Raw genomic sequence first — 55,623 nt, forward strand, 5'->3', positions numbered from 1 at the left:
CGAGTCGCGACTCGGGGGCCTTCGCCGTTCCTACGCCGGCACCGTGAGCCGGTCCGCCACTGTTGCCACGCAGCGCTCGTCGAACAGGATCGTGTAGTGGTTGCAGTCCGGCACCACCTCGTCGCGCAGGCCGGGCAGCCGCTCCGCCCAGGGCCGCACCAGGTCGTCGGGCAGCATTCCCACCGGCTGGTCGAGCAGCCCGCGCGGCGCCCTGAGCAGGTGCAGCGGGGCCTTGATCGCCTCCAGCGCCGCCCCGATAGCCTCCCGCTCCACGTGCAGCCACCGCCCGTCCTGCGCCACCGCCTCGGCCACCGCCCGTGACCGCAGCGCGCCCTCGGGGCCGGTCAGGTCGTAGCGCGCGTACGCCTCCACGTCGGCGTTCCAGCGGCCGGCGAAGGCCGGATGCGCCCTGAAGAAGTCCACGTACGCCTCCGCCGAGGGGAACGTCTGCCGCAGCCGCGCCAGCGCCGGGCCCAGCAGGGCTTCCAGGGCCGTGTCCGGGTCCGTGTCACCGGGGAGCGGGGGCAGCGGGATCCCGCCGTCCACCAGCACCACCCTGGCGAACGGCCGCCGGGCCGCCGCGAGCGCCGCCACGTACGCGCCCATGGAGTGACCCGTCAGCACCGTGTCCTGGCCCGCTCCGGCGTGGTCGGCGACGCGCAGCACGTCCTCGACGTGCCGTGGCAGCCCGTACGGGCCGGGCAGGGACGCGCTGAGCCCGCGCCCGCGCAGGTCCATGGCCACCAGCGACCAGCCGTCCGGCAGCCGCCGCCCCACCGCGGCCCACGCCATGAGCGACGCCGTGATCCCGTGGACCGCGATGATCGTGCGCGGCCCGGTTCCGAACGTGGCGATCCGCAGACCGTCCACCTCATCGATCCTCATAATCACCACATAATTACGCATATGCGAATTACCGTCATCGAACATGAGGCCGAGGCGGGTCTCGGCCACCTCGCCCGGTGGCTGGGGCTGGAGTGCGAGGTCGTGCGGCCGTACCTGGGGCAGGAGGTCCCCGAGCGGGCGCGGGACGGGCTCATCGTGCTCGGCGGCGCGGCGGCCGCCTGGGAGGACGAGCGCAGCCCCTGGCAGCCCGCCACCCGCGACCTGCTGCGCCGTGCCGTCGATGACGCCACCCCCACCCTGGCCGTCTGCCTGGGCGCGCAACTGCTCACCATGGCCTGCGGCGGCACGGTGGAGCGCGGCGCGAACGGGCTGGAGGTGGGCGCCCGCGAAGTGGTCGCGCTGCCCGCCGCAGCCTCCGACCGGCTGCTGTCAAGCGTCGCGGCTTCCGACCGGCTGCTGTCAGGCGTCGGCGCCGCCGTGGCCGTGCAGTACCACCAGGACGCCATGACGCGGCTGCCCGACGGGGCGGTGCCGCTGATGACCGGCTCCCAGTACCCGAACCAGGCCTACCGGCTCGGGGAGGCGGCCTGGGCGGTGCAGTTCCATCCGGAGGCGACGCCGGAGATCTTCGTGTCGTGGACGGCGGAGTCGGGCCTGGAGGCCGCCGAGGAGCTCAACGCGGAGGTCAAGGCCGCCGAGAGCGCGCTTGTGGCCACCTGGCGCCCGGTCGCGCAGGCGTTCGCCGACGTGGTCAGGGACTACTCACGCGCCTGAGCGCGCCTGAGCCCGCCGGTGAGGGCGTGCGCGAGTGCGTGCACGCCCGCCAGGACGAGCGGGAACGCCACCACGGCCGCCCCGGGCCCGCGCAGGGGCACCCCGGCCCGCCGCAGCCGCCGCCAGGCCCACACCGAGTACGGGATCACCACGACCGGCGCGGTCACCACCCCCGGCGTGTACCCGCGATAGATCGCCGCCTGAGCCAGATGCACCACCCCGTGCACCCCGAACCCGGCCAGCGCCGCCTGGAACACCGCGCTGCGCCCGCCCGTACGCGCCCCCAGGGCGGAGGCCACGGCCATCACGCCGCCCATCAGCCCGATGGCCACGTTCACGTGCGCCTGCGAGACGTCCAGCCGCACCCCGGGCAGGCGTTCCTCCAGCCGGGGCCGCGCCGCCTTCGTCCACCGGGCCATGGTCGCCAGCTCCTCGGCGTCGTGCACCACCCAGGCGGCCAGCAGCCCCCAGGCCACCCCTGCGGGAACCCGTCCCATCGCACACCCCCTCATCCTCGAAACGCAACGCAACGTTGCGTTCGCATGTTACGGCGAAAGGCGCAAGAGCTGTCAAGATGGAGAGGTGCCCAGGATCGAATCCACCGCCGCGCGGCTCGCCAAGCTAGGTTTCGCCGACGGAGCCAGGGCGGCGCAGCTCCTCCGCCAGTCGGGGGCCGACCTGACCGACATCCTGGAGTCCCTGGTCGCCGTGGCCGATCCCGACCAGGCGCTGGTGTCGCTGACCCGCCTCATCGAGCGCGAGCCCGCCGTCCTCGGCACCGTCCGCGCCGACGAGGGCCTCAGGTGCAGGCTGCTGGCCGTGCTCGGGGTCAGCGCCGCGCTCGGCGAGCACCTCGTACGGCATCCGGGCCAGGTGGCTCGCCTGGCGGAGCCGAGCCTGGGCGAGGCCAGGGCCGAGCTGCTGCGAGCGGTCGGCGCCGACCCCGGCGAGACCGAGCCACACGCGGCCGAGGGCGGCACCGGTGCGCTGACGGCGTTGCGCGTGGCCTATCGGGGCCGTCTGGCGCACCTGGCCGCCCGCGACCTCACCGGGCAGGCCACGCTCACCGAGGTCACCGCCGAGCTGTCCGACCTGGCGGGCGCCGCGCTGGAGGCCGCGCTGGCCGTCGCGCGCACGGAGGTGGACGCCGGCGAGGTCCGCTTCGCCGTCATCGGCATGGGCAAGTGCGGCGCCAGGGAGCTCAACTACATCAGCGACGTCGATGTGATCTTCGTGGCGGAGCCGAGGGAGGGCGCAGACGAGGCCAAGGCGCTGCGTGCCGCCACCCGCCTGGCCCAGGCCATGATGCGGGCCTGCTCGGCCACCACCCCCGAGGGCTCGCTGTGGGAGGTGGACGCCGGGCTGCGGCCGGAGGGCCGCGCGGGGCCGCTGGTCCGCACGCTCGCCAGCCACCTCGCCTACTACCGCCGCTGGGCCAAGACGTGGGAGTTCCAGGCGCTGCTCAAAGCCAGGCCCGTGGCGGGTGACCTGGAGCTGGGCGCCGCCTACGTCGAGGCCGTCAACGAGCTGGTCTGGACGGCCGCCACCCGCGAGCACTTCGTCGAGGACGTGCAGGCCATGCGCCGCCGCGTCGAGGCGCACGTGCGGTCGGAGGGCGAGCGGCAGCTCAAGCTCGGCCCCGGCGGGCTGCGCGACATCGAGTTCGCGGTGCAGCTCCTGCAGCTCGTGCACGGCAGGCTCGACCCGCTGCTGCGCCGCAGGGGCACGCTGCCCGCGCTGGCGGCGCTGTCGCGGGGCGGCTACGTCGCCCGTGACGACTCGCGGGGCCTGGCGGAGGCGTACTCGTTCCTGCGCCGGGTCGAGCACCTGTTGCAGCTGCACCGGCTGCGGCGCACCCACATCGTGCCCACGGACGAGGCCGATCTGCGCAGGCTCGGCCGGGCGCTGGGCATGCAGGCCGATCCGGTGGGGGAGTTCACGGCGCGGTGGCGGCGGCACGCGATGGAGGCGCGGCGGCTGCACGAGAAGCTGTTCTACCGGCCGCTGCTGCAGGCCGTGGCGCGGCTGCCGGAGTCGGAGGCGCGGCTGTCCACCGCCGCGGCGGCGGCCCGGCTGGAGGCGCTCGGCTACGTCGATCCGCGGGGCGCGCTGCGCCACATCGCCAACCTGTCCACCGGCGTGTCCAGGCGGGCCGCCATCCAGCGCACGCTGCTGCCCGTCATGCTCGGCTGGTTCGCCGACACGCCCGACCCGGACGCGGCGCTGCTCGGGTTCCGCCAGGTCAGCGACAAGCTGGGCAGCACGCCTTGGTACCTGCGGCTGCTGCGCGACGAGACCGCGGTGGCCGCCAGGATGGCGCGGGTGCTCGGCACCAGCCGCTACGCCACCACCCTGCTCATGCACGCCCCCGACGCGGTGGCCATGCTGGGCTCCGACGACGAGCTGGCCGTGCGCCCGCCCGAGTCGCTGCTCGGCGAGGCGTCCGCCGCGGTGACCCGGCACGCGGGCGACCCAGGGACGGCCGTCGCGGCGGTGCGGGCGCTGCGGCGCAAGGAGCTGTTCCGCACGGCCGTGGCCGACATCTCCGGCCTGATCGACATCGAGACGGTCGGCAGCGCGCTGTCGCGGCTCAACGACGTGACCTTGCAGGCCGCGCTGGGCGCCGCGCTCGGCAGGGCCGACGGCGTCACGTCCTTCGCGATCATCGCGATGGGCCGGCTGGGCGGCATGGAGTGCTCCTACGCCAGCGACGCCGACGTCATGTTCGTGCACTCGCCGCTGCCCGGGGTCGGCGAGCGCGAGGCCACCGACGCCGCCTTCGCCGTCGCCAACGAGCTGCGGCGGCTGCTGTCGCTGCCCGCCCCCGACCCGCCGCTGCTCATCGACCCCGATCTGCGCCCGGAGGGCCGCCAGGGGCCGCTGGTGCGGACGCTGGCCTCCTACCGGGCCTACTACTCGCGGTGGTCGTCGCCGTGGGAGGCGCAGGCGCTGCTGCGCGCCCGCTTCTCGGCGGGCGACGCCGAGCTGGGCGCGGCGTTCACCGCCATGGCCGACGAGCTGCGCTATCCGCGCGGCGGCATTCCCGACGACGCGGTCAGGGAGATCCGGCGGCTCAAGGCCCGCATGGAGGCCGAACGGCTGCCGCGCGGCGCCGACCCCGCCCTGCACACCAAGCTGGGGCCGGGCGGGCTGTCCGACGTGGAGTGGGTGGCCCAGCTCCTGCAACTCCGGTACGCAGGGACACTGCCGTCCCTGCGGACCACCCGCACGCTGGAGGCGCTGCGGGCGGCCGTGGGGGAGGAGCTGCTGGCCCCGGCCGACGAGGCCGTCCTCGCCGAGGCCTGGCGGTTCGCCTCGCGGGTGCGCGACGCGCTCATGCTGGTGAAGGGCCGGCCGGGAGACAGCATCCCGCGTGACGCCGGGGAGCGCAGGATGCTGGCCAGAACGCTCGGCTACCCGCCCGACGGCTCTGAGGACTTCCTCGACGACTACCGGCGGGTCACCCGGCGCGCCCGCAAGGTGGTGGACCGGGTCTTCTACGGCGCCTGATTGCGCGGCCACACGGCGTGGGTGTATCAATGCGCCGTGTTATCCGTATACGTGGATCTGGCCCTCGGCCTGGTGGTGGCGTTCCTGCTGCTGTCGCTGCTGGTGAGCGGCCTCAACGAGGCGTTCGTGCGGGTGTTGTCCATCCGCAGCAAGTTCCTCTGGGCCTACCTCAGGGACACCCTGGACGGAGTCGGCGACAAGTCGCCGTCGTGGCTGCCCGCCAGCGTCCGCGACGTGCTGCTCGCGCTGCCCTTCGGCCGCGACCCCAGGCCGAGGCACACCGACCGGCCCGCGCCCGCCGAGCCCGGTCGGTTGCCGGAGGTGAGGACGGGCGAGTCGATGATGAACCTCCTGTACGAGCGGGTACGCGAGATCGACCACGCCAAGCGGGGCAGGACCAGCATCTCCGACATCCCGCCCCAGCGGTTCGCGGTGGCCGTGATGGAGCTGACGGCGATGGAGAACGGCGACGTCACCGAGTTCCTGAAGAAGCTGCAGCGGATCGACAGCCCCCTGTACGGCCACCTCAAGGGCGTGTGGGAGAGCGCGCAGGGCGACCTCGACCGGTTCAGGAGGGGGGTGGAGACCTGGTTCGACGGGGAGATGCAGCGGCTGTCCATGCTGTACAAGCGCTACGTCAAGTGGGTGCTGGCCGTGCTGGGCGTCGTGGTGACGCTGCTGTTCTCGATGGACGGCTTCGAGTACGCCAAGACGCTGCTGCGGGACAACGCCTTCCGCAGCTCGGTGACGGCCGTGGCGGAGGCGGGGCCGGACGCCTACGACGAGCTGGAGCGGCAGTGCACGGGCGGCGCCCCGGTGCCGTGCGTGACCGAGCTGCTCAGCGAGCCCGCCCTGGTCAAGATGATGGGGCAGGCGATGGTCAGCGTGTCGATCCCGGCGCAGGGCGAGCCGAGCGTGCAGGGCAACTTCGCGGCGTGGTGGGATCGGGTCACCACGCCGAGCCACTGGCCCGGCTATCTGCTGACGTATGTGGCGCTGCTGTTCGGCGCGCCGTTCTGGTGGGACGTCTTCCGGCGCATCACCGGGATCAAGTCGCGGCGTTGAGCCGCTGGCCGCCGAGCGCGGCCAGGGCGATCACGTCGGCGAGTGCGGACAGCTCGGCCGGGTCGTCGGTGAGCCGCGCCGTGGCCAGCCGCAGGTGGTGGGCGGCGGCGGGCTCGACCACGTAGCGGCTGCCCGGCGCGACGGAGATGCCGTGCGCGGCCAGCGTGACCAGGGCGGCGGGCTCGTCGCGCACCGGGACCCAGAGCACCAGGCCGTCGCCGCCGCCCGTCCGCACGCCGCGGGCCGCCAGCTCCGCGGCCAGGCCGGCCCGGCGCCGCGCGTACGCGTCGCGGGCGTGCCTGACGCGCTCGCGCACGGCGGCGTCCCCGAGCAGGTGGGCCAGCGTGTCCTGGAGGATCCTGCTGGTCCAGCCGGTGCCGAAGCTGCGCAGCACGCGTACCCGCTCCACCGCGTCCGCCGCCCCGCCGACGACCGCGATGCGCAGGTCGGGGCCGTGCGACTTGGAGTAGGACCTGACCAGCACCGTACGGTCGGGGAAGTACGAGCCCATGCTGACCATCGGCGAGACCGACAGCTCGCCGATCCCGTCGTCCTCGACGACGAGCGTGCCGGTCGGCTCCAGCAGCGCCGCCAGCTCGGCCGAGCGCTCCGCCGTCACCGCGTGGCCGCACGGCGACTGGCCGCGCGGCTGGTAGACGAACGCCACCGGCCTGGCCCGCAGCGCCTTGGCCAGCGCGCCGGGGACGGGCCCCCGCTCGTCGCAGGCGACCGGGACGATCTCGACGCCGATCGTCTCCAGGATGTCCAGCAGCCGAGCCCCTGTCGGCTCCTCGATCGCGATCCTGTCGCCAGGCAGGGCCGTGGTCTGGCAGAGGAGCTGGACGCCCTCGTACCCGCCGCCGACCGCCAGCCAGCCGCCCGCGTGGAACGGCCAATCGGGCTCGACGGCGGCCCGCAGCCGGGGCGTGATCGTCTCGCGGGCGTAGTCGTTGAGGCCGTCCGCGCGGGCCGCCGCGGTCAGGGCCGACTCCAGCGGCGGCAGCAGCGCAGCGTCGGGGGAGGCGATGGTCAGGTCGATGGCCAGGCGGTCGCCCCAGTGGCCGATGCGTTCGTACCGGATCGGGCGGGGCACGTCGGGCGGGCCGAGCACGACGGTCCCGCGCCGCCGCTCGGTCCTGATCATCCCGTGCCTGCGCAGCTCCGACCAGGCCTCGGCGACCGTTCCCGAGCTGACGCCCAGCTCCCTGGCCAGGCCGCGGACCGTCGGCAGGCGCGTCTGCGGCGTGAGCGCGCCCTGCCTGATCAAGTCGGTCAGGGCGGCGGCGATCCCGCGAGCGCTCGGGTCGGCGATGCGCTGCGCCAGCCAGGAGCTGTCCACTTTGTCCCCCTGTAAATCTTTGTTCAGCAACAAAGATCTTCTTGTGCAGGTCCTCTGCCTGAACATATGGTTTCTGGCAATTAACGGCAACTATCGCCCGTTTGAGGTGTTTTATGGCGAAAATCCGTCTTGCCGTGCGGGATTGGGACCATCTCGTGCCGGTAGTGACCGGGGCCGTCCGGCCCGAGGGGTTCGAGCTGGACCTCGAGTCCCGTGCCGTCACGCCCGACGTGCTCAGCGAACCCGGCATCGACGGAGGCGAGACCTCCTTCAGCCGGTACGTGCTCGGCCGCGCCGCCGGCGACGACCGGCTGGTGGGCCTGCCCGTCTTCGTGATGCGCGGCTTCCGGCACCGCTGCGTGCTCGTCCGCCGCGACAGCGGCCTGACCACGCTGGACGAGCTGAAGGGCGCCCGCATCGGGCTCACCGGCTGGCCCGACTCCGGCAACACCTGGACCCGCGCCCTGCTGCGGGCCGAGGGCGTCGACCTCACCGGCATCGACTGGACGGTCGGCCCGCTGGTGGCCGGGGAGACCGGCAAGGACCGGGTCGGGCCCGTGCCGTTCCCCGACAACGTCTCGCTCACCGGGGACGGCCTGGCAGAAGGCCTCGCCGATGGCCGCTACGACGCGATCATGACGCCGTTCATGCCGGAGGAGTTCTTCACCCCCGGCAGCCGCTTCCGCCACCTGCTGCCCGACCACCGCGCCGCCGAGCGGGCCTACTACAAACGGACCGGCTTCGTGCCCGGCATCCACATCGTCACGCTCAAGCGCGAGACCGTCGAGCGCGACCCGGGACTGCCCGCGGCCGTGCTGGAGCTGTTCCTGCGCTCCAAGCGGCACTGGCTGGCCCGGCGGCGGCTGCTCACCGACACCACGCCGTGGCTGCTCGCCGACCTGACCGACACGGCCCGCACCTTCGGCCAGGACTGGATGCCGTACGGCGCCGCCATCAACGCCCCCATGGTCGCCGCCTTCTGCGAGGAGCTGCACGCCCAGGGGATCTCGAACCGCCGCATCGACGCCGAGGAGGTCTTCACCGCATGAGGATCGCCGTTGGACAGTTCGCCTCCGCGGAGGACTGGAACGCCAACCTCAAGACCTGCCAGGAGCTCATCGACCGGGCCGCGGAAGGGCAGGCGGACCTGCTGGTCCTGCCCGAAGGGGCGCTCGCGCTCTTCGTGGACGAGCCCGTCCGCATCCGTGAGGCCGCGCAGCCGCTCGACGGGCCGTTCGTCAGCGGGCTCGTCGAACGCACCCGCGGCAGCGCCACCACCGTCGTCGCCGGCGTGCACGTGCCCGCCCCCGACGGCCGGGTGTCGAACGTGCTGGTCGCCGCCAGGGACGGCGAGATCGTCGCCACCTACGTGAAGCTGCACCTGTACGACGCGTTCGGCCGCCGCGAGTCCGACAACGTCGTCCCCGGCGTGAACGCGCCCGTCGTCTTCGACTGCGCCGGCTGGAAGGTCGGCCTGATGACCTGCTACGACGTGCGCTTCCCCGAGATGGCCCGGCTGTTGGCCGACCAGGGCGCCCAGGTGCTCGCGCTGCCCGCCGCCTGGGTGCGCGGCCCGGCCAAGGAGTGGCACTGGGAGGTCATGGTCACCGCCCGCGCGCTGGAGAACACCTGCTACGTGGCCGCCTCAGGCGAGTGCGGCCGGCGCAACATCGGGGCCAGCATGGTCGTCGACCCGCTCGGCATCACCAGGGCCCGGCTCGGTGACGCGCCAGGCCTGCTGTGGGCCGACGCGTCCGCCGACGAGCTGGCCGCCGCCCGCCGCACGCTGCCCGTCCTCGAGAACCGGCGCTTCGCCGTGGACCCGCGATTGGAGCAGCATGCCTGAGCACGCCGGCAAGCGCGCCACCGCCCTGCTCTGCGCCGCCGCCCTGCTGCTCGCCGGTTGCGGCGCCAACCCGCCGGAGGCCGAGGGCGTCCTGGAGCCCACAGGGCAGGCCTCCGCCGCCGCCCAGACCAAGGACCAGGCCCTGTACGACCGCCTGCCCGACAAGGTCAAGCAAGCGGGCAAGCTGATCTCGGTCAACAACGGCTCGTTCCCCCCGTACGAGATCGCCGGCCCCGACGGCAGATCCCTGACCGGCGCCGCCGCCGACATGTCCGACGCGCTCGGCCAGGTGCTCGGCGTCAAGATCGAGCACGTCACGGTGGACGGCCTGCCCAGCTCGCTGACCGGCATCGCCTCCGGCCGCTACGACTTCGCCATCGGCCCCGTGGGCGACTTCCCCGACCGGCAGAAGAACAACGACTTCGTGGACTGGGTCAAGGAGTACGTGGTGTTCGCGGTGCCGAAGGGCAACCCGGACCGGATCGGCTCGGTGGCCGACACGTGCGGGCTGAAGATCTCGGTCATGGCGGGCGGCTCCGCCGAGGCGGTGATCAAGGGTCAGTCCGCGGCCTGCGCCAAGGAGGGCAAGCAGAAGATCACCGTGCAGTCGTACAAGGACCAGCCCACCTCCGTGCTGGCGGTCAGCTCGGGCCGCGCGGACGCGTTCTTCTCCTCCCAGGCGCCGCTCACCTACTTCGTCGACCAGGCCGGCGGCAAGCTGGAGCTGGCCGGCAAGGGGCAGCCCAACGGGTTCGACGACCTCTACCAGGGGGCCGTCGTGGCCAAGGACTCGCCGCTGCGCGACGTGCTCAAGGACGGCATCCAGAAGCTCATGGACAACGGCACGTACGAACAGATCATGACCAAGTGGAAGACCTCCGACAACAAGCTGGACCAGGCCGGCGTCAACCTGGCGAAATCATGAGCGAACCCTCCGAGATCGACGTCGCCGGTGCCGCGCGCACCCGCCACCCCCTGCGCTGGGTCGCCTCGGCCGTGCTGCTCGTGCTGGCCGCCCAGCTCGTCAGCCTCCTCGTGACCAACCCCAACTTCCAGTGGGACGTGGTCGGCAGCTACGTCAACGCCCAGCTCATCGGCCAGGGCATCTTCACCACGCTGCTGCTCACCGTGATCGCCATGGCCGTCGGCGTGGCGCTGGGCGTGCTGCTGGCCATCGGCCGGCTGTCGGAGAACCCCGTGGCCAGAGGCGCCTGCGGGCTCTACGTGTGGTTCTTCCGCGGCACGCCCGTGCTGGTGCAGCTCGTGCTCTGGTACAACCTGTCGTACCTGCTGCCGGAGATCTCCTTCGGCGTCCCGTTCGGGCCCGAGTTCGTCACCGCCGACACCAACCAGCTCATCACGCCGCTGCTGGCCGCCATCCTGGGGCTCGGGCTGAACGAGGGCGCGTACATGGCGGAGATCATCCGTGGCGGCCTCATGTCCGTGGACCCTGGCCAGACCGAGGCCGCCTCCGCACTGGGCATGAGCAACGCCCGCACCTTCCGCCGCATCGTGCTGCCGCAGGCCATGCGCTTCATCATCCCGCCCACCGGCAGCCAGGTGATCAGCATGCTGAAGGCCACGTCGCTGGTGAGCGTCATCGCGCTGGCCGACCTGCTCTACACGGTGCAGTCCATCTACAACCGCACGTTCCAGACCATCCCGCTGCTGATCGTCGCGTGCGTCTGGTACCTGGTGATCACTTCGATCCTGTACGTCGGCCAGTCGTTCATCGAACGCCACTACGCGCGCGGCGCCACCAGGAACGCCCCGCAGAGCTTCTGGGCCTTCGCGGCCTTCCGCCGCCGCACGGAGGTGACCTCCTCATGACCGTCCCCATGGTGCGCGCCCGCGCCGTCCGCAAGCACTTCGGCCACCTGGAGGTGCTCAAGGGCATCGACCTCGACGTGCAGCCGCAGGAGGTCGTGGTCGTGCTCGGCCCGTCGGGCTCCGGCAAGTCCACGTTCCTGCGCTGCGTCAACCACCTGGAGACCATCGACGGCGGCTCCATCCACGTGGACGGCGAGCTGATCGGGTTCGAGGCGTCCGGCGGCAAGGTCCGGCACCTGCGCAAGAGCCGGATCACCCGCCAGCGCAGGGAGATCGGCATGGTCTTCCAGCAGTTCAACCTCTTCCCGCACATGACCGTGCTGCAGAACGTCGTCGAGGCGCCCGTCGGCGTCCGCGGCGAGCCGCGCGAGCAGGCCAGGGAACGCGCCCACGCCCTGCTGCGCCGCGTCGGCCTGGAGGACAAGGCGGGCAGCTACCCCCGGCAGCTCTCCGGCGGGCAGCAGCAGCGCGTCGCGATCGCCAGGGCGCTGGCCATGCGGCCCAAGCTCATGCTGTTCGACGAGCCGACCAGCGCGCTCGACCCCGAACTGGTCGGCGAGGTGCTGGCCACCATGAAGGGGCTGGCCGAGGACGGGCTCACCATGATCGTGGTGACCCACGAGATCGGGTTCGCGCGGGAGGTCGCCGACCGCGTCGTGTTCATGGACGGCGGCGTCGTCGTCGAGTCCGGCACGCCCGCCGACGTGCTGGACAACCCCAGCAGCCCGCGCACCAGGGCCTTCCTCAGCCGCGTACTCTAGGCCGGGTGGAGACCGAACGGCTCGTCATGCGCTGGTGGCGCGAGGAGGACCGGGAGCCCTTCGCGGCGATGAACGCCGACCCCGAGGTGATGGAGCACTTCCCGGCCCCGCTCACCCGGGCGGAGAGCGACGCGCTGGTCGACAGGATCGAGGAGCACTTCGACCGGCTGGGGTACTCGTGGTGGGCGCTGGAGGCGCGGGAGAGCGGGCGGTTCATCGGCTTCACCGGGCTCGCGCTGCAGACCTTCGAGGCGCCCTTCCTGCCCGCCGTGGAGATCGGGTGGCGGCTGGCACGCCCGGCCTGGGGGCAGGGGTACGCGATCGAGGCCGCCAGGCGGGCCGTCCGGTACGCCTTCGAGGAGGCGGACCTCGACGGCCTCGTCTCGATGACCGCCGTGCGGAACGTGCGCTCTCAGGCGGTGATGCGGCGGCTGGGCATGACCAGGGATCCGGCCGAGGACTTCGACCATCCACGGGTGCCGGAGGACAGCCCGCTGCGGCGCCACGTGCTCTACCGCCTCCAGCGCCCGTAGCCTCCGCGGCTCAGGACCTCCGCGGCTCAGGACCTCCGCGGTTCAGGCGGCGCTCAGGGCGTACAGGACGTCGCGCAGTGACGGCTCGCGCTCGCGCATCCAGACCAGCCGCAACGCGAGCGCGGGCGCCCGCGACTCCAGCTCCACCAGCACGCCCGTGTCCAGATCCGTCCCCAGCGCGAAGTCCGGCAGCAGCGCCGCCCCGAGCCCCTGCCTGGACCACTCGCGCGCGGTGGCGATGCTGGTCAGCTCCCTGCGCGGCGTCCCCGTGCCGAACACCTGATCGGCCGCCAGCCGGATCGAGCAGCCGGGCGGGCTGACGAGCAGCGGCTCCCGGTCGCCGTCCGGCGCCGCGACCAGCGACAGCCGTACCTCGTCCAGGTCCAGGTGGTCCATCCCGGCCGGGCGGTCGAACCCCAGCCCGCCGACCCGGTCGCCCAGGTCGAGCAGCAGCGCCGCGTCCAGCCGGCCGCCCGCCACCGCCTCCAGCAGCGCCTGCCTGGTGAGCGACTCGACGCCGACGTCCAGGTCGGGTCGGCGCTGCTCCAGGCGGCGGATCACGGCGGGCAGCCTGGCGGCGGCCAGCATCTCCAGCGCGCCGATCCGCACCCGGCGGCGCGCGCCCGTCACGGCTCGCCGGACCTCGTCGGCGTGGTCGAGCAGGCCCTGCGCCCGGGTCAGCAGCACGCCGCCGGGCTCGGTCAGGCGCATGCCGCGCGGCGTGCGTTCGAAGAGCGTGACGCCGAGCGCGGCTTCCAGCCTGCGCACCTGCTCCGACACCGAAGCGGGGGCCAGGCCCAGGTCGTTGGCGGCCGCCGTGACGGAGCCGCAGGCGGCCACCGCCACAAATCCCCTCAATTGCCGCAATTCCACGCGTGCCAGCATACGGCTTTCCCGAACGCTCCCCACGGCTGCGCCTGTTGAGCGGCCCGGCCGCGTTTCAGCAGGCTGAGGGGCATGTTCGGTTTCTCTCTCGGCTACTTCCTGGTGATCCTCGACACCACCGTCCTGACGATCGCGCTGCCCGACCTTCGGGCCTCGCTCGGCGGCACGGTGGCCGGCCAGCAGTGGGCGGTGAACGCGTACACCGTCGCCTTCGCCGCCAGCCTGCTCACCGGAGGAGCGGTCGCCGACCGGTACGGCGCGGCCCGCGTCTTCAAGCTCGGCGTGTCGGCCTTCGGCGTCATCTCGCTGCTCAGTGCCGCCGCCCCCGACCTCGGCGTGCTGATCGGCCTGCGCGCCCTGCTCGGCGTCGCGGGCGCGCTCTGCACGGGCGGCTCGCTCGGCCTGCTGGCCGAGCTGTTCCCCGAGCCCGCCGCCCGCGCCCGCGCCACCGGCGTGTGGGCCGCCATCACCGGCAGCGCGCTCGCGGCCGGCCCGCTGCTCGGCGGCGTCCTGGTCGACCTGTACGGCTGGCGCGCCGTCTTCCTGCTCAACCCGCCCATCGCGCTGATCAGCCTGCTGGCCATGCGCAAGGCCGTCTCGCCGCGCGGCAGCCGCGCCATCGACTGGTGGGTGCAGGTCCTGGCCTGCGCCTTCCTCGGCCTGGTCGCCGAGGCACTGATCGGCTCCGCACCCGTGGCGGGCCTGGCGGCCGTGGCCGCCCTCGCCCTCCTGGTGCTCGCCGAGCGGCGCAGCCACGCCCCCGCCCTGCCCGGCGGCCTGCTCGCCGCCACCTGGCCCGAGTTGCTCGCGGGCACCGTGGCGAACTTCGCCTTCTCCGGCGCGCTGTTCGTGCTGACGCTGCTCCTCCAGGACAACCGCCACCTGACCCCGATGGCGGCGGGGCTGGCGTTCCTCCCGCTCACGCTGCCCATGACGGTGAACCCGCTGCTCACCGGCCGCCTGGTGGCCCGCTACGGCCCCCGCCCGCCCATCCTCGGCGGCCTGGCCCTCATCGCGGCCGGCCTGGCCGGGACCGCGCTCACGGACGCGCTGACGCTGTGGCTCGTGGTGCTGGGCTTCGGCCTGTCGTTCGTGCTGCCCGCGCTGATGGCGGGGATGGTCAACAGCGCCCCGCCCGGCACGGCGGGCACCGCCGGGGGTGTGCTCAACGCGTTCCGGCAGACGGGGGCGACGCTCGGGGTGGCGGTCATGGGCGTCATCGGGCGTCCCCTGCTGGCGGCGGCCGTCCTGGCGGCACTCACCTGCGCGGGCTACGCCGCCGCCGCCCGCCGCTCCCGCTCGTCCGCGTCCACCTGAGCAGGTGCCCGCCCGTCGCCGCCGTCCGGCGGGGTGGCCGGAGTATCGTGAAGACCCTCAGTCCGGGCGGCCACGACGATGGGGTGCACGTGTTCTTCCAGCATTCGACCGACATCTGGCGCGACTTCCCCGAGCTCGTCCCAGCCGCCCTCTACACCGAGGGCATCACCGCCACCGTCACCCCGGACACCACCCTCGACGCCCGCATCGCCGCCCACGCCGAGCGCGCCGCCGCCAGGCTGGCGACGGCCTCCGAGGGCGAGCTGCCGGAGATCCAGGCGTGGCGCCGCACCTTCACCCGGATGGGCCTCAAGCCCACCCAGTACAGGTGCGCCTCGGAGGCCCTGCTGCGCCGCTTCAGGAAGGAGGGCTCGCTCCCGCGCCTGCACCCCCTGATCGACCTGTGCAACGCGGTCTCCATCGCCCACGCCGTCCCGATCGCCGTCTTCGACGTCTCCCGCATCACTTCGTACGTCGAGGTCGGGTACGCCGCCGGCGACGAGACGTACCTGACCTTCGGCGGCGACACGGAGCAGCCGCCCGCCGGCGAGGTGATCTTCGCTGACGCGGCGGGCAGGGCGCACGCCCGCCGCTGGACCAACCGCCAGAGCGGCCACTCGGCCGTCCGCGACACCACGTCGAACGTGCTGATCGTCGCCGAGGCCCTGCACGACACGGCGGCCAAGGACGTCGAGTCGCTGCTGGCCACGCTCACCGACGAGCTCAACACGCTGTGGCCGGTCACCCCGAAGTCGGCGATCCTGACCCCGGCCGCGCCCCGCTTCGAGTTCCCCGGCCGGTGAGCGGGCCCTGCCCCGTCGTCAGATGAGCTCGCTCTTGTAGAAGATGCTGGCCAGCCGCGGCCCCGGCTCCGAGGCCAGCCCGAGGCACAGCCGCGGCGCTCCGGAGACGATCTGGATGCCCATGCCCTCGGGCTCACGGTAGTTCAGCGACTTGCCCGCCACGCTCGTGGCCCGCTGCACCTGCTCGCCGGTCCGCAGGTCCAGGCAGGTGACGTACGTGTTGCCCGGCGGCGGGCTGATGTCGTAGGAGTTGCCGGTCAGCACGTAGACGAAGTCGCCGTACGCCGCGTAGCCCTGGAACGTCCCGAGGCCGCCGGGCTGGGCGATGTCGTACACCTGCTGCGGCGCCCCCGCCTTGACCGAGGCCAGCGTGAAGACCGCGAACCGGAACGAGCCGCCGGCCCAGTAACGCGTCACCAGCCGGTTGGTCGACGGGTCGATCGTGCACGTCGTGTTGGTGGCGCCCGCGACCGGCGCGTACTTCGTCAGGGCCGACGACGACGTGGTCAGCGTCTGCCCGCTGACGAACTTGAAGCGGCACAGCCTGGAGCCCCGGGAGCTGCCTTCCGAGTTCGGCACCCCGTCGGTCTCCGTCCACAGGTAGGCGGCCGAGCCGGACGGCTCCACGCCGATCTGCACGCCGTGGCCGAACCCCATGAGGTACATGTGGCCGAGCACGGCGCCCGCCAGGCTGAGCTTGGTCACGCACAGGTGGCCGGCGGCGTCCGAGCCCGAGCCGTTCTTGAGCTGGACCGTGTAGATGTGGCCGTGGGCGTTGTCGATGGCGAACGACTGCATGACGGTCTCGTCGTACAGGGCCTTGCGCCAGATCAGCGACGTGGACGGGGCGGTCAGCTCGAAGCGGCCCGCCGCGGCGGACGCGGCCCGCGCGGGCGCGAGCGCCGAGGTCGCGGCGGCCGCCGCGCCCAGCTTGAGCAGCCCTCTGCGGGTGACCGGGAACGGGGAGATCGTCATGCGCCATCCGTTCGGCTCGGGGTCGATACGTGATCAGCACACCCTAACGGCCGATGATCAGCTCTCGCAGTCGACCTCGGTCCCGGCCGTCCGCGGTATATCCCGCCAGCCTCTGGGCTTGCGCGCGAAGCCGTTCCGAACGAGCCATCAGGTCCAAGGACCGGCCGAAGGGCCCGTACGCCGGCACGCTCCCTCGCGTGCCGGACACGCGGAAGCGCAGGCGGGAGTGCCCACCGGGGTGATCGACCGTGACGTCGTGGCCGATCCGCTGGATGATCCCGAGCCCCATGCCGCGGGTGGGGCGCAGCTCCAGCTTGCGCTCAAGGTGCCGCGGCTTCAGGCGACCGCCCGAGTCGATGACCTCGACCTGTATGCCCGCGTCGTCTCTGACCAGGTGGACCATTCTCGTCAGCCCCGCCGTGTTCGAGCGCGTTCGACGCGGCCTCGTTGACGGCGATCAGCAGGTTCTGGAGCGGCTCTCCGCGCAAGCCGCAAGCCTGGCCGAACACGACGACCTGCTCCCGGAGGAGGGCGAGATTGCCGGTGATGCGCCAGCGCAGGCGAGGGACGGAAGTCAAACTTCTCACCCCCTGGGGGACAGGACTAAAAGGGCAACGGCGGACAGGTCACCACCCAGTATGCCGCGCTACTCGCCGATCCGGACTCGCGCGCGCGAACGGCCCGGCATCGTCACGCGATGCCGGGCCGTTCCGTTACGCCGAAGAGTTCGGCCGTCACACGTCGTAGTAGAGCTCGAACTCGTGCGGGTGAGGCCGCAGCCGGATCGGGTCCACCTCGTTCTCCCGCTTGTACGCGATCCACGTCTCGATCAGGTCGGGCGTGAACACGCCACCTTCGAGCAGGTAGTCGTGGTCGGCCTCGAGCGCGTTGAGCACGTCGGTGAGCGAGCCGGGCACCTGCGGGATGTTGCGGGCCTCCTCGGGCGGCAGCTCGTAGAGGTCCTTGTCGACCGGCTCCGGCGGCTCGATCTTGTTGCGGATGCCGTCGATGCCCGCCATCAGCATCGCGGAGAACGCGAAGTACGGGTTGCACGACGGGTCGGGCACACGGAACTCGATGCGCTTGGCCTTCGGGTTGGAGCCCGTGATCGGGATGCGCACACAGGCCGAGCGGTTGCGCTGCGAGTAGACCAGGTTGACGGGGGCCTCGTAGCCCGGCACCAGCCGGTGGTAGGAGTTGACCGTCGGGTTGGTGAAGGCCAGCAGCGACGGCGCGTGCTTGAGCAGGCCGCCGATGTAGTAGCGGGCGGTGTCGGACAGGCCCGCGTAGCCGACCTCGTCGTAGAAGAGCGGCGAGCCGTCCTTCCACAGCGACTGGTGGCAGTGCATGCCGGAGCCGTTGTCCCCGAAGATCGGCTTGGGCATGAACGTGACCGTGTGGCCGTACTCGAGAGCCGTGCTCTTGATCACGTACTTGTAGAGCATGAGGTTGTCGGCCGTCCTGAGCAGCGTGCCGAACTTGAAGTCGATCTCCGCCTGACCGGCCGTGCCGACCTCGTGGTGCTGCATCTCGACCTCGATGCCGGCCTCGATGAGGTTGCGCACCATCTCCGAGCGCAGGTCGGTGAAGTGGTCCATCGGCGGGACGGGGAAGTAGCCGCCCTTGTAGCGCGGCTTGTACCCCAGGTTGCCGCCCTCGGTCGCCTTGCCGGTGTTCCAGGCGCCTTCGATGGAGTCGATGTAGTAGTAGCCGGCGTTCTGCTTCGTCTCGAAGCGCACGTCGTCGAAGATGTAGAACTCGGCCTCCGGGCCGAAGTACACCGTGTCGGCGATGCCCGTGCCCTTGAGGAACTCCTCCGCCTTGCGGGCGACGTTGCGCGGGTCGCGGCTGTAGGCCTCGCCGGTCAGCGGGTCGTGCACGAAGAAGTTCAGATTCAGCGTCTTGTGCTGGCGGAACGGGTCCACCACGGCGCTGGAGGGGTCAGGCAGCAGAAGCATGTCGGACTCGTGGATCTGCTGGAAGCCGCGGATCGACGAGCCGTCGAACATGAGCCCATCGGTGAAGACGCTCGCGCCGAAGTTCTCTGCCGGGAAGGTGAAGTGGTGCGTCGTCCCCGGCAGGTCGGTGAACCTGACATCGACGAACTGCACCCCTTCGTCGCTGATGAACTTCAGGACGTCGTCGGCGGAGTTGAACACTCTCGAACCTCCCTGGGGACTGGCCATCATTGCGACGCTAGGGCGTGGCCGTTTCCGTATGGTGTCTCGATTGTTTCGCACGTGTTACGCAGGGTCAGGGTCCGGCAAAGGTGGTTCACGTGCCCGCGGAGGCGCCGCACTCGCTGCTTCCCGGGGCATTCAGGGCGTACGGGTCCGCGGGCACGCCTGTGGGCGCCACCGTGCCGGGGGCGGAATCGGCGTAGAAGGGATGGATGTAGCCGTCGTTCACGTCGCACCGCGCGGGCGTCGCGCTCCTGCGCCACCGGGTGATCCAGACGACCAGTTCTCCGGCCTCCCGGTACATGTGCAACGTCCCCCACCGCTGCGTGACGAGCCGCAACGCCGTGCCGGGCTGCCCCGGCCGCCGCACGGCGTACCCGATGAGGTGATTGGTCTCCAGCTCCGCGCCGGTGCGCCCTTTCTCCTTGAACGACGACAGCTTCGCCGTGCCGTGCACCTTGATCACCTCGCTGGTCAGCTCGGCGGTCTTCGGCGCGAAGCTCGTCACCCAGGTGCGAGAGCTGTCGCCGAGGTCCTTACTGAACCGGGCGCGCTCCTCGGGGTGCAGCAGCTTCATGAACGCCTCCGGCTCACCACCCATGATCGTCTTGTGGTTCAGGTGGGCGGCGGCCAGCAGGTCGCGCGCCCGCTCCAGCCCCTTGGCCACGTCCTTCTTCGACAGCCCGCCGATCGCCTTGGCCTCGGGCATGACGAAACCGTCGATGCCCTCGGCCCACTCCTCCGCCGGGGAGCCCGCGAACGGTCCCTCCTGCACCGGCTGCGTCTCCTCCGGAACCGGGCCCGCTTCCGCTTGCGACGGCAGGGGAGCCGCCACCGGCATCGTCTCCTCCGGCACCGCGCCCGAGGGCACCAGCAGGTCGGGGCGGAGTGCGACCACCGCGCTCGCCGCCGTGAGCACCGCCGTCAGCCCCGCCAGCACCAGCCAGGCCCGCCCTGCCCTGCGCCGGGGCCGGGGCCGGGGTGCGGCCGGGGTGGCGTCCCACACGGTGCTGTCCCATCCGGGGCGCTCCCAGGCGGCGCTCCGCTCGTCCCGGCGTAAGCGCCCGGCGTCCCCGCCCCTGGCCCGCCGTGACTCCCTGGCCGCCTTCTTGGCGGCGTCGCGCATCTTGCGCCGCTGCTCGGCGTCTATCTGCGCGACCAGCTCGTTGAACCGCTGGTCTAGATCATCCCCGTGTGGCATGGCGTACATGATGGCCGGTCCGCGACGCGGTTGGGTCACGATCCGGACCGGCCCCGCGGGCGGCTACCTTGGAGGTATGAGCAGCAACGAGCCTCGGTGGACGCAGACCTGGCTGGGCGGGGTCAGGGCCGCCGGCGTCGATCTCGGATATCCCGGTCAGCGCCTCGGGCTGCCCGAGGAGGGCGGCGGGTCGATCGCGGGCTGGGGCCGCCGGATCGGCGCGCTGGTCATCGACTGGATGATCTGCACCTGGGTGGTCGTGCAACTGCTGCTCAGGATGAACCCCGCCGAGGCGCCGTGGGCGCCGGTGCTGGTCTTCGCGCTGCAGTACCTGGTGCTGGTCGGGTGGATGGGCCAGACGTTCGGGCACCGGCTGATGGGCGTCAGGGTCGCCGCGATGGACTCGGGCGATCCGCGGCTGCTGCCCGTCCTGGTGCGTACGGTGCTGCTGGCGCTGGTCGTGCCGGCCCTGATCTGGGACCGCGACCACCGCGGGATCCACGACCGGGCGTCCAACACGATGGTCGTGCGCATGTAAAAACCGTACCGGGTTCAGATTTGTACCCGGTACGGTTTATGCTGTCCTCATGATGGCGGGGCTCAGGGAGCGCAAGAAGGAGGAGACCCGGCGGCGGATCTCCGAGGTGGCGCTGCGGCTGTTCGACGAGCGCGGCTACGACGCCGTGACGGTCAACGAGGTCGCCGAGGCGGCCGGGGTCGCCAAGGTCACCCTGTTCAACTACTTCCCGTCCAAGGACTGCCTGGTCCTCGACGCGGTCAAGGACGACACGGCCGCGATCGTGGCGGGGCGCGCCGAGGGGCAGCCGCCGCTCGCCGCCCTGCGCGCCCACTACCGCGGCATGGCCCGGCCGGGCGCCGGTGAGGTGGACGTCGAGGCGCTGTTCACCAGGATCCGGGTGATCTCGTCGAGCCCCGCCCTGCTGGCGGGGGTGCACCAGACCAACATGGCGCAGCGCCACGAGCTGGCCGCCGCACTCACCGAGGCGGGGGCGGGCCGCGCCGCGGCGCTGCTGGCCGGGCAGATCACGGCCGCCATCACGACGTTGCAGGAGTCGTTCTTCCACCGGCTGTCCACGGGCGTGCCGCTGGAGGAGGCGGGGCGGCTCCTGGGGGAGGAGGTCGAGCTGGCGTTCGACCTCCTGGAACACGGCTTCTCATCCATCGAAGGAGACGAATCGTGAAGAAGGGCATCAACTACGACACGGGGTTCCTGCCGGGGCCCGGCGGCTCGCGCCCGGTGTTCGACGCCGACGTGGTCGCCCGCGAGATGCGGGTCATCGCCGACGAGCTGCACTGCCAGGTCGTGCGCGTCTCGGGCCGCGACCCCGACCGGCTGGGCGTGGCCGCCGAGCAGGCCGCCGCGGCGGGCCTGGAGGTCTGGTTCGCGCCGTTCCCCGTGGACCTCGCGGACGCCGGGATCCTGGAGCTGTACGCCCGCTGCGCCGCACGCGCCGAGTCGCTGCGCCGTGGCGGCGCCGAGGTCGTCTTCGTCGCCGGCTGCGAGACCAGCGCCTTCTGCCCCGGCTACATCCCCGGCGACACCTACGAGGATCGCCTGACGTGGATGTCCACGGCCGGCATCGACGAGTGGACCGCGCTGGGCGCCACCATGGAGCGTTTCAACGCCTTCCTCGCCGAGGCCGCCGCCACCGTCAGGGCCCGCTTCGGCGGCCGGGTCACCTACGCCGCCGGGCCGTGGGAGTTCATCGACTGGAGCCCGTTCGACCTGGTCGGCGCCGACGCGTACCGGGCCGCGTACAACAAGGACGCCTTCACCGACGAGCTGCGCGCGCATTTCAAGCACGGCAAGCCGGTCGCGGTCACCGAGTTCGGCACCTGCGCCTACCAGGGCGCCGGAGACCTGGGCGGCATGGCCTGGACGGTGCCCGAGGGCGCGGTGCGCGACGAGGGGGAGCAGGTCCGCTACTTCACCGAGCTGCTCGACCTGTTCGAGCGGGAGGGCGTCGAGACCGCGCTCTGGTTCACCTTCGCCGGGTACACGCGCATCGGGGAGGCCGACCTCGGCTCGTACGGAGTGGTCAAGATGCTGGACGAGACGCGCTGGGAGCCTAAGGAGATCTTCCACGCGCTGGCCGCCAGGTATTCGCGCGGCTGAAGACCCGGCGGCTAGGTGTTCGCGCAGCTGAAGATGGCCGTGCCGGGCAGGTGACGGCCGCGCAGGGGGCTCCAGCCGCCCCACACCCGCTCGTGCCCCTCCGGCCACTCCGGCTCCAGCAGCCCGGTGATCGTCAGGCCGGAGGCCGCCAGCAGGTTCACCCAGTCGGCCATCGTGCGATGGTGCTCGACGTAGGTGAGCTCGCCGCGCTCGTCCCGCTCCTCGTACGGGGCGCGGTCGAAGTACGACCGGTCGGACGTCAGCCCCCCGGGCCCCGGATCGTCGGGAAAGGCCCACCGGACGGGATGGCTCACCGAGAACACGAACCGCCCGCCAGGCCGCAGCACCCTGCGCACCTCACGGAAGACCGCCCCGGGATCGGCCACGAACGGCAGCGCCCCGTACGCGGAGCAGGCCACGTCGAAACAGTCGCCGGCGAACGGCAGCACCTCCGCGTCGGCCTGCACCACCGGGACACGCACGCCGCTGTCGAGGTCGATGCGCTGGGAGTGGCGGAGCTGGCGGTGCGAGATGTCGAACGCCGCCACCCGCGCACCCTGCCGCACCAGCCAGCGCGCGCACTGGGCGGCGCCGCAGCCGAGCTCCAGCACCTGCCGCCCGCGCACCTCGCCGAGCAGCCGCGCGCCGGCCTCGTCGAGGCCCTCAGGGCCCCACACGAAGCCGTCGTCGCGCAGGAACGAGCCGTGCTCGACCTGATAGTCGTCGGCGTTGCCGTCCCACCAGCCGCGGTTGGCCCGCGACGAAGGAGACAGCACTAGCGCATCTTGGGGCCGCGCGGCATGCGGGCGCCCTTGGGCATCGGGCCCTTGGGCATCGGCATGTTGCGCGGCAGCGAGCGCAGCCGGTCCTTCACCTCGTTGACCGACGGCTTCTTCAGGTTGCGCGGCAGCTTCATCAGGTGCCGCTGCAGCTTGCCGAGCGGCACCTGCCCCTCGCCGTCACCACACTGGACGTCGTAGATCTCGACGCCCAGCACCACCCGCGAGATGCGCTGCTTCTCGGCCTTGAGCATCTTCGCCACCCGGTTGCCCGGCCCCTCGGACACCAGCACGACGCCCGGGTAGCCGACGACCAGGTGCACGATGTCCTGGTCGCGGTTGACCGCGATGGCCGGGGTGACCTGCCAGTTGCCGCGCATTCCCTGCAGCACGGCCGCCGCGGCTCCGGTCTGGCCGTGCAGGATCGAGTACTGGGCCCTCTGGGCGAGCTGGCCGAACACCACCAGGCCGACGGTGAGCGCGGCCAGGATGCCGATGAACACCGAATACCACAGGTAGCCCGTGACCAGACCGATCACGACGACCACAGCCAGCGTGCCCACCGCCGAGAGGAAGACGATCGGCATCCCCTTGGGATTGGCCTGCTTGATGATCTGCGCGATCATGCGGAGCTGCTTGATACGCCCCGGCTTCTCTGCGTCCTCGGACTTTGCCATGCTCAGAAGGATACAAACCAACTGGTGCAGGAGGGAAAACGCGCCCCCGCCCGTTCCCGGGCTGTGACTAGATCTTCACCGTGGCCGACAGCCTCAGATCGGCCGAACCGCGGCCCACCTCCACCGTGTGCTCGCCCTCGACCGTGCGCCAGCCGTCCTCCCACACCTGGAACGCCCGCTCCGGCAGGAACAACGTCGTGATCACGGTCTGCCCGGGGTCCGCCTCCACCACGTCGAACGCGGCCAGCCTCCTGCGCGGCCCGGTGTAGACCTGCACGACCTCCCGCCCGGACCGCGTGCCCGTGTTGGTGACGGCGACGGTCACGGTCGTGCCCTCCGCCGCGATCGAGTCGTACGACCACGTCGTGTATCCCAGCCCGTGCCCGAACCAGAACGCGGGCGGCCGCTCGGCCCGCCGCCACGCCGGATACCCGGTGAACACGCCCTCGTCGTAGAACACCTTGCCGTCCACCGGCGTCACCGCCGTCACCGGCGCGTCCGCCAGCCGTTCCGGCCACGTCGTCGGCAGCCGCCCGCCGGGCTCGGCGTCCCCGAACAGCACGTCGGCCAGCGCCGCCCCGGCCTCCTGCCCGGGGAACCAGGTCAGCAGCACCGCCGCCACGTCCGGCAGCCACGGCATCTCCACCGGAGAGCCCGCGTTGACCACGACCACCGTGCGCGGGTTCGCGGCGGCGACCGCGCTGATCAGCTCGTCCTGGCGGCCGGGCAGCCGCAGGTCCGCCCGGTCGAAGCCCTCGCTCTCCACCTCCGGCGTCGTCGCGGCCACCACCACCGCCACGTCGCACGCGCGCGCCGTCCGCACCGCCTCCGCCAGGCACTCCTCCTCGCCAGGCGTCGGCTCCGCGTGGCCGAGCGTGAACGACACGATCGCCATGCCGCCGAACCTGCCCGGAGGGTGGGTCAGCGTCAGCTCGTACGTCTCGCCCGCCGTCATCGGCACGGCGATCCGCTTCTCCGGCGGCGACAGGAACGCCGCGGCCGGGTCGCCGACCTCCAGGCCGAGGCTCTCGTCCAGCACGGGCTCGCCGTTCACGGCCAGCGTGAACGCGCCCACCCCGGCCACCGACAGCTCGTGCTCGCCGCTCGCCCGCGCCGTGTACGCGGCCCGCAGCCGGACCGTCCTGAGCCGCCGCGCGTCCACGCCGGGCGGCAACTGGCCCAGCCAGCGCGCCTCGCCGTCGGCCAGCGGCTGCTCGCTCAGCGTCTGGCCCGCCTCGTCCATGAACTGCGCCGTCACGGGGCCGGGCAGGGGGGACAGGCGGACGCGGGGGTCGGTGCCGAGGGCGTAGCGGACGGTGGTGCGCCCGGACAGGCCCTGAAGCGGGGAGACGATCCGGTCGGGGAACACCTGGGCGCTGCCGCCGCCCATCACGCGCGCGTCGCGGGCCGCCGCGCCGATGACGGCCAGGGTGGGGGCGCCCTGGAGGGGGAGGACGCCGTCGTTGGTGAGCAGGGTGAAGGCACGGGTGGCGATCTCCCGCACCAGCGCCACCCCGTCCACAGTCTCCGGGCCGGGGGCGACGGCCGTGCCGGAGGGGCGGAGGGCGCCCACGCGTTCGGCCAGCCGCAGGATGCGGCGCACGCGATCGTCCACGACCGACTCGGGCACCCGCCCCTCGCGCACGGCCTCCTCCAGCCGCCCGCCCCAGGGTCCGTGCGGCCCGGGCATGGCCACGTCGGTCCCCCCGAGCGCCGCCGCCTCGGTGGAGCGCACCGCCGTCCAGTCCGACACCACGAACCCGTCGAACCCCCACTCACCCTTGAGCACCCCGTGGACCAGCTCGGCGTGCTCGGTCATGGTGGTCCCGTTGACCGCGTTGTAGGCCGTCATGATCCCCCACGCCCCGGCCTCCACCACCCGCTCGAACGGCCTCAGGTAGAGCTCCCGCAGCGCCTGCTCGCCGGCCACCACGTCCACGGTGAACCGGTCGGTCTCGAAGTCGTTGGCCACGAAGTGCTTGGGCGTGGTCGCGACCCCGCCCTCCTGCACCCCCTCGACGTAGGCCGCGCCGATCTCGCCCGTCAGGTACGCGTCCTCGGAGAAGCACTCGAAGTGCCGGCCGCCGAGCGGCGAGCGGTGCAGGTTGAGCGTGGGGGCGAGCAGCACGTGCACGCCCTTGCGCCGCGCCTCCTGGGCCAGCAGCCCGCCGGCCCGCCGGACGAGGTCCACGTCCCAGGTGGCGGCGAGCGCCGTCGGGCTGGGCAGGGCGATCGAGGGGTCGGCGGCGCTCCACTGCTCACCGCGTACGCCGATGGGCCCGTCGCTCATCACGAGGCGATCGAGCCCGATCTCGGGCAGCGGGGGCAGCGACCACATGTCGGCCCCGGTCAGCAGGCGGATCTTGGCGGGCAGGTCGAGGCGCGAGATCAGTTCGTCGAGGTCCACGAGCACAGTGTTCACCAGAAAACCGAGTACCCGATAGGTTTGTGACCTTTGCGTAACGCAAAGGACCTCGGGCGGCCGTCAGGCCGTCACGAAGAACTCCAGCAGCTCGGGCACCAGCGCCTCCGGAGCCACGTTGTGCGTCTGGTCCTCCAGCACCCGCCGCACCGCGCCGGGCACCGCCGCCGCCACCGCGGCCCCCGCGTGGACCATCCACGCCGCGCTGTCGGCCCCGTTGAGCACCAGCGTCGGCTGCGCGACGCGGGCCAGCCGCTCGGCGGGCAGCGCGTTGCCCGGCCCCAGCACGGCCGCCTCGTAGGCCAGCGTGTGCGCCACCGCCTCCATCTCGGCCCAGGCGGGATGCGCCCGCATCCCGGCGACGGCCTCGCGCGGCAGCTCGGCCGCCTCGACCATGAATCGCTCCACGGCCTCGCCCCGCAGGCCCATCACGACCAGGTCGGCGAGCTGCCCGGCGAAGTCGAGGGGGAGGGCGGGCGCGCTGCCGTCCACGTGGTAGGGCGGCTCCCACACGGCCAGCTTCGAGATCGACGGGTTCACGGCCGCCGCCTCCAGCGCCAGCGCCGCGCCCGACGAGCCGCCGAACACCATGGCCGACCCGCCCGCCGCCTCGACGACGGCGGCCAGGTCCTCGATCTCGCGCTCCACCGCGTACGGCTGCGTGTCACCGCTGCCGCCGCGCCCGCGACGGTCGTAGTTATGGACCGTGAACCACCGCGCCAGGCCGCCCGCGATGGCGGTCATCAATGGATGCCGCCGATCCGAGAACGCGCCCTGGACCAGGACGACGGCCGGGCCCTCGCCGGACACGTCGCAGGCGATGAGCGTCCCGTCGGCCGACTTGACCGCGTCGGTCCTCATCTCATCCGTCCTCACGCGGTCGGCGGCACCAGGCACAGCACCTCCCAGTGGTGTCCGTCGAGGTCGGCGAAGCCGCGCTGGTAGCGGGGGCCGCCCTGCTGCGGGACGCCCGCCGGGGTGGCGCCGGCGGCCAGGGCCTTGTCCACCAGCTCGTCCACCTGGGCCGGGTTCTCCACGCCGAGGCACAGGATCGCCTCGGTGCTCCTGGCGGCGTCGGCGATCTCCTTGGTGGTGAACGAGCCGAACACCGGCTCCTCCAGCAGCATCACCTGCGTCTGCTCGCTGATGATGACCGACGCCATGCCCTGGGCCATGCCGAACAGGTTGAAGCCGAGTTCGGTGAAGAACTTGCTCGACCTGTCCAGGTCCTTGACCGCCATGTTGACGAAGAGCTGCATCTCCAGATCCCTTCTCGTTCGCGATGTGCCCTCAGTCTGCTCGGTGAGGGGTTCGCCGGTCTTGGATCTGGACGCCAGGCGGATTGACGACTAGCGCACGGTATGGGCCCGGCGATACTCGGCGGGCGGCATCCCGTACGCCTGCCGGAACAACCTGGAGAAATGCGCCGCGTCCGGCAGCCCCCACCGGGCGCCGACCGCGCTGACCGACCCGGCGCCCCCCGAGATCAGGTCCGCGCGGCAACGTTCGAGCCGCCGCTGCCTGATCCAGGCGGCCACCGTCGTATTCTCCGACTCGAACAGCCGGTGCAGGTAGCGCACGGAGATGTGGTGCGCCGCCGCGACGGCCGCCGGGTCGAGGCCGAGGTCGCCCAGCCGCTGCTCGATGAACGAGCGCACCTCCAGCAGCAACATCCGCTGCCGGGCGTCGGCGGGCAGCGACCGCGCCCGGTCCAGGCGCTCGGCCACGGCGGCGCCGACCAGGTCCGTCACCACGGTCGACAGCCGCGCGGCGCTGCCCGGCTGATAGGTCTCGTGGTCCAGCGCCACCCGCCGCAGCAGCGGCACGGCCAGCGCGGCGGCGCCGGAACCGGCCCCGATGGGCAGCGCGGCCAGCTCCGCCACCGCGTCGGCAGGCAGGGCGAGCAGGTCGCGCGGGAAGCTGAACACCGCCAGCCGCACCGCAGCGTCGTAGGCCAGCTCGTACGGCCGGGAGAAGTCGTAGATCGCGAACTCGCCCCTGCTGAGCTGCGTGTTCCGGCCGTCCTGCGACAGGCGCGGGCTGCCCGACAGCGTCAGCACCACGCGGTACAGCTCGGGGTTGTCGCGGCGGATCAGGCCGGAGGTGCGGTGGACGCTGTGCGGGGTGGAGGTCTTGATCCTGCCGACGCCCACGGCGCCGAGCTTGCCGAACTCGATCTCGCCGCGTAACGGCGCGTCGGGGTCGATGCGCAGGTCGAGCGGGCCGAGAGTGTCGCAGACGATGCCGCGCCAGGCGGCGTGGCGGCGCGCCGCGGGCAGATCGCTGGTGCGGATCAGCACGGCCATGGGCCTCGCCCCCTCATCGGCTCGGCTTGCCATGGTAGCCCGCTCGGAATCGGCTGAAGGAAACGCCAAATTTCCCGACATGTCGCATCTTTGGCATGCGGCGATTCCCGACATGCGGAAGCCCCGGGGAACCAGCCCCGGGGCTCCGGACGCGTGGGTCAGGCGCTCTGGCGGGCCTCGATGGCCTGCTTGTAGAGCCGGCCCGCCCGGTACGACGAGCGCACCAGCGGCCCGGACAGCACCCCGGCGAACCCGATCGCCTCGGCCTCGGCCTGCAGCTCGACGAACTCCTCCGGCTTGACCCACCGCTCCACCGGGTGGTGGCGCGGCGTCGGCCGCAGGTACTGCGTGATCGTCAGCAGGTCGGTGCCGGCCGCATGCAGGTCGCGCATGGCCTCGACGATCTCCTCGCGCGTCTCGCCCATGCCCAGGATCAGGTTGGACTTGGTGACCAGCCCGGCCTCGCGAGCCATCGTGATCACGCCCAGCGAGCGCTCGTAGCGGAAGGCGGGACGGATGCGCTTGAAGATCCGCGGCACCGTCTCGACGTTGTGCGCGAACACCTCGGGCTTGCTGGAGAAGACCTCCTCCAACTGCTCGCGGTTGCCGTTGAAGTCGGGCACCAGCAGCTCGACGCCGCAGCCGGGCAGCAGCGCGTGGATCTGGCGCGCCGTCTCGGCGTACAGCCAGGCGCCGCCATCGGGCAGGTCGTCGCGGGCCACGCCGGTCACGGTCGCGTACTTCAGGCCCATCTGCTGGACGGACTCGGCGACCCTGCGCGGCTCGTCGCGGTCGTATTCCTTCGGCTTGCCCGTGTCGATCTGGCAGAAGTCGCACCGGCGGGTGCACTGGTCGCCGCCGATGAGGAAGGTCGCCTCGCGATCCTCCCAGCACTCGTAGATATTCGGACAGCCCGCCTCTTCACAGACCGTGTGCAGGCCCTCCCGGCGCACGAGCGATTTCAGCTCGGTGTATTCGGGGCCCGTCCTCAGCTTGGTCTTGATCCACGGGGGCTTGCGCTCGATAGGGGTTTCGGCGTTACGCACCTCCAGGCGGAGGAGCTTTCGGCCTTCAGGAGCAACGGTCACCTTCTCAGCTTACGTCCGCCGCGACAGCGACCCGGTCGAGGGTCAGGAGATGAGGCCGAAGCCGCGGATCGCCCGCGCGTAGTGCGCCGCCAGCTCCTCGTCGATCCCGTCGGACTGGCCGGTGCCGAGCAGCTCCGAGTGCGGCGCGGAGGACCACACGCCGTCGGCGGTGAGCTGGAACTTGGTCAGCACCGTGCGCCGGATCGCCGACACGCTCTCCCCGCGCAGCGCCGCCGCCTGCATCGGCGCCACGTAGCCGCCGCGCCGCTCCAGCGCCTCCAGGTCGGCCAGCTCCTGCTCCGACACCACGCGCAGCACCAGAGCCCGGTGCCTGGCCCGGACGCGGCTCTCCCCAGCGCGGGCCAGGCGGGCCAGCGCGTACCGGGTGAGCAGCACGGGGCCGCCGAGCAGCCGGCCGACCAGGCGTCCCAGGAAACCTGTCACGTCGTAGGCGGGGTGCACCGCCTCCAGCGCCATCGGCGTGCCGGCGGCGATCTTGTCCTCCGCGTCCGACCTCGCCTTGAGCGGCGCGGAGCCGGGGCCCACCAGGGCGTCCCGCCAGGCGTCCAGAGTGGCCAGCGCCTCGCTCACCACCCGCTCGTCACCGGTCGGGATCCGCGCGTACGCCCTGGCCAGCACGGCCACCCGCTGCCTGGGCGGCAGCGCCAGCCACAGCGGCAGGCCGATCAGCAGGACGGGGGTGCGCGCCAGCCCGACCCGGTCGTAGCCGGTGCGCGTGGCCAGATCGAGCAGCACGACCTTGCCCGGCCGCTTGACCCCCACCCGGTCGGCCACCCGGTCCGCCAGCGCGTACAGCTCCTCCGCCGCCGCGCGGTCGAGCACCTCGGCGTCGGCGGGCAGGCGGCCGAGCCGGGGCCGCAACATCCAGCCGATCGCCAGGCTCACCCCGCCCAGCAGCCACGACAACACCGACCCCGGCGCACGCAGGATGATCCACCCGCCCAGCGCGACGAACGCCAGCGTCAGCAGGTGCACCACGAGTGCGAGCACAAGAGCGCAAAGACGCGTCACAAAGGCGATGGTAAGCCGGGAACGCGCGCCTACCAGATGCCGATTCGGTCAACGGCCACCTCAGCGCCGGAGCAGATCCTCCTCGTGCAGGTCGAACGGCTCCTTGCCGAGCGCCTCCGCCAGCCGCTTCTCCGCGATCGGCATGACCTCCTCCACCACGATGCGGCGGCCCGTCTCCGCCGACAGCGAGGTGACCCCCACGTCGGGGATGCCGCACGGCGCGATGCGGTTGAACCAGCGGGGGTCGTTGGCGCAGTTGAGGGCGAAGCCGTGCATGGTCACGCCCTTCGCCACCCGCAGGCCGACCGCGCCGAGCTGCCGGTCGGGCAGGCCCAGGGCCGAGTCGCCGAGCGCCCAGACCCCGCCTCTGCCGGACACCCGCCTGGCGGTGACGCCGAAGTCGGCGCACACCTGGATCATCGCGTCCTCCAGGCGGCAGGCGAACGCCACCACGTCGGTGATCGCCACGATCGGATAGGCCACGAGCTGCCCGGGGCCGTGCCAGGTCAGGCGCCCGCCGCGATCGACGTCGACGACGGGGGTGCCGTCGGCGGGACGCTCGTGCGGGGCCGTGCGCTTGCCCGCCGTGTAGACGGGCGCGTGCTCGAGGATCAGGACGGTGTCGGTGAGCTCTGCGGCGACCCGCTTGCCGTGCACCCAGCGCTGCAACGACCAGGCCTGCTCGTAGGGGACGTCGACACCGAGGCGGACGATGGCGAGTGCGTGGGGATCGTCCCCGGGGGTGGGGCGCATGAGCCTATTGTGCCGTTCCCTCACCCTCGAAGGGTAATCAGGGGGTCAGCAAACGTGGCTCGATCCTGAACTCCTTTACCTTTCCAGCGTCGTCGGTCTCCACCTTGTACGCGAAGGCGCCCGGCTCGATGCTCACGGCCTGGATGAACTCCGTGCCCACGTAGTGCAGGCCGACGCCCTCGTCGGCGGCGTACCCGCCGGGCAGCTCACCCTCGGCCACCGACCGCTGCAGCAGCGGCCGGCGCTGCGGCTCGGAGTTGTAGTGCACCCCGCACGAGTACGGCAGCAGCGCCATCCCCTCGGCCCACACCTGCAGGTCGGGGCCGAAGGAGTCGGTGTTGCCGCCGACGTGCCAGCACAACGCGCCCGCGCTCTGCCCCGACAGCACCACCCCGGCCCGCCACGCCTCCTCGAAGGCCTCGTCGAGCCCGTGCAACCGCCACAACGCCATCAGGTTCGCCACGCTGCCACCGCTGACATAGATCATGTCCTGCTCCAGGATCCACGCGCGCGGATCCGCCACGTTCGGCATGGGGAACACCGTCAGATGGCTCAGCTCGACATCCCAGCCCGCGAAGGCGCCGTACATCTTCAGCACCCAGTCGGCCGCGTCGCCCGTCGCCGTGGCCACCAGGCCCAGCTTCGGACGGTCCTGGCCGGTCAGGTCGAGGCCGTACCGCAGCAGCGCGCCGGCCTCAAGCTGGCCGTGGCGCCTGCTGGGACGGAACGACCCGCCCCCGATGGCGAGGATGTGCGACTGTCCTGACCGGCTCATGTCAGAGTTCTCCCAGGTGCTAGAGATTGGACGGCAACCTACAGTACGGCGCGCAGGGCCTCGTCGAGACGCGTATGCGTGAAGCGATAGCCACTCGCCGTAAGCATGGCCGGCTCCAGCCTATGGCTGACCAGCAATCCCTCGCGCGCGAACTCGCCCAGCCCCGCCGCCAGCGCGAACGCCGGCACCGGGATCGGCATCGTGCCCCGGCGCAGCGCCTTGCCGAGCGTCCTGGTGAACTCGGCGTTCGTCACCGGGCCCGGTGACGAGAAGTTGACCGGCCCCTCGACCTCCGGGGTCGCCAGCACGTGCAGCGCCGCGCCCACCCAGTCGTCCAGGCTGATCCACGACCAGTACTGCCGGCCCGTCCCGAGCGGCGCGCCGAGCCCCATCCTGAAGATCGGCAGGATCCGGCCGAGCGCCCCGCCGTTCCCGCTCAGCACCAGCGACGTACGCGCCAGGACCGTCCTGATCCCGGCCTCCCGCGCCCGCAGCGCCTCGGCCTCCCACCGCCGGCACAGGTCCGGCAGGAAGCCGCGGCCGTTGCCCTGGCCCTCGTCGACCACCCGGTCGCCGGTGTCGCCGTAGAAGTCCATGCCGGAGGCCGACAGAAGCACCCCAGGCGGCTCTGAGAGCTCGCGCAGGGCGTCCACCAGCACTCTGGTGCCCTCAGTGCGGCTGGTGACCAGCTCGCGCTTGTACGCGGGCGTCCACCGCCTGTCGCCGATCGACGCCCCGGCCAGATGCACGACCGCCTCGGCCCCCTCCAGCGCGGCCAGGTCTACGACCTGTTCGGCGGGGTTCCAGAACGCCTCGTCGTCGCGTCGCGGCGGCCTGCGCACCAGGCGGACCACCTCACGGCCCCGGGCCCGCAGCGCCTCCACCAGGGCCGTCCCGAGCAGTCCGGACGCGCCCGTCACGATGATCGCCATGAGGCCACAGTACGCCGGGGCCGGCTCCCGCCCCCGTTCCCGCACCGGACCCCTCCCGCGCGCCGCCGCGCCCACCCCCGCAGCCCGCACGCCCGCCACCTGCCCGCCCGCCACCTGCCCGCCCGGGACCTGCCCGCAGCCCGCCGCGTCGCCTGACCGCCGTACTCCGGCGAGTGCCCTTCCATCGCACGAAAAGGCCGGCGCACGAAAAGGCCGGCGCACGAAAAGGCCGGGCGGCCCCGTGGGAGCCGCCCGGCTGTTCAGACGCGCGGGTTACGCGAGCCCGAGCTGCGCCTCGAAGCGCCCCTCCTCCAGCCGACGCTTGATCGTCGTCAGGAAGCGAGCCGCGTCGGCCCCGTCCACCAGGCGGTGGTCGTAGGTCAGCGCCAGGTACACCATCGACCGCACCGCGATGACCTCGCCCTCAGGCGTGTCGAGCACCACGGGCCGCTTCACGACGGCGCCCGTGCCGAGCATGCCGACCTGCGGCTGGTTCAGGATCGGGGTGTCGAACAGCGCGCCCCGGCTGCCCGTGTTGGTCAGCGTGAACGTGCCGCCGGTGATCTCGTCGGGCGTCACCTGGTTGTTGCGGGTGCGCTCGGCGAGGTCGGTGATCTTGCGGGCGATGCCGGCGAGGTTGAGGTCACCGGCGTTCTTGACGACCGCCGCGAGCAGGCCGCGCTCGGTGTCGACCGCCATGCCGAGGTTCTCCACGTCGAAGTACGTGACCTCGTTGGTCTCGTTGTTGATCGTGGCGTTCAGCTTGGGGTGCTGCTTGAGCGCCTCGACCGTGGCCATCGCGAAGAACGGGGTGAAGGTCAGCTTCACGCCCTCGCGGCGGAAGAAGTCGTCCTTCGCCTTCGCGCGCAGCTGCGCGATCTTCGTCACGTCGACCTCGACGACCGACGTGAGCTGCGCAGCCGTCTGCAGCGACTCGACCATGCGCTTGGCGATGGTCTGACGCAGGCGGCTCATCTTCTCCGTGCGGCCACGCAGCGTCGTGTCGACCTCCACCGGCTCCGGAGCCGCGGCGGGGGCGGCCTGGGCGGCAGGGGCCTGAGCGGCGGCGGGCGCGGCGGCCGGGGCCTGGGCGGCGGGCTGGGCGGCGGCCTGCTCGCGCTGCGACTTGGCGGCCTCCAGGACGTCCTGCTTGCGGATCCGGCCACCCACGCCGGTGCCGTTGATGGCGTCGAGGTCCACGCCGTGCTCGTTGGCGAGCTTGCGCACCAGCGGCGTCACGTACGGGCTGTCACCCGACGGCGCGGCCGGGGCGGGCTGCGCGGCCGGCTGAGCGGCGGGCTGGGCGGGCTGGGCAGGGGGAGCGGCCTGCGGCGCGGGCGCCGGGGCCGGAGCGGGGGCCGGAGCGGGGGCCGGAGCGGGGGCGGGAGCCTGGGCGGGCTGCGCCGGAGCCGGCTGCGGGATGGAGGAGGCCTGCGGGGCGGGCTCGGGCTGCGGGGCCGGAGCGGGCTCGGGCTCGGGAGCCGGCTCGGGGGCCGCCTCCGGGGCCGGGGCGGCGGCGCCCGGCTGGCCGTTCTCGTCAATGACGGCGAGCTCGGCGCCGACCTCGACCGTCTCGTCCTCAGCGACGACGATCTTGGTGAGCACGCCGGCGGACGGCGACGGGATCTCGGTGTCGACCTTGTCGGTCGACACCTCGAGGAGCGGCTCGTCGGCCTCGACGCGCTCGCCCTCCTTCTTCAGCCAACGGGTTACCGTGCCCTCGGTAACGCTCTCGCCGAGCTGGGGCATCTGTACGGAGACCGGCATCGTTATTCTTCTCTCGCGTTCTGATCTCGAGGGCTGGACTAGTTGTGTACGTGCAGCGGCTTGCCGGCCAGGGCCAGCATCGCCTCACCCATGGCCTCGGACTGGGTCGGGTGTGCGTGGATGAGCTGGGCGACCTCTGCGGGCAGGGCCTCCCAGTTGTAGATGAGCTGACCTTCGGTGACGAGCTCCCCGATGCGACGGCCCACCATGTGGACGCCGACGACCGGGCCGTCCTTCTCGGCGATGACCTTCACGGCGCCCGAGGTGCCGAGGATCTGGCTCTTGGGGTTGCCCGCCAGGTCGTAGACCTGCTCGACGATCTCGATGCCACGCTCGGCCGCCTGCGCGGAGGTCAGGCCGACCGAGGCCACCTCGGGGTCGGAGTAGGTGATGCGCGGCACGCCCGCGTAGTCGATGGGCGGCGGGTTGAGGCCGGCGATGTGCTCGGCCACCATGATGCCCTCGGCGAACCCGGCGTGCGCGAGCTGCAGGGTGGGGATGAGGTCGCCGATGGCGTAGACGCCGGGCACGGAGGTCCGGCAGTGCTCGTCGACCACGACGGCGCCGCGCTCGACGGCGATGCCCTGCTCCTCGAAGCCCATGCCCGCCGACACGGCGCCGCGGCCGACCGCGACGAGCAGCAGCTCGGCGTCGAGGGTCTTGCCGTTGGCCAGGGTGACGACCACGCCCGTCTCGGTGGTCTTGGCGCCGTCGAAGAAGACGCCCAGCTCGTACTTGATGCCGCGGCGGCGGAAGGCCCGCTCCAGCAGCTTGGAGCTGGACTCCTCCTCGGTCGGCAGCAGGTGCGGCAGCGCCTCGACGATCGTCACCTCGGCGCCGAACGAGCGGTAGACGCTGGCCAGCTCGACGCCGATGACGCCGCCGCCCAGCACGATCACCGAGCTGGGCACGCGGTCCATCCTGAGCGTGTGCTCGCTGGTGATGACGCGCTCACCGTCGATCTCGAGGCCCGGCAGCGACTTGGGGGCCGAGCCGGTGGCCAGGACGAGGTTGCGGCCCTCGTAGACCTCGGAGCCGACCTGGACCCGGTTGCCGCCGACGAGACGGCCCTCGCCCTCGACGATCGTCACGCCCGCGCCCTTCAGCAGGCCCTGCACGCCCTTCCAGGCCCGAGTGACGATCTTGTCCTTGAAGGCGTGGACGCCCTGGACGTCGATGCCCTCGAAGCGCGCCTTGACGCCGTACGACTCGCTCTCGCGGGTCTCGTCGGCGATCTCGGCGGAGTGCAGCAGGGCCTTCGTGGGGATGCATCCCCTGTGGAGGCAGGTGCCGCCGATCTTGTCCTTTTCGATCAGGGCGACCGACTTGCCCAGCTCAGCCGCCCTCAGGGCGCAGGCGTAACCGCCGCTGCCGCCCCCTAGGACGACGATGTCATAGGCCACAGGAAGGCTCCTTGTCGGGGTGTTCGTGATGCCGTCATCTTTTCATTTGTTTCAGATGCTCGCGTGCCGCTCTGCGAGTCCGATGAGGGTGCGGGTGATGGCGCCCGTGCCGCCCTTCGGGGTGTAACCGTACGGCTCGCCCTTGTTGAAGGCGGGACCGGCCATGTCGATGTGCGCCCAGCGCACCCCGTCGGGCACGAACTCGCGCAGGAAGATGCCCGCCGTGAGCATGCCGCCCCACCGCTCGGGGTGGAGGTTGGCGAGGTCGGCGATCGGGGAGTCGAGGCCCTTGCGCAGTTCCTCGGGCAGCGGCATGCCCCAGGCGCCCTCGCCGGCGGCGCCGGCGGCCTCGACCACCAGCTCCCTGATGGCGTCGTCGTTGGACATGACGCCGGCGGTGCGCCAGCCGAGCGAGACGATCTGGGCGCCGGTGAGGGTGGCCACGTCCACGATCAGGTCGGGGGAGTCTTCCGCGGCGCGGGCGATGCCGTCCATGAGGACCAGGCGGCCCTCGGCGTCGGTGTCGAGCACCTCGACGGTCTTGCCGCTGTAGCTGTGGATGACGTCGGAGGGACGCTGCGCGGTGCCGCTCGGCAGGTTCTCCGCGAGGCAGAGGTAGCCGACGGCGTTGACCGGCAGGCCGAGCCGGGCGATGCCGATGACGGCGCCGAGCACGGCCGCCGCGCCGCCCATGTCGGACTTCATCCAGTCCATGGACGCCGACGGCTTGAGCGAGAGGCCGCCCGAGTCGAACGTGATGCCCTTGCCCACGAAGGCGAGCGTCTTGCCGGCCTCGGGGTGGCGGTAGGAGAGGCGGACCAGGCGCGGCGGGTTGGCCGAGCCCTGGCCGACGCCGATGAGGCCGCCGTAGCCGCCGTCCCTGAGCTGCTGGTCGTCCAGCACCTCGACGCTGATGCCGGCCTTGCCGCCCGCCTCCTCCGCGAGGTCGGCGAACTTGGCGGGCCACAGGTCGGACGGCGGGGTGTTGACCAGGTCGCGGACGAGGGCGACCGAGTCGGCCAGCACGCCCGCGCGCTCGGCCACGGCCTCGGGCTGCTCGGAGATCACCGTGAGCTCGGACACGGGGGCCTTCTGCTCGCCGTTCGTGCGGTAGCGGGCGAAGGTGTAGGCGCCGAGCAGCGCGCCCAGGGCGACGGCCTCGGCCTCCTCGGCGCTGCGCGCGGGCAGCGCGAGCGCGGCGCGGGCGGTGCCGGCCAGGGAGCGCACGGCGGCGCCGGCGGCGCGGCGCAGGCCCTCCAGCCCAGGCTCGTCGCCGAGGCCGACGGCGACCAGCAGCGGGGCGGACACGGCGCCGAACGTGGGCAGCTTGGCCAGCTCACCGGCCTTGCCGGAGAAGGCGACCGCGCCGAGTGAGGCGGCGAGCTTGCCGCCGAAGGCGGACTCCAGGGACTCCGCGCCCACCGTGGGAACGGGGCCGTCCTGGCCCGGCCGGAAACCGACGATCAACGCGTCGGTGTCTACGGAGACTGGATCTGCTGAGTTCAGCCGCACAGTGGTCACGTAAACCGATGCTATCCACGGTTTCTGCGTACTCACAAACAGGGGTTCATCCTACAAATCCTCGGTCAGCGTCATCTGAATAATGGTGCTAGTGTCATTAGCACCATGTTGCTGACGCTCGATCTCAACGACGCGCGCCCCCTGCACGACCAGGTGGCGAGCGCCATCCGCCGCGCCATCGGCGAGGGCTCCTACCGGCCGGGCGACCGCCTGCCGCCGGCCCGTGACCTGGCCGCCGCGCTGGGCATCAACCCCAACACCGTGCTGCGCGCCCTGCGCGACCTGCGCGACGAGGGCCTGCTGGAATTCAGGAGAGGCCGCGGTGTCAGCGTGGCCGGGCTCGCCGGCGGGCGGGCCCTGCTCGTGCAGCGGGCCAGGGAACTGCTCGACGAGGCCGAGAAGTACGGCTACAGCCGCCAAGACCTCATCACCATCATGGAGGAACTGACATGAGAGCCCGCGTCGTCGCCGTCGTGTGGTGGCTGTTCGTGGCCGCCGCGCTGCTCCTGGCGCCCCTGGCGCTGCGCGACCGGCTGCCCGACCCCCTGGCCACCCACTGGGGCACGTCGGGCAGCGTCCCCGACGGGTCGAGCTCGCTGACGGGCTACCTGATCACGACCCAGCTCCTCTGGGCCGGGTTGTGCCTGGTGTTCCTCCTGCTCGGCCGGGCGCGGGACCGGCGCGCGGCGCGGATGACCTCGGCCGCGTGCGTGTGGGCGCTGGGCGTGCTCCTGCTCGGCGCCGGCGCCTCGACGCTGGCCGTCAACCTCGACGCCGCCACCTGGCGCGACGCCCTCCTGCCCGGCTGGCACATCCCGCTCGCGATCGCCGCGGCGGCCGTGGCCGGAGCGCTGGCCGCGTACCTGAGCAGGGGCGCCCCCGACGAGCAGTCCAGCGCGGCGCGGCCCGTGCTCAGGCTCAGGCCGGGCCAGCGGGCCGTCTGGGTCAGCCGCGTCGTCAACCCCTGGCTGGCCGCGGCCTCGGCCATGGCGCTGCTCTTCACCGCCGTGACGGCGGCGCTGACCCTCACCGGCACGGCGCCCGGCGGGTTCGTGCCCGTGCTGCTGCCCGGCTTCGTCATCCTGCTCCTCGCCGGGCTCGCCACCGTGGCCGTCTCCGTCCGGGTCCGCGACGACCTGATCACGATCGGCTTCGGCCCGTTCGGCTGGCCCGCGCGCCGGATCCCGCTGGCCAAGGTCGAGTCCGCCTGGTCGGAGACGCGGCAACCGGGCGAGGTCGGCGGCTGGGGCTTCCGCGGGCTGCCGGGAAGCGCCACCATCATGCTGCGCGGCGGCGAATGCCTGGTCCTGCGCTACCGTTCCGGCGGACGGCTCGCGATCAGCATCGACGACGCCGAGCGCGGCGCATCCCTCATCAACGCCCTCATCTCGGAGCGAGTCCCCTCATGAAAAGACCTCTGCTCATCTTTCTCGTCCTGACCTTCGCGCTGTCCTGGGCGGCGGCCCTGCCCCTGTGGTTCGGGGACGGGCTGGTCCCGCCGCAGCTCCAGGTGGCGGGCACGCTGATGATGTTCACGCCGACCGTGGGCGTGCTCGGCGTGTGGGCGGTGTCGCGCACGCCGTTCCGCCAGTGGGCCAGGCAGACCGGTCTCACCCTCGGCGAGCGCAAGGGGCGCACCGGGCTGCTGGTGCTGACGGCCTGGCTGGGGGTGCCCCTGCTGACGTTCCTGGCCCTCGGGATCAGCGCCGCCGTGGGCCTGGTCACGCTCGACCTCGAAGGGCTCAGCCTGCTCAGGGCCACCTGGCAGGCGCAGGGCGTCGAGGCGCCCGCCGACCTGACCACGGTCGCCGTCGTGCAGCTCGTCATCGCCGCCGCGGCAGGGCCCGTGCTGAACGCGATCCCTGCGCTGGGCGAGGAGTGGGGCTGGCGCGGCTGGCTCGTGCCGCGGCTCGTGTCCAGTGACGGCGTGCTCCCCGGGCTGCTGCTCTCCGGCGCCATCTGGGGCGTGTGGCACGCGCCGCTCACCCTGCTCGGCTACAACTACCCGCGGCTCGGCTCGTGGGCGGCCCTGGCCTTCATCCCCTTCTGCGTGGTGGCCGGGGTGGTGATGGGGTGGCTGCGGCTGCGCACCGGGAGCGTGTGGCCCGCCGTGGTGGCGCACGCCTCGCTGAACGCCATCGCCGGGGTGGCGCTGCTGCTCGGTGACGCCGCCGTGCCGCCGAACGAGTTGCTGGCCGGCATCACGGGAGTGGTGGGGTGGGCGCTGATCGGGCTGCTCGGCGCGGCGCTGCTCCGCTTCTTTCCGGTACGTCCCGCGCAGCCGCCGCAGCCCGCCAGGCCCGTCGAGCCCGCCGAGTCGGCCTGACCGGGTTTCAGCCGAGGATCGCGTACACCACGAGGGTCGTGGCGGTGGCCGTCTCCACGAGGGCGCCGAGCACGTCCCCGGTGATGCCGCCGAGGCGGCGCCTGGCGTGGGCGAGCAGCAGCAGGGCGACGCCGAGACCGGCGAGCAGCGCCGCGGGCGCGACCACGAACCCGGAGAGACCGCCCACGCTCCCGGCGACCGTCACCGCCACCGCGTCCTGCGCGGAACCGTCCCGCAGCAGGATCCCGTCCCCGGCGTAGCCCAGGCCGGGCCCGGCGGGCTCGCCGCTGCTCACATCGTCACCCCGCGCCCAGACGCCCGCGCCCGGCGCGGTGAGCAGCCCGATCGCGGCGGCGGCCAGCACCGCCGCGACGGTGACGAGCCACACGGCCGGTCGCCGGACGGTGCCCGCGACCATCGCGCCCAGCCCGTCGGGCCGGGCGGCGGGCACGCCGGAGCGGCAGGCCCAGGTCAGCGCGAGCCGCCCGGCCACGCACGCCGTCACCAGCGCCCACGGCCCCGCGTCGGCGAGCGCTGCGACCTGGATGAGCAGCGTCAGCACCAGCGTCACCACGCCGAACGGCCCGATGTCCGATTTTTTCATGATTTCGAGCGCCTGATCGGACGGCTTGCCGCTGCCCAGCCCGTCCGCCAGATCGGCGAGCCCGTCGAGATGCAGCCCCCGCGTCAGCAGGGTCAGCGCCCCGACCGCCAGCGCGGCGCCGAGCAGCGGCGGCGCGGGCACCAGCAGCACCAGCGCGGCGAGCCACCCCAGCAGCAGCCCGACCGCCGGAGCCAGCGCCATCGCCTGCCCCGCCACCTGCCGGTCCACCCGTTCGACCCGCACGGGCAGCACGCTCAACGTGCCCAGGGCGAACCTCAGCCCGTCCATCAGCCGCATAACGCAGGATCCTAGGGCCCACTAGTGTGGCGGGATGCACGTGGTTGAACTGGAAGGCGTAGGTGTCCGGGTTGTCGGCAAAGCGCTACTGGACGGCGTCGATTGGCAGGTGGACTACGGCGATCACTGGGTGATCCTCGGCCCCAACGGCGCGGGCAAGACGACGCTGCTGTCGCTGGCGGCTGCCGTACGGCATCCCACCGAGGGCACCGTCAAGGTGCTGGGGCACCGGCTCGGCCGGATCGACCTGCGGGAGCTGCGCCGCCACCTCGGCCTGGTCGCCGAGAGCCAGCGGCTCATCGACGAGGAGCTGCTGGAGGAGGAGGGCGCCACCGCGCACACCGTCGTCCTCACCGGGCACACCGGGACCAGCGCCCCGCTCTGGGACAAGTACGGCGACGCCGAGCATGACCGCGCCCACCGGCTGCTGGCCGACCTCGGCTGCAAGGACCTCGCCGAACGGAAGTTCCGGGTCTGCTCGCAGGGGGAGCGGGCCAGGATCAGGGTCGCCAGGGCGCTCATGGCCGACCCCGCGGTGCTGCTGCTCGACGAGCCGTTCGCGGGGCTCGACCTGCCCGCGCGCGAGGATCTCATCACCGCCGTCGAGGATCTGGCCGCCACCAGGCCCGTGCTGACCACCGTCACGGTGACGCACCACCTGGAGGAGGTGCCGGCGACGACCACCCACGCCATGCTCATGCGCGACGCCCGCGTGCTGGCCGCGGGGCCGGTGGCCGACGTGCTCACCCCGGCCGGCCTCAGCGACTGCTTCGGCCGTCCCCTGCACGTGGACCGGGTGGACGGGCGCTGGTACGCCAGGGCCGCCCGGTCCTGAGAAGGGCCGTTCAGAGCTCGACGAGGCGGCCGGCGACCACCAGCGCCACGTACTCCGACTCGGCGGCCAGGCGTTCGTTGAGCCGCCCCAGGGCGTCCCTGAACGCCCGCCCGCTCGACGTCATGGGCACCACGCCCATCCCCACCTCGTCCGACACCGCCACGATCGGCTCCGGCGCCTGCCGCCACGCCGCCACGAGGTCGTCGCAGCGGCCGGCGACCGGCGCGCGGTCACCGTCCCAGGCGCCGTGCTCGTCGAACACCGCCGCCAGCCAGGTCCCCAGCCCGTCGATCAGCAGCGGCCCGGTCGCGGCGCGGATCGCGGCCACCAGGTCGGTGGTCTCGGCGGTGCCCCAGTGCGTCGGCCGCCGCTCCCGGTGCGCGCGCACCCGCGCCGCCCACTCGCCGTCGTCTTCACCGCCGGGCCCGGTGGCCACGTACGTCACGTGCGGCTCGGCCGCCAGCCGCAGCTCCGCCTCGGCCGACTTGCCCGACCGCGACCCGCCCAGCAGCAGCGCGCGCCTGACCGTCCCTGGCGGCTCCTGCGCGGCCCGCCCCGGTACGACGTCCAGCTCGGTGCCGTCGGGGACGGAGATCGCGCCCCACAGCCGCAGCCGCCTGGCCAGCTCCTCCTCCGACCGGACCCGGTGATCGAGCCCGACCGCCACCACCGTGGTGGCCGCGTCCACCAGCCCGGCCCGCCGCAGCTCCCCGAGGCGTTCCGGGCGGTCGAGGAGGTCGATGAGGACGAGGTCGTACCTGGCGGACTCGCCGGACGGGACGGCCTGTCCCCGGGGGAGGTACAGCAGCCGGGAGCCGTCGGGGGCGGTCAATTGCCGGCCGCGTGTCCAGGGGGGCGGGGCCGCGCCGTCCACGACGAGGCCGAAGGGGCGGCGATGGGCGGGCGGCAGGGCGGTGCAGGAGGCGCAGCGGCATCCGGGCTCCGGCCAGCCGGCGCTTCCCGCCGTACCGGTGAGAAGGACCTTCACCGCGCCGAGCGTACAAAGGGCCATGGCACCGCGACCGGACCGGGTGGCCTGACGGGACGGAACGGGCGGAGGGCGACCTCTGCCACAACACGATACGCGCGCAGCATCGATTGACCTCCAAGCTCGGGAGTAGGGTTCCAGTGCCTGCGGAGGGTGCGCCGGCGAACCCGCGGAAAAGGAGCGTATGGCATGACATGGCGATGGCGTTATGAAAATGCAAATGGTGGTGAGGTAACCGATCGCCCATTGCCGCGTGAGGTTTTTCCGAGCCAGGCGGACGCGGAGTCCTGGCTTGGGGAGAACTGGCGTGACCTGCTGGAATCGGGAGTTGAGCAGGTCGCTTTGCTCGATGAGGACCGCGTCGAGTACACGGGTTTGTCATTGCGTCAGGAGTGATTCCCGGACAACGAAAAACCCCTTGAGTGTTTCTGTCGCTCAAGGGGTTTTCGTCACTCCCGGTGCGTCACGGACGCGAGGCCGGGCTCTGCGTCTTGGCCGGGTCGCGCTCGACGGCCGAGCCGAGCACGTCGTCGATGCGCTTGAGCACGTCGGCCTCCAGCTTGACGCCGGCGGCCTTGACGTTGTCACGCACCTGCTCGGGCCGGCTGGCGCCGACGATCGCGCTGGACACGTTCGGGTTCTGCAGGACCCACGCGATGGCCAGCTGGGCCATGCTGAGCCCCAGGTCGGCGGCGATCGGCTTGAGCTCCTGGACGCGGGTGAGCACCTCGTCGTTCATGAACCGCGCGATCATGGCGCTGCCGCTCTTGTCGGTCGCCCGCGATCCCTCCGGCGGCTGCTGCCCGGGCAGGTACTTGCCGGTCAGCACGCCCTGACCGATCGGCGACCAGACGATCTGGCCGACGCCCTCCTGCTCGCACAGCGGCACGATCTCGGCCTCGATGACCCGCCACAGCGCGGAGTACTGGGGCTGGTTCGACACGATCCGGTCGAAGCCCATCTCGTCGGCGATCTTCAGAGCCTGGGCGATCTGGTCGGCGGTCCACTCGCTCACGCCGACGTAGAGCACCTTGCCCTGGCGTACCAGGTCGTCGAACGTCTTGAGGGTTTCCTCAAGCGGGGTCTCGGCGTCGAACCGGTGCGCCTGGTACAGGTCGACGTAGTCGGTCTGCAGGCGGCGCAGCGAGCCGTTGATCGACTCGGTGATGTGCTTGCGGGACAGCCCGCGGTCGTTCTTGCCGGGACCGGTCGGCCAGTAGACCTTGGTGAAGATCTCCAGCGACTCCCTGCGTACGCCCTTGAGCGCCCGGCCGAGCACCTCCTCGGCCTTCGTGCCCGCGTAGACGTCGGCCGTGTCGAACGTGGTGATGCCCTCGTCGAGCGCCGCCTGCACGCACTGCTTGGCGGCTTCCTCCTCGACCTGGGAGCCGTGGGTGAGCCAGTTGCCGTAGCTGATCTCACTGACCATGAGACCGCTGCGACCGAGGTGACGGAATTCCATGCATCAGACCTTAATCCCGGCACATGGGATGATCCGATTCGGGATAGGGTGCGCGACGTGCTGAAGCTCGTACGGCTGGCGCTCACGGCGGCCATCCTGACCGCGATCGCGGTCCGGCTGCGCCGTCGCGCCCGCATGCCCGCCAAGCGGCCCGTTCCGCAGAGCCCGGCTCCCGCCGTCCGCCGTACGCGGATGGGGCTGACGTGGGTCGCCATCGCGGCGATCGTGGTGGTCACCCTGACGGCCGCGCTGGTGCCGGGCAGCACAGGAAGAGCCACGCCGGAGCCCACCGGCTCGCCGCCGATGACCCAGGACGAGGAGCGGCGGGTGTCCCTGGAGGCGCAGACCGCCGTCCAGCAGCCGCTCCCCACGCCTGCCGAGATCCCCGACCCCCACTGCTCGCCCGCGCCCCGCCCTGTGACCGTCCGGCCCATCGATCCGGTGGTCAGGCGGGCCGTGAACCGGCAGTGGGTGCGGATCGAGCGGTGGCTGAAGGCGAACGCGCCGCGTACGTACCGGACGCTCGGCGCGCCCGGCAAGGCGCGCACGATCGCGGTCGCCGAGGCGCAGATGGGGGTGGACTTCCCCGACGACCTGCGCGCCTCCCTGCTGCGCCACAACGGCGCGAGCGGGTTCGGCTTCGGGTTCTGGTTCGACGGGGCGATCAACCAGAGCATCCGCGAGATCAGGGACACCTGGCGCTGGCTGTGCTCCTGGCAACGCACCGACCTCGGCCCGGATCCCGGCATCGAGTACTGGAACGGCCGGATGATCCCGTTCCTGTACTACCTGGAGCGCAATTCGGACAGCGCCGAGTACGCCGTGGTCGACTCCGCCGGAGGAGCCGTCGGCTGGGACGACACGATCGGCGGCATGGCGCCCCGCGTGTCGTCCTACTACACGCTCATGCGGGCCGTCGCCGACGCCCTGGAGCGAGGCACTCCGGTCGAAGGCTGGCGGCCCGCGGTCGAGCGGGGCGTGCTGCGCTGGGAGAACGTGGAGTACGGCAACCCGTAGCAGCCCGCGGCTAGCGCTTGGGCGGCACCGGCTTGCCGCCGGGCAGCACCTGCGGCGGCGGGAAGCGCAGCTTGCGGATCTGCAGCGCCCGCATGGCCGCGTAGAAGCCCACACCCTTGACGCTCTCGTCGGGCAGCTTCTCCGCCACCAGCTTCTTCACCTTCCACGACACGTAGACCGAGGTGAAGAGCACGCCGATCATCATGATCGGCCAGCCGATGGTGACGACGTAGCCGAGCACCTGCGCCCGGATCGCCATCGGCCACGGAACCCACGTGGCCAGCAGGATGACTAGCGAGAACGGCAGGAAATACTGGCTCGGCAGCCGCCGCGAGTCGACCCAGTCGCGCGCGAACTTGCGCGCGGGGCCCTTGTCGCGAACGGGAAGATACCGCTCGTCACCTGCGAGCATGCCCTGACGGGCCCGATCGCGCTCGGCGGCCTGCTTGGCCCGCATCTGCCTGTACGCCTCTTTGCGGTCTTTCGGCGCGGAGACGTACTGGCGCCGCTTGCCCTCGGCTTCACGGCGCTTGGGTGTGGGACGACCTTTACCCTGGGGCTTAGGATCGTCAACGGGGACGGGGGTGTCGTCCACGGAGGTCTGGGAACGGCGTCGCAACACGCGTCAACCCTACCTGGAGTGCAACTTAGTGACGCCCCCGTGCGTTATGCGTAGGGTAATCCCAAGGCGGCTGCGCTGCATTTGGGATTGACACCAGCACGACCTAGAAGGGGACGGCCGACGCGCATGAGCGTGATGAAGAGACTTTCGATGATCTTCAAGTCCAAGGCCAACAAGGCCCTGGACAAGATGGAGGATCCGCGCGAGACCCTTGACTACTCCTATCAGCGGCAGCTCGAGCTGCTGCAGAAGGTGCGTCGTGGGGTGGCCGACGTCGCCACCTCGCGCAAGAGGGTGGAGCTGCAGATCAACGGCATTGAGAACCAGGCCAGGCGTCTGGAGGAGCAGGGCCGCAAGGCGCTGTCCGTGGGGCGCGAGGATCTCGCCCGTGAGGCGCTGCAGCGCCGGTCCAGTCTGCAGACGCAGATGGCCGACCTGAAGGTGCAGCACGACAATCTGCAGGCCGAGGAGGAGAAGCTGACGACGGCTTCCCAGCGGCTGCAGGCCAAGGTCGACTCCTTCCGCACGAAGAAGGAGACCATCAAGGCCACCTACACCGCCGCCGAGGCGCAGACGCGCATCAACGAGGCGTTCTCCGGCATCTCCGAGGAGATGGGCGACGTCGGCCTGGCGATCCAGCGCGCCGAGGACAAGACGGCGCAGATGCAGGCCCGTGCGGGCGCCATCGACGAGCTGCTGGCCAGCGGCGCGCTCGACGACTTCAGCGGCACCCGCGGCGACGACATCCAGGCCGAGCTCGACCGCATGGGCGGCGGCATGGACGTCGAGCTGGAGCTGGCCAGGATGAAGGCCGAGCTGGGCCAGGGCCCGGCGCCGAAGTCGGCGATCGAGCAGGGCCAGCCGCAGCAGCAGGCCCAGCCGCAGCCGCAGGCGCAGCCCCAGCAGCAGGGCGGCACGCAGCAGTACCGCCAGCCTGGGGAGGGCGCATGATCGTCAGGATCATGGGCGAGGGTCAGGTGGAGATCTCCGCCGACGACATCTCGGTCCTCAACGAGCTGGACAGCGAGCTCGAGGCGGCCATCGAGGCCGCCGACGAGAAGGCCTTCAGGGTCAAGCTGCACGCGTTGCTCGACAAGGTGCGCCACGTGGGCAAGGCGCTCCCCGACGACAGCCTTGAGCCGTCAGAGCTGATCCTTCCCCCCGCGGACGCCTCGATCGAGGAGGTCCGGGAGATGCTGGGCGACCAAGGCCTCATCCCGGGCTGATCCCGTGCGTACGCGGTTCGCGTCCGACCGTGGCCTGACCAGCCGCATGGTCGTGACGATGTTCCTGCTCGGGCTGCTCTACGTGGTGTTCGTCGGCGTCCTGATCGCCCTCGGCGTGCGGGCGCTGACCGTCCTGCTGCTGGCGGGCGGCCTGCTGCTGGTGCAGTACTTCCTGTCCGACCGCATCGCCCTGTTCGCGATGCACGGGCGGGAGGTCTCTCCGCAGGAGGCCCCGGAGCTGCACGGCCTGATCGACCGGCTGTGCGCCCTGGCCGACATGCCCAAGCCGCGGGTGGCGATCGCGGATTCAGACGTCCCCAACGCGTTCGCCACCGGCCGCAACCAGAAGAAGGCGGTCGTCTGCGTGACGACCGGCATCCTGCGCCGCCTGGAGCCACAGGAGCTCGAAGGCGTGATCGCTCACGAGCTGTCCCACGTCGCCCACCGCGACGTGGCCGTCATGACGATCGCCTCGTTCCTCGGGATCGTGGCGGGGCTGATGACCAGGTTCGCGCTCTACTCCGGGCTCGGTGGCCGCCGCAACGGCGGCCAGGGAGGGCTGCCCGTCGGCGCGATCGTCCTGCTCGTCTCCGTCATCGTGTACGCCGTCAGCTTCCTGCTCACCCGCGCCCTGTCGCGCTACCGCGAGCTGGCGGCCGACCGGGCGGGCGCCCTGCTTACGCAGCGGCCGTCGGCCCTGGCCAGCGCGCTGACGAAGGTGAGCGGCGAGATGGCCAGAATCCCGACCCGCGACCTGCGCGAGGCGGAGCCGTTCAACGCCTTCTACTTCGCCCCGGCACTGGCCAAGGGGCAGAGCGTGGCGAACCTGTTCTCCACGCACCCGTCGCTGGAGCGCCGGCTCGAACAGCTCTCCGACATCTCACGGCAACTCGGAAGGGGCTGAGAACGCACATGGGCTGGCTCGACGCGCTGCTGGGCCGGTCGAAGCCGGTCAAGCCCAACCTCGACGCGCTGTTCGCGCTGCCGTCGGCGGCCGTGACGCTGCAGGCGGCCACCGGGCTGGTGCCCACCGGTCTCGGCTCCGTGGCGTTCAGGGCCGCGGAGGGCGGCGCGTTCGCCACGGCGGAGAGCGACGCCAAGGCGCTGCTGGGCGAGCGCGTCGAGGAGTCCGACGACGGCTACGGCTACACCTGGCTGCTGGTCCGCCGCACGCCCGAGCAGCTCGGCGACCTGGTCACCGAGCTGCACGCGGTCAACTCCACGCTGGAAGGGGCCGGGTTCGGGCCGTCGCTGCTGTGCTCGCTGGTGTCGTTCGCCGGCCCGGACGGTAGGCGGCTGGCCGTTGTGTACCTGTACAAACGCGGCACCTTCTACCCGTTCGCCCCGCTGCCGGGGCAGAAGCGCGACAACCCGCTCGAACTACAGGCCAGGGGAGCTCTGGAGGGCGAGCTGCCGCTGGAGAAGGACCTCAGCCGCTGGTTCCCTGTCTGGGGGGCTCCAGGCCTCTGACCGGGGCGCCCATCGGCTCCAGTGACCCATGGTGATCTAATTGTCACGTGGAGCGAAGGTTGTTCGTGCTCGCCGCCGGCGCGTTCATCGTGGCGGCGGTGCTCGGCAGCGCCTGGGTGACCGGCCAGTTCACCACGCCCACCGTCGACAGGACCGAGGGGTACGTCAGCGAGCTCGCGGCCGTCGACCAGCCGTGGACACGGCTGTTCCGGATCAGCGACGTGCTGTCCGGGCTGGCCTGCCTGGCCGGGGTGGCGCTGGTGCCCAGGGTTTCCCTCAAGTGTTCATGGGAGTGGGCGGGCTGGCTCGCGCTGGCCGCGTTCGGGCTGCTCACCGCCACGGCCGGGCTGTTCCCGCTGGACTGCGCCGCGCTCAGCGACCCGCTGTGCGGGCAGCGGGGGACGTCCCCCGCGCACGTCGCGCACGCTCTGGCGCGGGTGCTGGGCACGGGGGCCGTGCTGGGCGCCATGATGCTGCTCAGCGCGCGGTGGGCCGCTCGGGCGTCGTGGCTGTTCACCTGGCTGACCCTGGCCGCGACCCTGCTCACCGTCATCACACTGGCCGTCGGGCGCGGGGTCGGGCTCGCGCATCGGGCCCAGCTCACTGCGATCGCCGTGTGGCTGGTGTACGTCGCGCTGCGGCTGCTCGTCGCCGACGAACCCGACGAGGCCGGGCCCCGGATCGCGCCCGGGAGGCTCGGCGGGGTGGGGGGTGCGCGCGTCCGCGCCGACGACGCGCCCGCCTGGAGCGGTGACGGTGGTGGCGGTGGCAGCGGGGCTGAGCGCGCGTCGGGCGCATGCGCCGCGGCGGGCCCCGCGACGGCGGATCCCGTGACGGCGGATCCCGTGACGGCGGATCCTGTGACGGCGGCAGGCGGCGGAGGCGGGGAGCCGCACGTCGTGGTGCAGGGGGAAGGGCCCGCTGTGCTGATCACGGCCGGTCTCGCGGGCGCCTGGTTCCACTGGGACGCGGTGGCGGCCCGGCTCGCCGCAGGCCATCGCGTCATCCGGTTCGACCGGCCGGGACTTGGGCTCAGCCCGTGCGCGCCCGCCCCGCCCACCCTGTACGGCGAGGCCGCCCGCCTGGCCGCGCTGTCACCCGCGCACCCCCAGCAGGTCACGCTCGTCGCGCACGGGGTGGCGTGCTGGCACGCGGAGGCGTTCGCCAGGCTGCACCCGCTCTGCCTGGCCAGGCTCGTGCTGGTGGAGCCGGCCTGCGCGGGCGAGCGACGGCCGCTGCCGTTCGCCCTGACCGCGGGGAGGTGGCTGCCCGCGCTCGGCCGCACCTGGGGCGCCGCCGCCCTGGCCCGCCTGACGGGGCCGCCCGCGCACCGGCTGCTCGCCGGGGTGCCCGATCCGTCGGGGGTCTACGGCACCGGCCGGGTGCTGGCGGCGGTGGCGGGGGAGTGGCTGGCCCTGCGTCGCATGGCGCTCGACCTGCGTGCACTGCGGGCCGAGAAGCCGTTTCCCGACGTGCCGGTCACCGTGCTCACCTCCGGCGACCCGGACGGGCGTGTGGAGCGGCTGGCCGGCGAGCTGGGCGCCGAGCACGTCCACCTGCCGCAGACCGGGCCCCGGCTCCAGCTCCGCGCCCCGCAGGCCGTCGCCGACGCCGTCGCGCCCGCCTGAGCCACACCTGGCAGGGCCGCCGTCCACGCCTGCGCCGCTGGGACGGCGTGCGTCCTCCGGATCGCGTGTCCCCGCATGTCCCGCGTGTCCCATGCGCCGCCCAGGCACGCCGGACGCTGCCGAGGCGCGTGCGCCGCCAGGTCATCTGCGCCGAGGTCGTCGCTGAGCCCACGGCGACGCGCGCCGGGGTGGTGCCTTGCCCGAACACATGACGGATCCCAGGACCAGCCACCACAATGGCGGGAAAGACGCCATATAGGGGAGTCGCCACATGCCGGACCTCGCGGCCCTGAGACCAGGGGACCCCGCGACGGTGGGAGAGTACAGCCTGGCCGGACGGCTCGGCGAGGGCGGCCAGGGCATCGTCTACCTGGCCACGGGCCCCGGCGGCACGAAGGCGGCGCTCAAGCTGCTGCGCGCCGACCTGGCGGGCGACGCCGAGGCGTCGGAGCGTTTCGTCCGCGAGGTGGCGATGGCCAGGCGGGTGGCGCCGTTCTGCACCGCCCAGGTCGTCGAGACGGGTCTGTTCGGCGGCCGGCCGTACATCGTGAGCGAGTACATCGACGGCCCCACCCTGACCGACGTCGTACGCGAGCAGGGCCCGCGTTCCGGCACCCCGCTGCACCGGCTGGCCATCGGCACGGTCACCGCGCTGGTCGCCATCCACCAGGCCGGGATCGTGCACCGCGACTTCAAGCCGTCGAACGTGCTGCTCGCCCCCGACGGCCCGCGCGTGATCGACTTCGGCATCGCCAAGGCGCTCGACCTGAGCTCCACGCTCACCGGCGCGGTGATCGGCACGCCCGCGTACATGGCGCCGGAGCAGCTCACGGAGTCGGGGCCTGGCCCGAAGTCGGACCTGTTCGCGTGGGCGTGCACGCTGCTGTTCGCCGCGTCGGGGCAGGCGCCGTTCGGGCAGGACAGCGTGCCGGCGGTGGTCAACCGGATCCTGCACGCCGAGCCCGACACCTCCTGCCTGGCCGATCCCGCCCTGCGCGCGCTGGTCACGGACTGCCTGGCCAAGGACCCCGCCCGGCGCCCGACGTCGGGCGAGGCCCTCATGCGCCTGCTCGGCCACGTCCCGGCCGCCGCGCCCGTGGCGCCTCCCGGTCCCGGCGCGCCTGCGCCCGCCGCCGCCTCGGGCCTGCTCAGGGAGGGCACGGCCGCGGCCGCCTCGGGCCCGTACGGGTTCGCACCCCACAATCAGGGCCAGGGTCCGGGGCAAGTCACGCGGCCGGCGCGGCGCGGGCGTACCGGCTGGGTGGTCGCCGGCGGCGTCGTGGGCGTGCTCGTGCTCGCGGCGGCCGCCACGTTCGCCGCGGTACGCCTGTCGGGGATCCCCGAACGCGGCACGTCCCCCACCCCGAGCGACGCGGGGGTCACCACCGCCCCGGCCCCGCCCACCGGCCGCCCGCTCACCCTGCCCGGCACGTCCGTGAAGCTGGAGGAGCGCGACGGCGACCCTATCAGGCTCGCCTCCTACACCGTCGACAGCGGCAAGCGCCTCTACGTCAGGAAGTACGCCACCGGACAGTTCGCCCCCGACCTGCGCTACTTCGAGTACGCCCTGGACCCCGCGACCAACATGGCCCTGGGCACCGACGTGGACTACAGCACCGACCTGTACTCCACCGTGTCCATCGTCGACCACGTCAGCGACAGGAGCCGCGTCGTCCCGCTCAGCCCCAAGCCGATCTTCCCCACCACGCCCCGCTGGTCACCGGACGGCAAGTACGGCCTGGTCACCCTCTACAGGGGCAGCGACGGCGACTCGGCGGAGTACGGCTTCGGCATCATCGACGTGGCCGCGGGGACGGGCCGGGCGTTCGAGATCGACGACGCGGGCGCGGGGGAGTGGCGCTTCTTCTGGGACGCCGGCGGCCGGTCCGTGGGCACCTGGACGGGCGGCCGGATGCGCTTCTACGACCTGAACGGCAAGGCGGTGCGCACCCTGTCCGGCGTGGGCACGCCCGTGTGGGTGGAGGGCGACGACGTCTCGCCGTCCGGCACCCGCTTCCTGGCGCACTGCACCTCGGCGGGCACCGCGCTGTGCGCCAGGACCACCTCGGGCGGAGGCGCGCAGCCGATCAGGATCCCGGTCACCAGCAACCGGCTGATCGGATGGTGGGACGACGACCACCTGGCGGTCTGGCGGAGCAGGGGCGCCGGGTACGAGGCGGTCGTGGTGGACCTGTCAGGGCGGGCCGGCAGGGTGCTGGCGACGGCGCCGAAGAAGGCCGAGTTCGACAAGATGGGCTTCCGGTTCAGCCGGGTCTCCCCGTGACGTCGCACGCCGTTCTAGGATCAAGGCCTGAGGCATCCCGGAGGGAGCTGGGCCCGTGGACATCACCGTGAGCGGCGAGGGCTCCGTCCTGGTCGCGCCCGACATGCTGCGGCTGCACGCGGGGGTCGAGGTCCGCAGGGCCTCGGCCGGGGAGGCGTTCGCCGCCGTGCGGGCCGCCGCGGCCCGGCTGGTGGAGGCGCTGAGGCAGGCGGGCATCGCGCCGGACGACCTGTCCACGGCGGAGCTGTTCCTCGGCCCCGAGTACGAGTCGTACCCGAAGGTGTCGGCGTACCGGGCGGCGCAGGGGCTCCAGGTCGTCGTCCGCGACATCGGCCAGGGCGACCAGGTCATCGACACCGTGGTGGGGGTGGGCGAGGAGGCCAGGCTGCACGGTGTGGCCTTCGAGGTGGCCGAGCCCGGTGAGGCGCTGGCGGAGGCCAGGGTGAAGGCGTTCAGGCAGGCCGCGGCCAAGGCGGCCCAGTACGCCGAGCTGGCCGGGAGGCCGCTTGGCCGCGTGGTTGAGGTGCAGGAGGTGACGGGTGCGCCGCCGGTGCCGATGCGGCAGATGATGGCCGCCGAGACCATGGCGGCCGGGGGCGACGCCTCGATCAGCCCCGGCCGCCAGAGCCTCACGGTGCACGTGCGGCTCGGCTACGAATTCGCCTGATCCAGGCGGCTACGGCAGGGCCAGCATGCGGTCGAGGGCGACCTTGGCCCAGTGGGTGGTGTCGGGATCCACGGTGATCTGGTTGACGACGTCGCCGAGCACCAGCGACTCCAGCGCCCACACCAGGTGCGGCAGGTCGATCCTGTTCATCGTGGAGCAGTAGCAGACCGTCCGGTCCAGGAACGAGATGTTCTTGTCGGGGAAGGTCTGGGCCAGCCGCTTGACCAGGTTCAGCTCGGTGCCGATGGCCCAGCTCGACCCGGCGGGAGCCGCCTCCAGCGTCTTGATGATGTGCTCGGTGGAGCCCACGTGGTCGGCCTTGAGCACGACCTCGTGCCGGCACTCGGGGTGCACGAGCACGTTCACGCCGGGGATGCGCGCGCGCACGTCGTCCACGGACTCGGCCGTGAAGCGGCCGTGCACCGAGCAGTGGCCGCGCCACAGGATCATTCTGGCGCGTTCGAGCTGCTCCTGGGTCAGGCCGCCGTTGGGGCGGTGCGGGTTCCACACCACGCAGTCGTCCAGCGACATGCCCATCTCCAGCACCGCCGTGTTGCGGCCCAGGTGCTGGTCGGGCAGGAACAGCACCTTCTGCCCCTGCTCGAACGCCCAGTCGAGGGCGCGGCGGGCGTTGGAGGAGGTGCAGACCGCGCCGCCGTTCCTGCCGCAGAAGGCCTTGATGTCGGCGCTGGAGTTCATGTACGTGACCGGCACCACCTGGTCGGCCAGCCCGGCGTCCTCCAGGGCCTCCCAGCACTCCTCGACCTGGTCGAACGTGGCCATGTCGGCCATCGAGCAACCGGCCGCCAGGTCGGGCAGGATCACCTTCTGGGCGCCGGTCGTCAGGATGTCGGCCGACTCTGCCATGAAGTGCACGCCGCAGAAGACGATGAACTCCGCCTCGGGCCGCGCGGCGGCCTGCTGGGCGAGCTTGAAGGAGTCACCCGTCACGTCGGCGAACTGGATGACCTCGTCACGCTGGTAGTGGTGGCCGAGCACGAACAGGCGGTCGCCGAGCGCCTGCTTCGCCCTGCGCGCGCGGTCCACCAGCTCGGGGTCGGAGGCGGGCGGCAGCTCGCCTGGACAGTCGACCCCCTTCTCGCTGTGCGGATCGGCGCCCTGACCGAGGACGTAGAGCGGCAGTCCAGTCTGGGTAGCCATGGCCAAACCCCCTTATCGTCGCTTTGACGATACTCATCATGACACATGGCGTCCCGTGGTTATTCCGGGGGAGTGCGCCCCGGGAATGTGTGGCATCGCCCAGGTGTTGGTAGCGTCATTAGTAGGACGTCGGAAACAGACAGCCGGGTTAGGGAGTCAGCAGATGACGGTTGAGAGCAGCGAGACCACGGCACAGGGCCTGATCCTGACTGACGCGGCCGCCGCCAAGGTCAAGAGCCTGCTCGAGCAGCAGGGCGAGGAAGGTCTGCAGCTGCGGGTCGCCGTGCAGCCGGGAGGTTGCTCCGGCCTGCGCTATCAGCTCTTCTTCGACGACCGTTCGATGGACGGCGACGTCGTGTCGGACTTCGGCGGTGTCAGCGTGGTCACCGACCGGATGAGCGCCCCCTACCTGATGGGCGCCTCCATCGACTTCGTCGACACGATCGAGAAGCAGGGCTTCACGATCGACAACCCCAACGCGACCGGCTCGTGCGCTTGTGGAGACTCCTTCAACTAGGGCTCGACCGGCACTCGAGGCAGGTCCCGTTCGCTTTGTGCGAGCGGGGCCTTCGCGTATTCTCGTGGGGCCCTTTGGCCTGCTGACAACGAGGAAGAAGAATCCCGTGCGCATTGCCGTGACCGGCTCAATCGCGACAGACCATCTGATGACCTTCCCAGGGAGCTTCGGCGATCAGCTCATCGCCGAGCAGCTCGACAGGGTGTCACTTTCGTTCCTGGTCGATGATCTCCAGATCCGGCGCGGCGGCTGCGCCGCGAACATCGCCTTCGGAATGGCCTGCCTCGGTCTCAAGCCGATCCTCGTGGGCGCAGTCGGCAACGACTTCGCGGACTACCGCTCCTGGCTGGAGCGTCACGGCGTGGACTGCGGCTCCGTGCACATCTCCGAGACGCAGCACACCGCCCGGTTCCTGTGCACCACCGATGAGAACCACAACCAGATCGCCTCCTTCTACACCGGCGCCATGGCCGAGGCGCGGCTCATCGAGCTGCGGCCCGTCGCCGACCGCGTGGGCGGGCTCGACCTGGTGCTGATCAGCCCCAACGACCCCGACGCGATGCTGCGCCACACCGAGGAGTGCCGCCAGCGCGGCATCCCCTTCGCCGCCGACATCTCCCAGCAGCTCGCGCGCATGGAGGACGAGCAGATCCGCCAGCTCGTCGACGGAGCCGCCTACCTGTTCTCCAACGACTACGAGAAGGGGCTCATCGAGCAGAAGACCGGCTGGTCCGACGAGGAGATCCTCGGCCGGGTCGGCGTCCGGATCACCACGCTCGGCCCCAAGGGCGCCGTCATCGACCGTCAGGGCGAGCCGTCCATCCAGGTCGCCCCCGCCCCCGAGCGCGGCAAGGCCGACCCGACCGGCGTCGGCGACGCCTTCCGCGCCGGCTTCATGTCCGGCCTGGCCTGGGGCCTGTCGCTGGAACGGTGCGGGCAGATCGGCAACCTCACCGCCACGCACGTGCTGGAGCGCGTGGGCGGGCAGGAGTACGAGCTGGGGCAGGCGTCCTTCCTGGAGCGCTTCGGCGCCGCGTACGGGGCAGACGCCGCCGCCGAGAT

Annotated in this window: 56 protein-coding genes (1 of these 56 running past the window's edge); 29 read left to right on the plus strand and 27 right to left on the minus strand. The window is 72.2% G+C overall.

All coding sequences use genetic code 11. The features are described 5' to 3' along the window. Nucleotides 1–30: 30 nt before the first annotated feature. Entirely contained in the window at nucleotides 31–885 is an 855-nt protein-coding gene (locus tag FXF51_RS29725; protein ID WP_148437995.1) for an alpha/beta fold hydrolase, read from the minus strand. 21 nt (nucleotides 886–906) lie between these two features. On the opposite strand from FXF51_RS29725, the gene FXF51_RS29730 reads away from it, so the two are divergent. Beyond that, the gene (locus FXF51_RS29730) at nucleotides 907–1,620 is read left to right on the plus strand and encodes a type 1 glutamine amidotransferase (RefSeq protein WP_148437996.1); all 714 of its coding nucleotides are present in this window, start codon (nucleotides 907–909) and stop codon (nucleotides 1,618–1,620) included. Here the strand turns inward: FXF51_RS29730 and FXF51_RS29735 are convergent. Beyond that, nucleotides 1,605–2,117, minus strand: a complete 513-nt coding sequence (locus tag FXF51_RS29735; RefSeq protein ID WP_187414641.1) for an HXXEE domain-containing protein — start codon at nucleotides 2,115–2,117, stop codon at nucleotides 1,605–1,607. The two genes, FXF51_RS29730 and FXF51_RS29735, sit on opposite strands and share 16 nt — an antisense overlap. Nucleotides 2,118–2,202: 85 nt before the next feature. On the opposite strand from FXF51_RS29735, the gene FXF51_RS29740 reads away from it, so the two are divergent. After that, nucleotides 2,203–5,130 carry a bifunctional [glutamine synthetase] adenylyltransferase/[glutamine synthetase]-adenylyl-L-tyrosine phosphorylase gene (locus tag FXF51_RS29740; RefSeq protein WP_148437997.1) on the plus strand — a complete coding sequence of 976 codons (2,928 nt, stop codon included), beginning with the start codon at nucleotides 2,203–2,205 and terminating at the stop codon, nucleotides 5,128–5,130. 36 nt (nucleotides 5,131–5,166) lie between these two features. After that, a complete protein-coding gene (locus FXF51_RS29745) occupies nucleotides 5,167–6,195 on the plus strand; it encodes a hypothetical protein (RefSeq protein WP_148437998.1) in 1,029 nt (342 codons plus the stop codon). Here FXF51_RS29745 and FXF51_RS29750 read toward each other — a convergent pair. Next, complete coding sequence (locus FXF51_RS29750) at nucleotides 6,179–7,534, minus strand: PLP-dependent aminotransferase family protein (RefSeq protein ID WP_222871525.1); 1,356 nt, start codon at nucleotides 7,532–7,534, stop codon at nucleotides 6,179–6,181. The two genes, FXF51_RS29745 and FXF51_RS29750, sit on opposite strands and share 17 nt — an antisense overlap. A 155-nt stretch (nucleotides 7,535–7,689) precedes the next feature. On the opposite strand from FXF51_RS29750, the gene FXF51_RS29755 reads away from it, so the two are divergent. Genes FXF51_RS29755 through FXF51_RS29780 form a run of 6 tightly spaced genes read left to right on the plus strand, consistent with a single transcriptional unit; the run spans nucleotide 7,690 to nucleotide 12,504 of the window. Next, entirely contained in the window at nucleotides 7,690–8,583 is an 894-nt protein-coding gene (locus FXF51_RS29755; protein ID WP_222871526.1) for a hypothetical protein, read from the plus strand. After that, entirely contained in the window at nucleotides 8,580–9,380 is an 801-nt protein-coding gene (locus FXF51_RS29760) for a deaminated glutathione amidase (RefSeq protein ID WP_148438001.1), read from the plus strand. Before FXF51_RS29755 ends, FXF51_RS29760 begins: the two co-directional genes overlap by 4 nt. Beyond that, nucleotides 9,373–10,305 (plus strand): ABC transporter substrate-binding protein, encoded by a 933-nt coding sequence (locus FXF51_RS29765; RefSeq protein ID WP_148438002.1) that lies wholly within the window; start codon nucleotides 9,373–9,375, stop codon nucleotides 10,303–10,305. The genes FXF51_RS29760 and FXF51_RS29765 overlap by 8 nt, the downstream gene beginning before the upstream one ends. Then, complete coding sequence (locus tag FXF51_RS29770; protein ID WP_148438003.1) at nucleotides 10,302–11,210, plus strand: amino acid ABC transporter permease; 909 nt, start codon at nucleotides 10,302–10,304, stop codon at nucleotides 11,208–11,210. Before FXF51_RS29765 ends, FXF51_RS29770 begins: the two co-directional genes overlap by 4 nt. Continuing rightward, on the plus strand, nucleotides 11,207–11,971 hold the full coding sequence (locus tag FXF51_RS29775) for an amino acid ABC transporter ATP-binding protein (RefSeq protein WP_316247646.1): 765 nt from the start codon (nucleotides 11,207–11,209) through the stop codon (nucleotides 11,969–11,971). Before FXF51_RS29770 ends, FXF51_RS29775 begins: the two co-directional genes overlap by 4 nt. A gap of 5 nt (nucleotides 11,972–11,976) precedes the next feature. After that, entirely contained in the window at nucleotides 11,977–12,504 is a 528-nt protein-coding gene (locus FXF51_RS29780) for a GNAT family N-acetyltransferase (RefSeq protein WP_262379919.1), read from the plus strand. A gap of 42 nt (nucleotides 12,505–12,546) precedes the next feature. Here the strand turns inward: FXF51_RS29780 and FXF51_RS29785 are convergent, their stop codons facing one another. After that, nucleotides 12,547–13,377 (minus strand): LysR family transcriptional regulator, encoded by an 831-nt coding sequence (locus FXF51_RS29785; protein ID WP_148438004.1) that lies wholly within the window; start codon nucleotides 13,375–13,377, stop codon nucleotides 12,547–12,549. Nucleotides 13,378–13,461: 84 nt separating this feature from the next. On the opposite strand from FXF51_RS29785, the gene FXF51_RS29790 reads away from it, so the two are divergent. Both FXF51_RS29790 and FXF51_RS29795 read left to right on the plus strand, forming a co-directional pair. Continuing rightward, complete coding sequence (locus tag FXF51_RS29790) at nucleotides 13,462–14,706, plus strand: MFS transporter (RefSeq protein ID WP_148438005.1); 1,245 nt, start codon at nucleotides 13,462–13,464, stop codon at nucleotides 14,704–14,706. A gap of 47 nt (nucleotides 14,707–14,753) precedes the next feature. After that, a complete protein-coding gene (locus FXF51_RS29795) occupies nucleotides 14,754–15,509 on the plus strand; it encodes a B3/4 domain-containing protein (RefSeq protein WP_262379920.1) in 756 nt (251 codons plus the stop codon). Nucleotides 15,510–15,527: 18 nt separating this feature from the next. Here the strand turns inward: FXF51_RS29795 and FXF51_RS29800 are convergent, their stop codons facing one another. The 4 genes from FXF51_RS29800 to FXF51_RS29815 all read right to left on the minus strand — a co-directional run bounded on the left by FXF51_RS29800 (nucleotide 15,528) and on the right by FXF51_RS29815 (nucleotide 19,865). After that, a complete protein-coding gene (locus tag FXF51_RS29800; RefSeq protein ID WP_148438006.1) occupies nucleotides 15,528–16,484 on the minus strand; it encodes a teichoic acid biosynthesis protein C in 957 nt (318 codons plus the stop codon). Between the two features lie 43 nt (nucleotides 16,485–16,527). After that, complete coding sequence (locus FXF51_RS29805; protein ID WP_148438007.1) at nucleotides 16,528–16,887, minus strand: ATP-binding protein; 360 nt, start codon at nucleotides 16,885–16,887, stop codon at nucleotides 16,528–16,530. Nucleotides 16,888–17,218: 331 nt separating this feature from the next. Then, nucleotides 17,219–18,643 carry a type I glutamate--ammonia ligase gene (gene glnA / locus FXF51_RS29810; RefSeq protein ID WP_148438008.1) on the minus strand — a complete coding sequence of 475 codons (1,425 nt, stop codon included), beginning with the start codon at nucleotides 18,641–18,643 and terminating at the stop codon, nucleotides 17,219–17,221. Nucleotides 18,644–18,758: 115 nt separating this feature from the next. Then, nucleotides 18,759–19,865, minus strand: a complete 1,107-nt coding sequence (locus FXF51_RS29815; protein WP_148438009.1) for a hypothetical protein — start codon at nucleotides 19,863–19,865, stop codon at nucleotides 18,759–18,761. 76 nt (nucleotides 19,866–19,941) lie between these two features. Between FXF51_RS29815 and FXF51_RS29820 the strand changes: the two genes are divergently transcribed. The 3 genes from FXF51_RS29820 to FXF51_RS29830 are packed head-to-tail and all read left to right on the plus strand — an operon-like array spanning nucleotide 19,942 to nucleotide 22,002. Next, nucleotides 19,942–20,403: an RDD family protein gene (locus tag FXF51_RS29820; RefSeq protein WP_148438010.1), complete on the plus strand. Its 462-nt coding sequence runs from the start codon at nucleotides 19,942–19,944 to the stop codon at nucleotides 20,401–20,403. A gap of 49 nt (nucleotides 20,404–20,452) precedes the next feature. Then, complete coding sequence (locus FXF51_RS29825; RefSeq protein ID WP_262379921.1) at nucleotides 20,453–21,067, plus strand: TetR/AcrR family transcriptional regulator; 615 nt, start codon at nucleotides 20,453–20,455, stop codon at nucleotides 21,065–21,067. Next, on the plus strand, nucleotides 21,064–22,002 hold the full coding sequence (locus tag FXF51_RS29830; RefSeq protein ID WP_222871529.1) for a hypothetical protein: 939 nt from the start codon (nucleotides 21,064–21,066) through the stop codon (nucleotides 22,000–22,002). The genes FXF51_RS29825 and FXF51_RS29830 overlap by 4 nt, the downstream gene beginning before the upstream one ends. An 11-nt stretch (nucleotides 22,003–22,013) precedes the next feature. Here FXF51_RS29830 and FXF51_RS29835 read toward each other — a convergent pair whose 3' ends face one another. From FXF51_RS29835 to FXF51_RS29900, 14 genes are all read right to left on the minus strand, one after another. After that, nucleotides 22,014–22,778: a class I SAM-dependent methyltransferase gene (locus tag FXF51_RS29835; protein WP_148438012.1), complete on the minus strand. Its 765-nt coding sequence runs from the start codon at nucleotides 22,776–22,778 to the stop codon at nucleotides 22,014–22,016. Beyond that, a complete protein-coding gene (locus FXF51_RS29840; protein WP_148438013.1) occupies nucleotides 22,778–23,458 on the minus strand; it encodes a DUF4191 domain-containing protein in 681 nt (226 codons plus the stop codon). Before FXF51_RS29840 ends, FXF51_RS29835 begins: the two co-directional genes overlap by 1 nt. A gap of 67 nt (nucleotides 23,459–23,525) precedes the next feature. Continuing rightward, entirely contained in the window at nucleotides 23,526–25,880 is a 2,355-nt protein-coding gene (locus tag FXF51_RS29845; RefSeq protein ID WP_316247647.1) for a beta-glucosidase family protein, read from the minus strand. A gap of 63 nt (nucleotides 25,881–25,943) precedes the next feature. Continuing rightward, complete coding sequence (locus FXF51_RS29850) at nucleotides 25,944–26,741, minus strand: alpha/beta fold hydrolase (protein WP_148438014.1); 798 nt, start codon at nucleotides 26,739–26,741, stop codon at nucleotides 25,944–25,946. Between the two features lie 11 nt (nucleotides 26,742–26,752). Beyond that, nucleotides 26,753–27,139, minus strand: coding sequence for a VOC family protein (locus tag FXF51_RS29855; RefSeq protein ID WP_148438015.1), 387 nt, complete (start codon nucleotides 27,137–27,139; stop codon nucleotides 26,753–26,755). 90 nt (nucleotides 27,140–27,229) lie between these two features. Further along, nucleotides 27,230–28,186, minus strand: coding sequence for a helix-turn-helix domain-containing protein (locus tag FXF51_RS29860; RefSeq protein ID WP_187414642.1), 957 nt, complete (start codon nucleotides 28,184–28,186; stop codon nucleotides 27,230–27,232). Nucleotides 28,187–28,344: 158 nt separating this feature from the next. Next, nucleotides 28,345–29,274 carry a lipoyl synthase gene (lipA, locus tag FXF51_RS29865; RefSeq protein ID WP_148438017.1) on the minus strand — a complete coding sequence of 310 codons (930 nt, stop codon included), beginning with the start codon at nucleotides 29,272–29,274 and terminating at the stop codon, nucleotides 28,345–28,347. A 42-nt stretch (nucleotides 29,275–29,316) separates the two neighbouring features. After that, nucleotides 29,317–30,306: a hypothetical protein gene (locus FXF51_RS29870; RefSeq protein ID WP_148438018.1), complete on the minus strand. Its 990-nt coding sequence runs from the start codon at nucleotides 30,304–30,306 to the stop codon at nucleotides 29,317–29,319. Between the two features lie 60 nt (nucleotides 30,307–30,366). Further along, nucleotides 30,367–31,059, minus strand: coding sequence for a lipoyl(octanoyl) transferase LipB (gene lipB / locus FXF51_RS29875; protein WP_148438019.1), 693 nt, complete (start codon nucleotides 31,057–31,059; stop codon nucleotides 30,367–30,369). A 37-nt stretch (nucleotides 31,060–31,096) separates the two neighbouring features. Further along, nucleotides 31,097–31,834, minus strand: coding sequence for a peptidase E (locus FXF51_RS29880; RefSeq protein WP_148438020.1), 738 nt, complete (start codon nucleotides 31,832–31,834; stop codon nucleotides 31,097–31,099). Between the two features lie 38 nt (nucleotides 31,835–31,872). Continuing rightward, nucleotides 31,873–32,766 carry a TIGR01777 family oxidoreductase gene (locus tag FXF51_RS29885; protein ID WP_148438021.1) on the minus strand — a complete coding sequence of 298 codons (894 nt, stop codon included), beginning with the start codon at nucleotides 32,764–32,766 and terminating at the stop codon, nucleotides 31,873–31,875. Between the two features lie 273 nt (nucleotides 32,767–33,039). After that, nucleotides 33,040–34,533 (minus strand): 2-oxoglutarate dehydrogenase, E2 component, dihydrolipoamide succinyltransferase, encoded by a 1,494-nt coding sequence (sucB, locus tag FXF51_RS29890; RefSeq protein ID WP_148438022.1) that lies wholly within the window; start codon nucleotides 34,531–34,533, stop codon nucleotides 33,040–33,042. Nucleotides 34,534–34,571: 38 nt separating this feature from the next. Continuing rightward, nucleotides 34,572–35,936, minus strand: a complete 1,365-nt coding sequence (gene lpdA / locus FXF51_RS29895; protein ID WP_148438023.1) for a dihydrolipoyl dehydrogenase — start codon at nucleotides 35,934–35,936, stop codon at nucleotides 34,572–34,574. 51 nt (nucleotides 35,937–35,987) lie between these two features. Beyond that, the gene (locus FXF51_RS29900) at nucleotides 35,988–37,457 is read right to left on the minus strand and encodes a leucyl aminopeptidase (RefSeq protein WP_148438024.1); all 1,470 of its coding nucleotides are present in this window, start codon (nucleotides 37,455–37,457) and stop codon (nucleotides 35,988–35,990) included. Nucleotides 37,458–37,562: 105 nt separating this feature from the next. Between FXF51_RS29900 and FXF51_RS29905 the strand changes: the two genes are divergently transcribed. The 3 genes from FXF51_RS29905 to FXF51_RS29915 are packed head-to-tail and all read left to right on the plus strand — an operon-like array spanning nucleotide 37,563 to nucleotide 39,783. Next, a complete protein-coding gene (locus tag FXF51_RS29905; RefSeq protein ID WP_148438025.1) occupies nucleotides 37,563–37,910 on the plus strand; it encodes a GntR family transcriptional regulator in 348 nt (115 codons plus the stop codon). Continuing rightward, on the plus strand, nucleotides 37,907–38,866 hold the full coding sequence (locus tag FXF51_RS29910) for a DUF1648 domain-containing protein (protein ID WP_148438026.1): 960 nt from the start codon (nucleotides 37,907–37,909) through the stop codon (nucleotides 38,864–38,866). Before FXF51_RS29905 ends, FXF51_RS29910 begins: the two co-directional genes overlap by 4 nt. After that, nucleotides 38,863–39,783: a CPBP family intramembrane glutamic endopeptidase gene (locus FXF51_RS29915; protein ID WP_148438027.1), complete on the plus strand. Its 921-nt coding sequence runs from the start codon at nucleotides 38,863–38,865 to the stop codon at nucleotides 39,781–39,783. Before FXF51_RS29910 ends, FXF51_RS29915 begins: the two co-directional genes overlap by 4 nt. 7 nt (nucleotides 39,784–39,790) lie before the next feature. Here FXF51_RS29915 and FXF51_RS29920 read toward each other — a convergent pair whose 3' ends face one another. Then, nucleotides 39,791–40,684, minus strand: coding sequence for an adenosylcobinamide-GDP ribazoletransferase (locus FXF51_RS29920; RefSeq protein WP_148438028.1), 894 nt, complete (start codon nucleotides 40,682–40,684; stop codon nucleotides 39,791–39,793). Between the two features lie 34 nt (nucleotides 40,685–40,718). Between FXF51_RS29920 and FXF51_RS29925 the strand changes: the two genes are divergently transcribed. Further along, nucleotides 40,719–41,519: an ABC transporter ATP-binding protein gene (locus FXF51_RS29925; protein WP_148438029.1), complete on the plus strand. Its 801-nt coding sequence runs from the start codon at nucleotides 40,719–40,721 to the stop codon at nucleotides 41,517–41,519. A gap of 10 nt (nucleotides 41,520–41,529) precedes the next feature. Here FXF51_RS29925 and FXF51_RS29930 read toward each other — a convergent pair whose 3' ends face one another. Then, nucleotides 41,530–42,507, minus strand: coding sequence for a bifunctional adenosylcobinamide kinase/adenosylcobinamide-phosphate guanylyltransferase (locus FXF51_RS29930; RefSeq protein WP_148438030.1), 978 nt, complete (start codon nucleotides 42,505–42,507; stop codon nucleotides 41,530–41,532). Nucleotides 42,508–42,696: 189 nt separating this feature from the next. On the opposite strand from FXF51_RS29930, the gene FXF51_RS29935 reads away from it, so the two are divergent. Continuing rightward, nucleotides 42,697–42,903, plus strand: a complete 207-nt coding sequence (locus FXF51_RS29935) for a hypothetical protein (protein WP_080041212.1) — start codon at nucleotides 42,697–42,699, stop codon at nucleotides 42,901–42,903. Between the two features lie 67 nt (nucleotides 42,904–42,970). Here FXF51_RS29935 and FXF51_RS29940 read toward each other — a convergent pair whose 3' ends face one another. Next, entirely contained in the window at nucleotides 42,971–43,969 is a 999-nt protein-coding gene (locus FXF51_RS29940) for an aldo/keto reductase family protein (RefSeq protein ID WP_148438031.1), read from the minus strand. A gap of 57 nt (nucleotides 43,970–44,026) precedes the next feature. Here FXF51_RS29940 and FXF51_RS29945 point away from each other — a divergent pair, with 57 nt between their 5' ends. After that, nucleotides 44,027–44,986 carry an SMI1/KNR4 family protein gene (locus FXF51_RS29945; protein ID WP_148438032.1) on the plus strand — a complete coding sequence of 320 codons (960 nt, stop codon included), beginning with the start codon at nucleotides 44,027–44,029 and terminating at the stop codon, nucleotides 44,984–44,986. Between the two features lie 10 nt (nucleotides 44,987–44,996). Here FXF51_RS29945 and FXF51_RS29950 read toward each other — a convergent pair whose 3' ends face one another. After that, nucleotides 44,997–45,581 carry a DUF3043 domain-containing protein gene (locus FXF51_RS29950; protein WP_262379922.1) on the minus strand — a complete coding sequence of 195 codons (585 nt, stop codon included), beginning with the start codon at nucleotides 45,579–45,581 and terminating at the stop codon, nucleotides 44,997–44,999. A 153-nt stretch (nucleotides 45,582–45,734) separates the two neighbouring features. On the opposite strand from FXF51_RS29950, the gene FXF51_RS29955 reads away from it, so the two are divergent. The 7 genes from FXF51_RS29955 (at nucleotide 45,735) to FXF51_RS29985 (ending at nucleotide 52,883) form a co-directional block, all read left to right on the plus strand. Next, nucleotides 45,735–46,559 carry a PspA/IM30 family protein gene (locus FXF51_RS29955; protein ID WP_148438033.1) on the plus strand — a complete coding sequence of 275 codons (825 nt, stop codon included), beginning with the start codon at nucleotides 45,735–45,737 and terminating at the stop codon, nucleotides 46,557–46,559. Then, nucleotides 46,556–46,834 (plus strand): PspA-associated protein PspAA, encoded by a 279-nt coding sequence (gene pspAA, locus FXF51_RS29960; protein ID WP_148438034.1) that lies wholly within the window; start codon nucleotides 46,556–46,558, stop codon nucleotides 46,832–46,834. Before FXF51_RS29955 ends, pspAA begins: the two co-directional genes overlap by 4 nt. Before the next feature lie 4 nt (nucleotides 46,835–46,838). Further along, nucleotides 46,839–47,738: a zinc metalloprotease HtpX gene (gene htpX / locus FXF51_RS29965; protein WP_148438035.1), complete on the plus strand. Its 900-nt coding sequence runs from the start codon at nucleotides 46,839–46,841 to the stop codon at nucleotides 47,736–47,738. Nucleotides 47,739–47,746: 8 nt separating this feature from the next. Next, a complete protein-coding gene (gene pspAB, locus FXF51_RS29970) occupies nucleotides 47,747–48,304 on the plus strand; it encodes a PspA-associated protein PspAB (RefSeq protein WP_148438036.1) in 558 nt (185 codons plus the stop codon). Between the two features lie 47 nt (nucleotides 48,305–48,351). Further along, entirely contained in the window at nucleotides 48,352–49,932 is a 1,581-nt protein-coding gene (locus FXF51_RS29975) for an alpha/beta fold hydrolase (protein ID WP_148438037.1), read from the plus strand. A 271-nt stretch (nucleotides 49,933–50,203) separates the two neighbouring features. Continuing rightward, nucleotides 50,204–52,216, plus strand: coding sequence for a protein kinase domain-containing protein (locus FXF51_RS29980; RefSeq protein WP_148438038.1), 2,013 nt, complete (start codon nucleotides 50,204–50,206; stop codon nucleotides 52,214–52,216). Between the two features lie 55 nt (nucleotides 52,217–52,271). Next, nucleotides 52,272–52,883 carry an SIMPL domain-containing protein gene (locus FXF51_RS29985; protein WP_148438039.1) on the plus strand — a complete coding sequence of 204 codons (612 nt, stop codon included), beginning with the start codon at nucleotides 52,272–52,274 and terminating at the stop codon, nucleotides 52,881–52,883. 9 nt (nucleotides 52,884–52,892) lie between these two features. Here FXF51_RS29985 and nadA read toward each other — a convergent pair whose 3' ends face one another. Further along, on the minus strand, nucleotides 52,893–54,044 hold the full coding sequence (nadA, locus tag FXF51_RS29990; protein WP_148438040.1) for a quinolinate synthase NadA: 1,152 nt from the start codon (nucleotides 54,042–54,044) through the stop codon (nucleotides 52,893–52,895). Nucleotides 54,045–54,207: 163 nt separating this feature from the next. On the opposite strand from nadA, the gene erpA reads away from it, so the two are divergent. Both erpA and FXF51_RS30000 read left to right on the plus strand, forming a co-directional pair. Next, entirely contained in the window at nucleotides 54,208–54,561 is a 354-nt protein-coding gene (gene erpA / locus FXF51_RS29995) for an iron-sulfur cluster insertion protein ErpA (RefSeq protein ID WP_043638338.1), read from the plus strand. A gap of 106 nt (nucleotides 54,562–54,667) precedes the next feature. After that, on the plus strand, nucleotides 54,668–55,623 hold the 5' portion of the coding sequence (locus FXF51_RS30000; RefSeq protein WP_148438041.1) for a carbohydrate kinase family protein. The gene runs 31 nt beyond the window's last position; 956 of the gene's 987 nt are visible here — the first part of the coding sequence; the start codon lies at nucleotides 54,668–54,670; its stop codon lies off the right edge, out of view.

The organism is Nonomuraea sp. PA05 (assembly GCF_008086045.1).
Taxonomy (GTDB): domain Bacteria; phylum Actinomycetota; class Actinomycetes; order Streptosporangiales; family Streptosporangiaceae; genus Nonomuraea; species Nonomuraea monospora.

Bases quoted from the DNA above. Each gene is read 5' to 3' on its own strand.
- FXF51_RS29725 (WP_148437995.1), bottom strand. From the start codon at position 885: ATGAGGATCGATGAGGTGGACGGTCTGCGGATCGCCACGTTCGGAACC.
- FXF51_RS29730 (WP_148437996.1), top strand. From the start codon at position 907: ATGCGAATTACCGTCATCGAACATGAGGCCGAGGCGGGTCTCGGCCAC.
- FXF51_RS29735 (WP_187414641.1), bottom strand. From the start codon at position 2,117: ATGGGACGGGTTCCCGCAGGGGTGGCCTGGGGGCTGCTGGCCGCCTGG.
- FXF51_RS29760 (WP_148438001.1), top strand. From the start codon at position 8,580: ATGAGGATCGCCGTTGGACAGTTCGCCTCCGCGGAGGACTGGAACGCC.
- FXF51_RS29765 (WP_148438002.1), top strand. From the start codon at position 9,373: ATGCCTGAGCACGCCGGCAAGCGCGCCACCGCCCTGCTCTGCGCCGCC.
- FXF51_RS29770 (WP_148438003.1), top strand. From the start codon at position 10,302: ATGAGCGAACCCTCCGAGATCGACGTCGCCGGTGCCGCGCGCACCCGC.
- FXF51_RS29775 (WP_316247646.1), top strand. From the start codon at position 11,207: ATGACCGTCCCCATGGTGCGCGCCCGCGCCGTCCGCAAGCACTTCGGC.
- FXF51_RS29790 (WP_148438005.1), top strand. From the start codon at position 13,462: ATGTTCGGTTTCTCTCTCGGCTACTTCCTGGTGATCCTCGACACCACC.
- FXF51_RS29800 (WP_148438006.1), bottom strand. From the start codon at position 16,484: ATGACGATCTCCCCGTTCCCGGTCACCCGCAGAGGGCTGCTCAAGCTG.
- FXF51_RS29805 (WP_148438007.1), bottom strand. From the start codon at position 16,887: ATGGTCCACCTGGTCAGAGACGACGCGGGCATACAGGTCGAGGTCATC.
- FXF51_RS29815 (WP_148438009.1), bottom strand. From the start codon at position 19,865: ATGCCACACGGGGATGATCTAGACCAGCGGTTCAACGAGCTGGTCGCG.
- FXF51_RS29820 (WP_148438010.1), top strand. From the start codon at position 19,942: ATGAGCAGCAACGAGCCTCGGTGGACGCAGACCTGGCTGGGCGGGGTC.
- FXF51_RS29825 (WP_262379921.1), top strand. From the start codon at position 20,453: ATGATGGCGGGGCTCAGGGAGCGCAAGAAGGAGGAGACCCGGCGGCGG.
- FXF51_RS29840 (WP_148438013.1), bottom strand. From the start codon at position 23,458: ATGGCAAAGTCCGAGGACGCAGAGAAGCCGGGGCGTATCAAGCAGCTC.
- FXF51_RS29850 (WP_148438014.1), bottom strand. From the start codon at position 26,741: ATGAGGACCGACGCGGTCAAGTCGGCCGACGGGACGCTCATCGCCTGC.
- FXF51_RS29855 (WP_148438015.1), bottom strand. From the start codon at position 27,139: ATGCAGCTCTTCGTCAACATGGCGGTCAAGGACCTGGACAGGTCGAGC.
- FXF51_RS29860 (WP_187414642.1), bottom strand. From the start codon at position 28,186: ATGGCCGTGCTGATCCGCACCAGCGATCTGCCCGCGGCGCGCCGCCAC.
- lipB (WP_148438019.1), bottom strand. From the start codon at position 31,059: ATGCGCCCCACCCCCGGGGACGATCCCCACGCACTCGCCATCGTCCGC.
- FXF51_RS29880 (WP_148438020.1), bottom strand. From the start codon at position 31,834: ATGAGCCGGTCAGGACAGTCGCACATCCTCGCCATCGGGGGCGGGTCG.
- FXF51_RS29885 (WP_148438021.1), bottom strand. From the start codon at position 32,766: ATGGCGATCATCGTGACGGGCGCGTCCGGACTGCTCGGGACGGCCCTG.
- sucB (WP_148438022.1), bottom strand. From the start codon at position 34,533: ATGCCGGTCTCCGTACAGATGCCCCAGCTCGGCGAGAGCGTTACCGAG.
- FXF51_RS29905 (WP_148438025.1), top strand. From the start codon at position 37,563: ATGTTGCTGACGCTCGATCTCAACGACGCGCGCCCCCTGCACGACCAG.
- FXF51_RS29910 (WP_148438026.1), top strand. From the start codon at position 37,907: ATGAGAGCCCGCGTCGTCGCCGTCGTGTGGTGGCTGTTCGTGGCCGCC.
- FXF51_RS29915 (WP_148438027.1), top strand. From the start codon at position 38,863: ATGAAAAGACCTCTGCTCATCTTTCTCGTCCTGACCTTCGCGCTGTCC.
- FXF51_RS29920 (WP_148438028.1), bottom strand. From the start codon at position 40,684: ATGCGGCTGATGGACGGGCTGAGGTTCGCCCTGGGCACGTTGAGCGTG.
- FXF51_RS29925 (WP_148438029.1), top strand. From the start codon at position 40,719: ATGCACGTGGTTGAACTGGAAGGCGTAGGTGTCCGGGTTGTCGGCAAA.
- FXF51_RS29935 (WP_080041212.1), top strand. From the start codon at position 42,697: ATGACATGGCGATGGCGTTATGAAAATGCAAATGGTGGTGAGGTAACC.
- FXF51_RS29940 (WP_148438031.1), bottom strand. From the start codon at position 43,969: ATGGAATTCCGTCACCTCGGTCGCAGCGGTCTCATGGTCAGTGAGATC.
- FXF51_RS29955 (WP_148438033.1), top strand. From the start codon at position 45,735: ATGAGCGTGATGAAGAGACTTTCGATGATCTTCAAGTCCAAGGCCAAC.
- pspAA (WP_148438034.1), top strand. From the start codon at position 46,556: ATGATCGTCAGGATCATGGGCGAGGGTCAGGTGGAGATCTCCGCCGAC.
- pspAB (WP_148438036.1), top strand. From the start codon at position 47,747: ATGGGCTGGCTCGACGCGCTGCTGGGCCGGTCGAAGCCGGTCAAGCCC.
- FXF51_RS29980 (WP_148438038.1), top strand. From the start codon at position 50,204: ATGCCGGACCTCGCGGCCCTGAGACCAGGGGACCCCGCGACGGTGGGA.
- nadA (WP_148438040.1), bottom strand. From the start codon at position 54,044: ATGGCTACCCAGACTGGACTGCCGCTCTACGTCCTCGGTCAGGGCGCC.
- erpA (WP_043638338.1), top strand. From the start codon at position 54,208: ATGACGGTTGAGAGCAGCGAGACCACGGCACAGGGCCTGATCCTGACT.